The sequence below is a fragment of the Shewanella sp. SR43-8 genome, from assembly GCF_014163775.1.
GTDB classification, from domain to species: Bacteria; Pseudomonadota; Gammaproteobacteria; order Enterobacterales; family Shewanellaceae; genus Shewanella; species Shewanella vesiculosa.
The window spans coordinates 115,343-173,013 of the sequence record NZ_JACJDX010000012.1 but is presented as its reverse complement, the minus strand read 5'-3'; the positions used below and the strand labels follow the sequence as shown (position 1 = coordinate 173,013).

The window sequence follows — 57,671 nt, the reverse complement described above, 5'->3', positions numbered from 1 at the left end:
CCTTAGTCTTTATTGCGGGATTATTATTTTCAGTTAGCCCAATTGTATGGGTCTATGGCTGGATTGAAAATCAACTGATGAAGTTTCCATTGTTTAAATCGGTTTATGGCAGCATTCGGGATATTGCCAGTTTAATGAACCGTGACGGCCAACCTAAAACCCAAAAAACCGTGTTAGTAAAGCAAGCCAATGGTAGCTTTGTAGTCGGTTTTATCATGAGTGAGTTTGCGCCACAGCCCTTAGTTGATGCTTTGCCTGAAGGCGATTGGGTGCCAGTATTATTTCAATTGAGTTATCAAATTGCTGGGGTAACAAGCTTAGTAAAGCGTGAAGACTTAATCAGTGTTGATTGGTCTTTTGAAGATGCAATGCGCTTTAATTTAACCGCTGGAATATCGAATAGCAAAGACGCTTCATAGCCGCTAAAATCTGTTTTGAGTGATAACTGTTGATAAAAGCGATAGCTGCCAACGCTGTACTAAAAATAAAGCGTTTTAGGGCTAAAGGCTAGGGCGGGTTTGCCGTTCTGCTCATTCGTCATCTCTAGTTATCGCTTTGACTTTGCATATATGACCATTGCAGCGTAATGGTCTACAAGATGCTATAAACAATTACCCCAAGTGATAACTGTGATTATCCTTGAGGCCATTTTATTTATGAGTGATAAATTAATGTCAGCCAACGAAAGTAAATTAGATAAAGTATTAGCTGAAGCCAGAGACTATAAAGCCTCTCGTGAGAAAGGCTATCGTGAGCAAGCGCTTAAGCTCTACCCTTGGGTATGTGGTCGCTGTACTCGCGAATTCACCCATAAAAACTTATCTGAACTCACGGTACATCATCGCGATCATAACCACGATAACAACCCATCAGATGGCACCAATTGGGAATTATTGTGCTTGTACTGCCACGACAACGAACACTCACGTTTTGAAGAATTAATTCGTTATGGCAGTACCAAAGAAGCCAAACAACAAGCTGCCACCTTCAACCCATTTGCTGACTTAAAAGCCATGATGAAGAAGTAGTTTATCGATGGTTAAAGTGCCAAGAGCGATGACAAATTGATAACCGGCGATGACAAGCGCGAAACCGCCTAGGATCTATGACGTTTCGTGGCGAGATGCTATAACATCAAATTCAAAAGGGTGAAGCTTAGGGGGGGCTAGATTCCATCATGGCAATACTTCTGAGCTATGCCTGATGCTTTACCCTTGTTATAGAAGGCGAAGCGCACTAGCAGACGCAGTCCGCCCTAGTATCTAGGCTCGTAACCACTCGTTATAACCTATCAGCGTTTAATCCGTTTTTCAGCTTCTAACCATTTGGCTCGTGACAAGGTCTGATTATTACTCTCACCTAAAAACTGTTGTTTTCTGGCCGTTAAACTGTCCCAAATGAGCTGTTGTTGCTCATCATTCATTTGTGACCAAGTGACAATCTCATCGATGTGACGAAAACAACCCATACAATAATCATCAGCATTTAAGCCACAACGGGCGACACAAGGTGAGTGCATAGTTTACAATTCCGGTTTAGGTATTCAATGGACTGCATCCTATCATTTCAATCAGCTAAGGTTAACTATAAGCAGCCATATGTCAGTAATCGATTATCATTCTACCTTTAACGCGGTCGATACACTTCTTGATGCTTTAAAACCCTTATGGCAGCTGGTTGCTTTTGAGTGTGACCACTTACCTTGGCAACAGACCTTTCCGCAGTTAGCTCAAAAAGTGTGGCAGCTTGACGATGGTGAAATAGATAGCCTCGATATGGATCAGCAGTTGCTGGTTGAGACGTTATTGCCCAGTTTGATGAGCGATATTAAACAAAGTCTATTACCACAGGCTGACGAACTCATTAGTCAACTAAGCTGGTTAGTCATCACTTCGGCTGCACAATCTGTTCACTCAGAGAATACGGTCGATTTTCACAGTCAAGAGCAACAAAATAATCAGCCTGAAAATGACGATTTAGTGCATTTTAGCGCTCATATTAAAGGGCGGAAATGGCAGCAAATTACGGCGTTTTCACATCAAGTTGATCCAAAGTATCAACCATTGTTACCTCGATTACCCATTTTAGAATGGTGTGCTGGTAAAGGCCATTTAGGCCGTTTAGTCGCCAAGCAGCAACAGGTTGAGGTGACCAGTCTTGAGTGGCAAGCGAGTTTATGCGCCCAAGGGCAAATGTTTGCCAAACAATGGCAGATACCGCAGCGTTTTATTTGTGCCGATGCGTTTGCGCCAATAGACTCAAGTAAACCGCTATTGTTAATCGATCAACATGCCATCGCATTGCACGCCTGCGGTGACTTACACATGCGTTTACTCAAGTTAGCAACCTTAGCAGGTACTCGGGCGATTTCTATTTCACCTTGTTGTTATCATTTGATTGAGCATGAAGATTATCAGCCGTTATCGGCTTTAGCCAAAGGCAGCGCTCTGAAGCTGTCAAAGCATGATTTACAACTACCATTGCAACAAAGCGTTATTGCCAACAGTAAAAAACAACAATTACGCAATCAAGAGGTATCATGGCGCTTAGGGTTTGATAGCTTGCAGCGAGATATTCGATGTGTAGAGGCTTATTTGCCGGTGCCGACGATTAAAAAAAGCCAGCTTAGCGGTAGTTTTAGCGATTTTTGCCAATGGGCAGCAAATCAAAAGCATTTATCACTATCCAGTGAGATTAATTTAAGCCATTATTTGCACCGCGGTATTGCGCGTCAACGCCTGACAAAGCGAATCGATTTAGTGGCTCATTTATTTCGTCGTGCATTGGAGCGCTGGCTGTTGCTCGACCGAGTCTGTTTTTTACAGGAGCAGGGATACCAAGTTACCTTGGCTGAATTTTGTGCAAACAGTGTGACACCACGAAATGCCTTGATCCAAGCAATTAAAACAGACGAATAACAGCATTTGTCACAAATCGGTAAATTAAACCATTGTTTATACTAGTCTATTTACCTTAAAACTGTGAAAATCAACATACTAGTTAATCAAGCAATGAAATCTAACCATAAATAATTATCCAAATGACGGTATTGGCTTACTGTTTTTGATTGAATAATTAGGCCATTCTTGTTCAAATGGCGGGTTAATAACGAATAACAACTATTCTAGTGGCTTTTGGGCTTGCTAGAGCGAAGCGAATTATACGGTTTAATGAAATATTCACGCGTCTTTATCAATAGTCTGGCCTATGAGCTAGCACCACAAGTAGTGTCGAGTAGCGATTTAGAATCTCGCTTGGCGCCACTGTATCAAAAGTTTCGTATTCCAATGGGGCAACTTGCCGCGTTAACCGGAATTACCGAGCGTCGCTGGTGGCCTAAAGGTCATCGTTTATCAGATGGTGCCATTGCTGCAGCACGAAAGGCCTTGAATGAAACCGGAATCAATGTCAGTGATTTAGGCGCGGTGGTTTACACCGGTGTCTGTCGTGACCAACATGAACCCGCTACCGCTTGTCGTATTGCTGCTGAACTCGGGGTGTCTAAAGACACTGCAATCTACGATATCAGTAATGCGTGTTTAGGTGTGTTGTCGGGCATTTTAGATATTGCTAATCGCATAGAGTTAGGGCAAATCAAAGCCGGTATGGTGGTGTCGTGTGAATCTGCACGAGACATAGTTGATGCGACCATTGACCACATGTTAGCTGAACCGACCATGCAAAATTTTGCTCAATCACTGGCGACATTAACCGGTGGCTCAGGCGCTGTTGCGGTAATTTTAACCGACGGTACTTTGGACCTTAAAACCACTCGCCAACACCAGTTGTTAGGCGCGAGTCATTTGTCTGCACCAGAACATCACCAATTGTGTCAATGGGGCCTGCAAGAAGCTGGGCACTTGTTGTACCGTGAGTTTATGCGTACAGATGCTGTCACCTTATTGAAGGAAGGTGTCGAGCTTGCCAAGCACACTTGGGAGCATTTTTTAGAGCAGCGTGATTGGGTTGTCGAACAAGTTGATAAAGTGATTTGTCATCAAGTGGGGGCTTCCAACCGTCGACAAGTGCTCAATGCATTAAATATACCCCACGAAAAAGAATATCCCACCTATCAAACATTAGGCAATATGGGCACGGTCTCACTCCCAGTGACGGCGGCAATTGCTCATGATGAAGGTTTTTTACGTGTTGGCGATCAAGTCAGCTTTTTAGGAATAGGCAGTGGCTTAAACTGCATGATGTTAGGAATTAAGTGGTAAGCCTATGGCTGCACTGACGTTTTTGCATTTCATTATAAAAATAGTTAACAGGATGCATCATGCTAGACAACTTGCTGCCATTTAAACGTCATTTTTTAGATCGTAATGGCAATAAACTGCACTATATCAACGAAGGCCAAGGCGAGCCTGTTGTGATGGTGCACGGTAATCCTAGTTGGAGTTACTACTACAGAAATTTAGTCAGTGCCTTGAGTGATTCCCATCAATGTATTGTGCCAGATCATATTGGCTGTGGTTTATCAGACAAGCCTGATGATCCTCAATATGATTACACTTTAAAAAGCCGCATTGACGATTTAGAAGCTTTGCTGGACAGTCTTGATGTTACACAAAACATTACCTTAGTTGTGCACGACTGGGGCGGTATGATTGGTATGGGCTTTGCTGCGCGTCATCCCGATCGCATTAAGCGTATCGTGTGTTTAAACACTGCAGCCTTTCATTTGCCTAAAACCAAACCGTTTCCATGGGCGCTATGGATTTGTAGAGAAACTTTGCTAGGCACCTTGCTGGTTCGTGGCTTGAATGCGTTTTCGTCAGCGGCTTCTTATGTCGGCGTTAAGCGAAAGCCAATGGCAAAAGAGGTTCGAGAAGCCTACGTTGCGCCTTTTAATTCGTGGAAAAATCGTATTTCGACCTTACGCTTTGTGCAAGACATTCCCCTAAAGCCAGGCGATCGTAATTATGATTTAGTCACCAGTATTGGCGACAGCTTAAGTCAGTTTGCTGATGTCCCGACACTGATTTGCTTTGGTTTACAAGATTTTGTATTTGATAAGCATTTTTTACAAGAATGGCGACAGCGAATGCCTCATGCCACTGTGCACGAGTTTGCTGACTGCGGTCATTACATTCTTGAAGATGCCAGCGACGAAGTCATTGGCTTAATCAAAGATTTTATCGCAAAAAACTAATCCGACTAAAAGGCTCATTTGAGCCTTTTAGTGATTTTAAGCGTCTAAAAAGTTTGGCTTGGTTATCTGTGTTATCACAGCAAGCCTGCTCAGATGAATCATCCACATTAGTCAGAATGAATAAACATGACTCAAACCACCGTTGTCGCTAATGCTAATATCTGCCAGCATCTTAACACCGCTGCGCAAACCATGCCAACAGAGCTTGCCGTTGCTGTGCAACATGCCAAGCAAGGGCGATTTGATTATCAAGAAATTGATTTTATCGGTCTGCATCAGCAATCAGATATGATTGCCAAAGGCTTATTGCAATTTGGTATTACGCGCGGCATGAAAGCCGTGTTAATGGTGACACCCAGCCTTGAGTTTTTTTCGCTTACCTTCGCCTTATTCAAGGCGGGGATTATTCCTATTCTGGTCGATCCTGGCATGGGCATTAACAACCTTAAACAGTGTTTTGAAGAGTCACGCCCGGATGTGTTTATTGGCATACCTAAAGCCCATATTGCAAGACGTATCCTCGGTTGGGGTAAGGGCAGTGTTAAACACCTTATTAATGTCGGAGGCTCGGGTTTACAGCGTTGGTTAGCCAATGCGATTAGCCTAGAAACCATAATTGAAATTGGCCGTAATCAAGCGCAACCACTTAAGATAGCATTGCTTGAACGCGATGAAATGGCGGCGATTTTATTTACCAGTGGTAGCACAGGAACCCCCAAAGGCGTGGTTTATAGTCATGGGATGTTTGAAGCACAAATTAGCGCTCTAAAACACGATTACGGTATTACTCCTGGCGAGCGAGACTTAGCCACATTCCCGCTATTTTCATTATTTGGCCCAGCACTGGGCATGGCGTCTATTGTGCCCGACATGGATGCCAGTAAACCCATTAGCGCCAATCCTGCCAATTTGTTTGCTGCAATCGATCAATATCAATGCAGCAACATGTTCGTTAATCCCGCTTTATTAGAACGCTTAGGTCAAGCGGGCGAGCAAACTCAGCATAAGTTAACCAGTGTTAAACGGGTTATTTCAGCTGGTGCGCCAGCTACAATTAGCTCGATTAAACGTTTTAGCCAGATGCTCAACCCACAGGTTGAAGTGCTGAATTCTTACGGCGCGACAGAATCTTTGCCTATCAGCATGATTGGCAGTCATGCATTGTTTGCTACTAGCGAATTAACCGATCAAGGTAAAGGCATTTGTGTCGGTAAGCCAATACAGTCTGTCAGTGTGGATATTATTGCGGTTACTGATGCAGTGCAGCCTGAATGGGCAAAGGTTAATAAGCTTAGCGCCAATCAAATAGGCGAAATCGTGGTGAGTGGTCCCATGGTCAGTCAAGCCTATTATCAACGTCAACATGCGACAGACTTAGCTAAAATTAACGATGGCGATCGCGTCATTCATCGTATGGGTGACGTAGGGTATATCGACGATCATGGCTTATTGTGGATGTGTGGACGTAAAGGTCACATAGTTGATGCTACGCGAGGTAAGCAGCGACTTAAACGCTTTTATACACTGCCCTGTGAGCGAGTGTTTAATACTCATCCTCAAGTTAAACGTTCCGCCATTGTTGGCGTTGATGTTAATGGTGATATGGTTCCGGTTTTGTGCGTCGAATTACGCAAAGGCATTGTTTGCTCAACCTCTAAGATCCTTTATCAGGAGCTAATGGCATTGGCTCAGCAGTATCCACATACTGAAGGCATTGGGCGCTTTTTAATTCATCCAGATTTCCCTGTCGACGTACGTCATAATGCGAAAATATTCAGAGAAAAACTCGCCATATGGGCCCAAAAGCAATGGAAAGAATAACGATGGATTTGGCAGACTTACATCCTCTGGAGCAAGTTGCATTGAAGCAGTTAGCGCAATCGGTCAGCAAAGTTTTTGTGACCGGTGCGGGTGGCTTTCTTGGGTTCGCCATTTGTCAGCGTTTATTAGCCGCTGGAATTGAGGTTGTCGGTTTTGCCAGAGGTCATTATCCTAAGCTTATAAAACTTGGGGTTGATATGCGTCAAGGTGATATTAGCGACTTTGCTAGTGTAAAACAGGCAATGCAAGGTTGCGATTTAGTTTTTCATGTGGCATCAAAAGCTGGCGTGTGGGGCAGTAAACAAAGTTATTTCTCGCCCAATGTCGATGGTGCAGCCAATATCATCAACGCATGCAAAGCGGTTAATATTCACAGGTTAATTTATACCAGCACCCCGAGTGTAACGTTTGCTGGTGTGGATGAAAATGGCATTAATGAATCTGCACCTTATGCCAGTGAATACCTTAATTACTATGGTGAATCGAAGGCCATCGCTGAGGCCATGGTATTAAAAGCCAATCATTCCATGTTAAAAACGACCGCCTTAAGGCCGCATTTAATTTGGGGGCCAAATGATCCTCATCTGGTTCCGCGAGTGATCGAACGGGCTAAAGCAGGGCGCTTAAAACTGGTAGGACAGCAAGATAAACTGGTCGATACGATTTATGTCGACAATGCCGCTTATGCACATATTCTGGCGGCAGTTGACCTTGTTGGCGCCGCCAACAGTGCCGGTAAAGCCTATTTTTTAAGTAACGACCAACCGATTACAATGGCTGCAATGCTTAACCAGATCCTAGCTTGCGTTGATTTACCGCCAGTGACCAAGCGAGTCCCTGCATCTGTTGCTTATGCTGCTGGTGTGCTGCTTGAAACTGTCTACGGCTTACTTAACAAACAGCAAGAGCCCATCATGACTCGCTTTGTCGCAAGACAATTATCAACCAGTCATTACTTTGATATCAGCGCGGCAAAACAAGATTTAGGCTATCAGCCGCTGGTGAGTATTGAGCAGGGCATGCAAAAGCTTAAGTTATCACTGTCGCACTAATTGCCTGTTAATCATCTGCGTTGGCGGTTTAAGCTGTTTGCGCAAAATACCTTTGATTAATTGCCCATGGTAATCAGCACTATAGAAAATCCCCTTACTAAAAACACCACACCAAATGGTTTGTAAAATTGTTTTTACATTATTGGTTTTGGTTATTTTTTAGCAATCTCTTGGTTATATTTTATTCCACTGTATCTTGAATCCCGACCACCATAAAAAAGTTATCCTAAAGAGGGTAACAACTCATAACTAGGTGGCGCAGGGAGAAGCAATGCAAGACAACAAGAACAACACATGGAATTTAGCAACTTTAGCTATTCATGGCGGCCATCAACGAGAAGCTTTTGGCTCACTTACTACACCGCTATACCAAACAGCCACATTTGTATTTGATAACGTAGAGCAGGGCGGCGCTCGCTTTGCAGGCGAAGAACCAGGCTATATTTATACACGTTTAGGTAATCCAACCACTGCAGAACTCGAGCGCAAAATGGCGTTGCTTGAAGGCGCAGAAGATGCGGCCGCAACCGCATCTGGTATGGCTGCTGTATCAAGTGCACTACTAACCCATTTACATGCAGGCGATCACTTGATTGCCTCCAAAGCCGTTTATGGTTGTACCTTTGCGTTAATGACCACTCAGCTAACCCGTTTAGGCATTACCAGCACCTTAGTCGATTTTACTGATATTGCAGCAATTGAAGCGGCTATTATGCCCAATACCAAAGTGATATTTTGTGAAACCCCAGTGAACCCACATTTACAAGTATTTGATCTTGCTGCAATCGCCAAGGTTGCTAAAGCCCATAAATTGATATCAATAGTCGATAACACCTTTATGACGCCCTTATTGCAACAACCTTTAGCCATGGGGATCGACATGGTGATCCACAGTGCTACCAAGTACTTAAATGGCCATGGTGATGTTATTGCCGGTATTGTGTGTGGTAACGCCGAGCACATGCACCGACTCAAATATGAAATACTCAAAGACTTTGGTGGCGTGATATCCCCACACGATGCTTGGCTTATTTTACGCGGCTTAAAAACCTTAGATGTACGATTAACTCGCCACTGTGACAATGCTGAAGTGCTAGCTGAATATTTAGATAAACATCCTAAATTTAGCCAAGTTTTTTATCCAGGGCTAAGTCATCATCAAGGTCATGGTTTTATCGGTAAGCAAATGAAACGCGCCGGAGGGGTGATTGCATTCGAACTCAAAGGCAATAAGCAAGACGCGATCAACTTTGTTAATCGTCTCGAGCTCTTTACCATAGCAGTCAGTTTAGGTGATGCAGAATCCCTAATTCAACACCCAGCATCTATGACCCACTCACCATACACTCCAGAGGCACGATTAGCCGCAGGTATCACCGATAATTTACTGCGTATCTCGGTTGGCTTAGAGAATGTAGAAGACCTGATAGCAGACATAGAACAAGCACTGCTGTAATAAAATTATACAAGCGGTAAGTCAAATGAAACACCTGGATCCCTGATACAAGCACTCAGGGATGACGAGCGGGTGGTGCTTACAGTTACATGCCCAATACAACGCTAGTCGGTAATGCTTACCACTACTTCATACAAATAACGCCCACTACTCCGTCATTCCGGCAATGCTTTTGAGCCGGAATCTTGGCATTTGAGGATGACTGAGCTGAAGTAAAGCCAAGACAACAGCTGGATCCCTGATAACAGATCTCGGGGATGACGACGGCGAGGCTAAATTCCCTCTATTCCGTCGTTCCGGCAATGCTTTTGAGCCGGAATCCAGGTGTTAGCTTTACGCTTTTAAGCAACGTCAACAGCAACACCTGGATCCCTGATACAAGCATTCAGGGATGACGTGAGGGGGTGGCTTACAGTTACATGCCAATACAAAGCTAGTAGGTGATGCTTACCACTATTTCATATAAATAACGCCCACTACCTCGTCGTACCGGCAATGCTTTTTAGTCGGAATCCAGGTGTTAGCTTTACGCTTTTAAGCAACGTCAAAAGAAACACCTGGATCCCTGATACAAGCACTCAGGGATGACGTGCGGGTAGGGCGAAACCTAGAACTTAGGAACCCAAATCTAATCAACAGCTAGAACCATACAACAGATCTCGGGAATAACGATTGGATAATGATTCTGTGTGGCGGCTAAAGAATATATTGAATTTTAGCCATAAAAAAACAGCACAAATTGCGCTGTTTTTTTGTTTAAAGCAAATTCGTTTTGTAGTTATGTAAACTGTATTAAAACGAAATCGCGTTAAAAAATTAGTTGCTAGATATTGTTCCAGCGCCGCCGCCTGAGCCGCCGCCGAAGCCTGGGCCACCTGGAGCTGGAGCTGCACCAAATGCACCGCCGCCAGCAGTTTGTGCATCTTCAAGATTGGCTGCAACAATAGCAGGGTCAATCCCGTTAGCAATCGCAATAGCTAAGATGTCATCAGAGCTCAAACCTGCAGCAACAGCAGCTTTTAATGCTTCGATTATCAATGCTTCATCGCCATTAGCGGCAACAAGATAATTAGCTAATTGTGTTGCAGCTTCTGAAACTGGAGTATTTTGAGTACTAGCGATTAAAGTATTTTCAGCCATAACGGTGGCAGACATGCCCGAAGTCAATAATGCTGAAACCAATAACAGGGTTAATTTATTTTTGCGCATTATTTATTCTGCCTTGATGTTTGTTGAATAACTAAAGTTATTCAGTTGCAATGCGCTGATCCATGTACTTGTAGCATTAACGGGAATAATTGTGCTGAAATTTCGTACAGCATACAATCCATTACCTTGTAAACCATCGATATTCATGAGTGAAAAATGTTCACCTATAACGACTGATTCTACCTGTGGTGCGATGATTTTAATGCCAATACCATGACAAATTTGAATCACCGTTTGAACAAAAAAGCGTGTGTCAGATTGAGCTATGTCACGCACATAACTAGGATCAATCTTAATGTAATCAATGTTTAAGTTTCTGATGTAGCAAAATGAACTCAAGCTAGAGCCAAAACGTTCAATGGCAATATCAATATCTAATTGTTTCGCTCGGCTAATAAACTTCTCTGTCGATTCAAGCGAAAGCATTGCACCAGACTCGTTAAATTCATACAAAAGTGGTGGAAGGGTTCTATGCAATTTTTGGTATAAATCAAACAACCAATCGGTAAACACTGGGTTATGTAGCGCACGGTTACTAATGTTAATCGCCACACGCGTGTGTTCAATGTGTTGCAGCTTATAAAAAATAAAACACACAACAGCTTGTTCAAGATCTTGCAACAAGCCCAATCTTTCAGCCATGGCAAACACGTCTAAAGTTGATAAATTTTCTCCCGCTATTTTAAAGCGAACAAACGACTCAACATATAAAATCGATTGATTATCATCTACTACAGGCTGGAGCATTAAATCGAATAATTTATCTAACGGAATACACTTAATGGCAAAATCTTTGCTGCTAGAGTGGTTAATTTCGTTTTTGAAATACTCAGTAAACTGAGTCAAAATTCCAACCCATTCTTCACGTGAATGATTCTTTTGCATACCCTGAGCAGAAACGAGCCCCTTGGCCTTATCTGCATATTGATTATGAACAAGCTGATTATCTAAACGCATAACGACATCAGCAAAGTCTTCTTGATGGTTTACGCGGGTGAGGCTATGTTTTGCAAAGCCATTATCAAAACGTGATGAACTTTCAATCAAAATACTCTCAGCAATGTGCTCATCGACTTCTTTGGCTTCATCTTCAGTAAGTGAACTCAAAAAGGCAAATTCAGACCCAGAAATACGGTATAAAGTCGACTCTTGTAAACTGTTTATCTGCTTACTAAAAAGCTGTGCTCCAGATAAAATATAGTCATCACCACTGCCATAACCTTCATCGTCATTCACCTGCTTTAAAGAGGTCATCGACAACAAGCCTAGATAAAAGCGGTTTCCGTGTTGTTCATATTCAGCTTGAATCGACTCAAACTTTTTTAACAATGCTCGGCGATTTGGCAACCCAGTATGCGAGTCAATGTAAACCTCACGCGACAAGGTTTCTGCCAATTGAGTTTGTTCGTTAAATGATCGCTGAATATTCTCAATCATACGATTAATCGCATTAACTAAAGTACGTAATTCAGTGGTAAAGGGCTTAATAGGATTAAGCTCAAAGCGTTTTTGAATCACAGACTCAGCTTGTCTCTCAATACTATTAAGAGGAGTTAATACCGACTTTAAAATGAAGTAAGCACACAATAGGGCTATAACAAGTTGAAATAACGTTGAAGTTAAATTACTAACCGCATGATCCCATAAACTTTTATATGACGTACCTGCATGCGATTGCACTTCCAGTTTACCGGCAATACGCCAGCCGTCACTCACTTCACTGGTCATTACAGGAGGATGCAGCGTAAACCAACTGATAAACCATTCTGGTACAGCAAAGTTACCTTGAGGGTTGGTGCGTTCAAATAATACTTTGCCATCAAGATCGGTAAATGTGATGTGTTGATAATAGCCTGAATCGAAAATAGCATTGGTCATTGTTTCTGCAATTACCAGGCCTTCTTCATCCATAAAAGGTGATATCGATAATCCTAAACTGTGTGCAGCACCTTGTGCATGAGATGCCAACTGCTCATTTAAATAGCCACGCATATTCGATACATTATTGTATAACGTAGCGCCAAAGCTAAAAATCGATAAACAACCTATTAGGAGATACAACTGAAATCGTAACGACATTCCTTTAGAAAACATGGTTTGCTCCAGCGCATTTGTAACGATTATTCGCCATTTTCAATTCGATTTATTAAATCAGTCCAGTTTTTAGTGCCACCACGTGTGAATTTATCCATGGCAAACACAGCAAACTTAGCTCAGTATAAAAATATACATAAATGTAGTAATAATAACTCACATCATAATCTAGTTAACTTTAAAACGACAATAAAATGACGAATTGTATCAATGGATATCTGTATCACCACAAAGTAAAACGGCAACATACGAATTTAGTATCATTTTAACCCAAAAGTAATTAAACGAATGGTTTTGGTTGTGTCAATTTTTTGGCATGCAACTTGGTTAACCCAATGGGTCAATAGGTAATTTCAACACAAATTTTGTCCTGAACAGTCAGATTAAGCGTAGAAAAAAATCTATTCACTACGAATATCAATATAGAAACATACAATTAATGATGATTTTTAATTTTTATTAAATATTACGTGGTCAAACATCCTCACTGATTTTAGAGCTTGGAGATAGCTAATCATCCAAAGCTTCAACATACAAGTGGTCAAGTAGTGCGTCATAAGTTTGTTGGCTAGTTAAGCATGTTGCTAACAAGCAGTAAAATCATGTTTCAATTATGCTCAAACTGGTTTGAAACTATAGCCTGATTCAGTAGTGATCAAAAAGCATTTACCAAGGGACCTCTATTGTTTCGTTCTGAAGCGTTAAACCTCAAAGAAACAGATAATTTGAAACGCATCATAGTAATCTGGAAACAGTAATCTAGGGGTGGTAGCGTGTCTTTTTAGCTAAATAGCCGTCATCCCGAAATAGAGAGATGCAGTTATTATTGAATTAATCAACAGCGTCACTGCTAGGTTCATAAACGCTGCCATCATTAGGCTCAACGACGCCGTCATCACCAAAATCTATTATCGGGAATCCAGCTTTTATGATTTTGAATTTTCATCGCCTACCATCATTGTATCTTCTTGTTATCTGTTCATTCTTCTACTTCTACTTCTACTTCTACTTCTATATCGCTTGTTATCGCTTTCTCACATCAACGCCTTTCCTTTTAGCAGTTTACGCAGCCACATTCTGTTGGGGCTGAGCAGAGCTTGTAGCTCTAGGCTTAGTGGTGATAGTTCGCCGCAGAGGTTTGCTGCTAAGCATTCGGCTACGAGTGGGCCTGAGCTGAGGCCGCGTGAGCCGAGTCCTCCTAATACATATAATCCGTCATAAATTGGTGCTGGTGTTGTTTGCCAGTAACGTTGCCATAGGCTAGGCTTGTCTTTCGATTGCTGCTGCACAGCATATCGGGTAAATAACGCGTCAACATCAGGTACGCAGCCCATTACTGGGAAATGATCGCGACTGACCATCCTTACGCCAACTCTGGCATCGTTGTTTGAAACATCAATATCGTTTGGCCAGTTTGAATTGGGAAAGCTTTGTTGCATTTTTAGACTGTTTTCATGTTGTTCTACTGGACAAAAATCTAAGTGCTTAGGGTCTTTGACATAGCTTGCTCCCACGCAATGAAGTTGATTGTGTTGTGGCGTAAGATAACCATTAGCGCAGATAACAGTATTGAGTTGTGCCAATTCACCTTGTGGAGGAACATGGCTCACTTGGCCTCTAAAACCGGTGATTTGTAGCTGTTTTGTTTGTTTGTAGCGAGTCAGTTCAGCACCTGATGCAATGACCACCTGGTCGTGGCTTGCTATAAGGGTGTTATTTTCGCCACTAAGCAGTTGCCAGCCAGATGGATGTGATTCCAGTGAGCTAATGTCACTATTATAGATAACGTGAACCTTGGCTAATGATTGTGCTTTGATAATGCTAGCTTGTGCGAATTCAAACGGGCAGGCCCAGCCACCTAATGGATAATAAAAGCCCGACTTATCGATATCCACTTTGGCTAGTTGTGTCGCTTGGCTCGGGTTTACCTTAAAAGCAATTTCAGTTGGCCATGCTTGACCATCAATGATTTTATCTAATCTTGTTTGGCTGCGCTGATCAAAGCCTGTGTGCAAAACACCACACCAGTCATGACTAATATTAAATCCATTATCCGCTAAAGCCTGAATTCTTCGTCGGCTGTATAGAAAGGCTTGTTGAAAAAACTGACTTAGTGGGCCATTTTCTGGCGTCAATAACGGATAAATAGCGCCTTGTTTGTTGCCCGAGGCGCCTTGTCCTAGTGTGTCGTCTTTACAGTAAATAACCACGTCTTTACCGCGTTCAGCTAAAGATAGGGCAAGGCTTGCTGAAGCAATGCCGCCACCTATAATAGCGACAGGACTGCCGTCGCTAGAAGGTAAAGGAGGCATGGGGTTATAAGCAAATTGTTGGCGGGTTTGTTGTCTCAGTGCCTGACGTTCTGCGATAGCAATGTCATCATTTTCTTGCGATGATGTGGCAGTTAAAAAACCGCAACGTGATAATTGCTCATTAATGGATAGCGCAACATCGTCATGACTTGTACTGGCAAAAAATGTTGCATTATCAGTACTAATGCGTCCACATTGCCAAAGCAGTTGCTGATTAAAATAATGATCCGAATGAGTATCTAGGCTCGTATGGGGTAGGGCAAACCAATGTGTTATCCTTTGTTTATTCGGCGTGGCGATAGTTTTAACTTGCTCCAGTGGCGAACCTTGATACAGGTCAATCGTCACTTGGCTTTGCAGGAGACTTAGGCGTTGGCAACCTTCGATTGCAGCTATTTCACAATCGAGCAAAGCGTGAGCAAAAGGGCATAGTGGATGATGTGTATTTAGTAGCCCTTGTTGTTGCCATTGATGTTCAAGTTGCTTGCGGTTTATGGCGATGGGTTCAAATACACTAATATGAACTCGTTTGTGGACCTGTTTTAAGTCGTTTTGCAGGTTTACCTGTTGTAAGGCTGCTAATAGCAGTATGATTTCATGACCATTACCAAAACCAAATTGACCTAGCGTTAATAATTCACGCTGATTGCGGTTAGATTTTGCATCATAGTCACTGGTTTGCAATACAGTACTGATATAGTGGTTAACTTGTTGTGAATATCGACTGTTTTGATTGACGTTGTCGCCTAACAATTCACAGATTGGTAATGTGTGTAAGTTGTTAGATGTAGATAACAAAGTAGTTTTATTCAAAATATTTTACTCAGAGCCGATAAGTTGGCATTATTTTACCTGCGTTTATGGAAAGCTGACCACTTAATTGCGTTAAAGCAGCTATGATTGCCACAATTAAGTACCGACATGTACCAAATGGATAGTATAAAAATGAAAAGAGTCGTGATCACCGGAATGGGTGTTGTTTCAAGTATCGGCAATAACAAGCAAGAAGTGACAGAGTCATTGAAAGCGGGTCGTAGCGGTATTACTCACTCGGCACAGTTTGAAGAAATGCAATTACGCAGTAAAGTTTGGGGCGACATTAAAATGAACCCAGCTGATCATATCGATCGTAAAGCGTTTCGCTTTATGGGCGATGCTGCTGCATATGCTTACATAGCTATGCAGGAAGCGATTGCTGATGCTAATTTAACAGAAGAACAGTATTCTAATTTCCGTGTCGGTCTGATTGCTGGTACGGGTGGCGCATCGTCAAAAAACCAAGTTCAGGCTGCTGATACGCTGCGTGAAAAAGGCGTTAAGCGTGTAGGGCCTTATATAGTACCTCGTATTATGTCTAGCACCGCAAGTGCTTGCTTGGCGACACCGTTTAAAATTAAAGGTATGAGCTATTCAATTAGTTCAGCTTGTGCCACTTCGGCCCATTGTATTGGCCATGCTGTTGAACTTATCCAGATGGGTAAGCAAGATATGGTGTTTGCTGGTGGTGCTGAAGAAGTTGATTGGACATTAACCATGGGCTTTGACGCTATGGGTGCGTTATCAACTAAATACAATGATACCCCTGAAAAAGCGTCTCGTACTTATGATGCTGACCGTGATGGTTTTGTTATTTCTGGCGGCGGCGGGATTGTTGTTGTTGAAGAATTAGAGCATGCATTAGCACGTGGTGCGAAGATTTATGCTGAAATTATTGGCTATGGCGCAACATCTGATGGCTATGACATGGTTGCTCCGTCTGGCGAAGGTGCGGTGCGTTGTATGCAGATGGCATTAGCCGATGTAGATACGCCGGTTGATTATATCAATACTCATGGTACTTCTACTCCAGTAGGTGACATGCGTGAACTTGAAGCGTTACGCGAAGTATTTGGTGAAAAAATGCCAGCTATCGCGTCAACCAAGTCTTTGACGGGTCACGCTTTAGGTGCTGCGGGTGTTCATGAAGCGATTTATAGCATGATCATGATGGAAGACAGTTTCATTGCGCCAAGCATCAACATCGATAATCTTGATGAAAAAGCGACTGGCATGCCAGTGGTTCGTGAAATGCGTAACACTGAGTTGAACACCATTATGAGCAACAGCTTTGGTTTTGGTGGCACTAATGCAACATTAGTGATGCGTAAATATAAAGCATAATGCGTTGTTAGTGGCTTAAGCCGCGAATGATGTTAAAGCCAGCTTGGGTAACCTTGCTGGCTTTTTTGTTGCCTTTTACCTAGAGAAAAAGCGATAACAGGCGATTACAAGCGAGCGCTGCGCCTATAGGAAAGGCTAAATGCCTAGATGCTAGGTCGCTTTGCGGCTACATGCTATAAAAGCAAAAAGCCAAAGTTGAATCCGTGCCGGCAGCGTTTCTGATCAGGGATAAATCATTTGAGGATGACGGCGTTGGGGATCCGTGATGACTGTATTGGGTCTGTGATAACGGTGTTGTGGATCCGTGATGACGGAAAACTTCATGATGACTGTTCTTGGTATCGGCAATCGCTGTTTCTCCTTATCCGTTGGGTCAACGTTGTTTCGTTCTATCTGTTGAGTCAATGCCGTTTTGTCCTATTCCTCGAGCTAACGTTATGTCGTCCTATCCGTTAGGCCAACACTGTTTCTCCATATCAGTTAGGCCAATGCCGTTTTGTCCTACTCCTCGAGCCAACGTTATGTCGTCCTATTCGTCGTTCCAGTAATGTATTCACTTATGTCATCAGTAATGTTTTCACTTACGTCATCCCGGTAACGCTTTTGAGCCGGGATCCATTCTTGGCTTTAGCTTTTCATTCAATATAGCCGATGTCGCTTTGCTGCTAGGGGCTATAACATTAAAGTCTACCGCTGGACTCCCAATAACCGATCTTGGGAATGACGAGCTGGGTGAATTTGGTATAAGATACTGGCCATAAAAAAACGCGATGCCATGTCGTTAAACTCGCAGTGAATAAGATACCCAAATGAAAATAATTGCCGATGAAAACATGCCTTATGTTGATGCCTTATTTGGCTACTTAGGCAAGATAGAATATGTAAACGGCCGAACCTTGACCACTAAGCAAGTCGAAGATGCCGATGTGTTACTGGTGCGTTCGGTGACGAAAGTGAATGCTGCATTAATTAACAATGCACATAAACTTAAATTTGTTGGCAGTGCGACCATTGGTACCGATCATGTTGATGTTGAGTATCTTTCGACACGCAATATTTACTTCACTAACGCCCCTGGTTGTAACGCCACAGCAGTCGGTGAGTATGCTTTTATTGCCATGTTGGAATTAGCTCAGCGTTTTGGTGAGTCTTTAGCCGGTAAAGTGGTGGGGATTGTCGGGGCTGGTAATACCGGCACTGCAGCGGCGAAGTGTATGCAAGCTTATGGGCTAAAAGTGTTGTTGTGTGACCCCATTAAAGCCTTGCAAGGTGATACCCGTGAGTTTGTGTCACTTGATACGATTATTGAGCAGGCCGATATTATCAGTTTGCATGTGCCTATCACCAAAGAAGGTGAGCACAAAACCTGGTACTTGTTTGATGAAACTAGACTGAATAAGTTAAAACCCAATACTTGGTTACTAAATTGCTGTCGAGGTGAGGTAATTGATAACCGAGCGTTGATCAAATTTAAACAGCAACGCGATGATGTCAAACTAGTGCTTGATGTGTGGGAAGGTGAACCTAACCCAATGGCCGAATTAGTTGCTTTAGCAGAGTTTGCAACACCGCATATTGCTGGTTATAGCCTTGAAGGCAAAGCTCGCGGTACGTTTATGTTGTATCAAAAGTGGTGTGAGTTACTTGATTTTCCAGTAAAGAAATCATTGGAGAGTTTATTACCGGCGTTTCAATTTAACCAAATTGTTAGCCAAGGCGATTTAACTGAAGGCCAATTGCTGAAATTGTCGCGTTTGGTCTATGATTTACGTGATGATGATTTTAACTTTAGGGGGTGTTTTTCAACCGCGACAGGTTTTGATTTAATGCGAAAAAATCACACTTATCGTCGTGAATATAGTGCTATCTCATTAACGCAATCTGTGGACTATTTATCTGCTGGTTCGATAAACCCATCGATGCTGAATGCTTTAGGTTTTAATTGATAAGCTAATGTGAATATTGCCGACAAGCGCACAGATTAAGGCTAAAAAACAGTAATTTTAGCCAGTTGAGAAAAAATCACTTCAAAGTCGGCTTTTTTAGTACATTAACCCTAGTAAAGCACAACTAAACTAAGGTAGATTGATTGTTCAAACTGGAAAATATGGAGTCGGGCGTTAATTATGTCTCAAGAATTTAATGTAGTCGTTTTAGGTGCATCGGGCGCAGTGGGTCAAACTATGATTGAGATCCTCGAGCAGCGTAATTTTCCGGTTGCTAAGTTGTTTCCATTAGCGAGCAGTCGCAGTGCTGGCGAAACGGTCAGTTTTCACGGTAAACAAGTTGAAATTCTTGACGTAGAAACGTTTGATTGGACCCAAGCACAAATTGGTTTCTTTTCTGCTGGTGGCGATGTTTCGGCTAAATGGGCGCCTATTGCAGGTGAAGCAGGTTGTGTTGTCATCGATAATACTTCACATTTTAGATATGACGTTGATGTGCCGTTGGTCGTGCCTGAAGTTAATCCAGAAGCGATTGCTGATTTTCGAAATCGCAATATTATCGCCAATCCTAATTGTTCAACCATCCAAATGTTAGTGGCGCTCAAGCCTATTTATGATGCGTTTGGTATTTCACGTATTAACGTGGCGACTTATCAGTCTGTATCGGGTACCGGTAAAAAGGCGATTGATGAGTTAGCCGGTCAATCAGCTAAATTACTGCAAGGTTTGCCTTCAGAGCCGTCGGTTTATCCAAAGCAAATTGCATTTAACGTATTGCCGCAAATCGATGTGTTCATGGAAAACGGCTACACCAAAGAAGAAATGAAAATGGTGTGGGAAACGCAGAAAATTTTTGGTGACGATGAAATTGTCGTTAATCCAACGGCTGTGCGCGTGCCTGTTTTTTATGGTCACTCAGAAGCTATCCACATTGAAACTCGTCAACCTGTTGATGCCGAAGATGTTAAAGCCGTATTACGTAACGCACCTGGCGTAGAATTATTTGACGATGATAGCGAATATCCAACAGCTGTCACTGAAGCCGCTGGTAACGATCCTGTTTACGTTGGTCGTGTTCGTAAAGATATTTCTCATTCTCACGGTATAAATTTATGGGTTACTGCCGATAATATTCGTAAGGGTGCAGCATTAAACAGTGTGCAAATCGCCGAGATTTTGATTAGAGATTATTACTAGTCACGTTTTTATGATCAGTAATGACTTAATCAGTTACGCGATTTAGTTTAAAAAGCCTGCAATGCGCAGGCTTTTTTCGTTTTACTGATCCCAATAGTAGCAGGTGTGGTAAATCTAGTTTATAGTCGTAAACATATCATTTTTAACATCAATAACATTGAAATTGCCTGCGAAATTGGCTCATCATGGATGTGATCAGATATAGTTAACGACCATAATACTAACGATAAAAATTGCCTAAAGCCTGTTGCCAAGTCGGTAACTCAATAGCGCTAAATGGGAAGGATGGGATGACTTTGCGTACTTCATATATTGTAGGTTTGATCGCCTGCACAGCCGTTGGCTTAACCAGTGTACAAATTATTGAGTCGGCACAAGCTGAAACGCTCAAAATTACTGGTCCCAATGGCGAGGTTAAACAACCAGCCAAACGCCAATATGGTCCGACGACGTCAAGAGATACCTTTTGGAGTATTGCGCAAAAAGTCAGACCCAGTGACAAGGTTAGTGTTTATCAAGTGATGGCGGCGTTATTTGATGCTAATCCGCACGCATTTAGCGGTAATAATTACAATACATTAGAGCGAGGAATGATATTACTGATTCCTTCTGCCGATGAGATAGCCGCTATTCCCAATGATGTCGCTAAACGCCGCGCAGAGCAAGATGACAGCCGCATGAGTAGACAAACTCAGCCCCGTCCCGCTAGCAAACCGGTGCAATCTCCTAAAGTGGATATTGCCAAAAAACCTACAGCAACAAAACCACTGCAAATAGCCCCACAACCCCCTGCTGTTGAGGTTCAAACCAAAGCGATTAACCAAGCGAATGTTGTTGAAGTGAGTGAGCTAAACAGCTCGCTAGATAAAGCGAATGCAAAAACATTAATGCTTACCGATGAGTTAGCGCGCTCACAAGATGAGTTAATGGTCAGTAACAATGACAATCAAGCGTTGAAAAACAAAATTGAACAAATGTCATTAAACATTTCGTCGCTTGAAGAAGATTTACAGTTATTACGCGAAAAATTTGATGCCCTAAGTTTAGAAAATAAAAAACTCGTAGATCAAGGCGAGAATGCTGCGCCCGTTATTGAGGAGCCGACTGACTTTTGGCGCAGCTTAATGGACAACACTATGTTGCTGATCTTGGCTGCATCGGTGCCGCTTTTGGCGATATTTGGACTTATATTTTGGTTACTCAGTCGCCGGAGTAAGAAGTCTCAGCAGTCTGAGGCAAATACAGAAGCTCAAGCCGAGAAAGCGCTCGATCCAACACAGGCAGCTGACGACTCTGACGATATAGTGGTTCATTTAGATACTGATGATGAAGAGTCGATTGATGATTTATTGGATTTAGATAGCGTTGATTTACAGCCTGAAGTCCAAATGAGCGGTGATGCTGAGATGGACATGGCTTCAGATATGTTCATTGATGAAAAAGTGCCTGAAGATGAGGGCACTTCTTTAGATGATTTATGGGCTGAAGCCATGGATGATCAAGATTCTGATCTGCCACCGCTTGAAGATGACGATGATCTAGACAGTCTGCTTGCTGGGTTAGATGATGATCCTGATCAATCCCTAGATTCTACCGGGTCAGAGGATGATATAAACAGCTTATTAGCTGAGCTAGATGCTGACGACATTGTAAATAATGACACTGATGCTTTAGATGCAGCTGCCGAAGATGACATTGATTCGTTATTAGCTGAATTTGATATGCCAGCAGAGTCGGTTGCTGCAGCTGCTGCTGTAAAACCTCAGCAATCAACTGCCGAAGATGACATTGACTCTTTATTAGCTGAATTTGATATGCCGGCTGAGTCTGATGATGCTGATAAACCCATTATGGCGGATAGCGCCGAAGATGATATTGATTCGTTATTGGCCGAATTTGATCTGCCAGCTGAGTCTGATGCTGCACCTGCAGCAAGTAAACCCGAAGCGGCCACAGCCGAAGATGATATCGATTCGTTATTGGCTGAATTTGATCTGCCAGCTGAGTCTGATGCTGCGCCTGCACAGAGTAAACCCGAAGCGGCCACCGCCGAAGATGATATCGATTCATTATTGGCTGAATTTGATCTGCCAGCTGAGTCTGATGCTGCGCCTGCAGAGAGTAAACCCGAAGCGGTCAAAGCCGAAGATGATATCGATTCATTATTAGCTGAATTTGATATGCCGGCTGAGCCTGATGCTGCGCCTGCAGAGAGTAAACCCGAAGCGGCCACAGCCGAGGATGATATCGATTCATTGTTAGCTGAATTTGATATGCCTGGCGAGTCTGGTGATACGCCTGCTGAATCGGATGAGACTATATCTGCAGATGACGCTATATCCACAGATGACACCAATGATAATGCTGACGAGCTGCTTGCTGGCTTATCTGCCACCAAAGATGAGAGTGATCAAGACGGTTCGCAAGATAGCGGCGATAACCGTGCTGAAGCAGACGAATTGGCACCTCTTACCAGCGATTCAGTTGACAATGATGATGACATTGCCGCGTTAATTGCTGCTGAGTTACAAGACGATGCAGATGACCAGGATGAACAGAGCAGCGATGAAGATATTGATTCATTATTGGCGAGCTTAAATGAACCGGTTATTGATTCTACATTTGCCGAAGAAGATGATGATTTAGCGGCGCAAATTGCTGCAGAATTAACTGATGAAGATATCACTGATGCTGATGACGATAATGAAACCAGTGATGATGACATCGATGCATTGTTAGCTAGCCTTAATGACCCGGTTATTGAATCTGATAACATTGATAAGGACAATGCTGCGCTACAAGCACAAATTGCCGCTGAGTTAGAGGATGATACCGCTGCTGAAGAACTTGTAGCCGATGATGAATCTATCGATGATGATATTAATGCTCTATTGGCCAGCTTTGAAGAGAAAGCAACCGACGATTCACCTTCTGCCACTGATGCTGAGAGCTCAACATCTGTCGAAGAAGCTCTTGAAGATAATGAATTATTTGACGAGTTTGACCAATATCTTACTGAAACTGAAACCGATTTAGCTTCAACAGACGATGATGTTGAAGATAACCAAGCTCCTGCGGCAGCAGAACCCAAAGTTGATACTGCAATCGACAGCGAAGAGGAAGATAACAGCTGGTTGGAAGCTGAACTTGAGGCGGCATTAGCATCAAGCAGCGCGACTGACCGCGATGTTGATAGCGATACCGAGGTTGAGCCAGAGCCTGCTACTAAAATAGCGGCAGAGACAGATGATGATGGTCTTGAGGCATTGTTGGCTCAAATGGACGATGACGATACGCCGCCATCGGTCGCGCAAAATAAGGCCAATAAAGATTCTGGTTTCTTTAATGATCTTAAATCGAGCAAACCTAAACCTGAGTTATTAGATTGGGAAAGTGATTTACTTAATGCGGTAGAGTCAGCGGCTGATGAAAAAGAAGTCGATGAGCCACAGGTAAGTGATGATGATTTATTGGCAGCATTTTCACAGTCATTAAAAGATGATGACAATGATGATGACTATAGCTCTGAAGACGATTATATCCTTAGCGATAACAACTTAACGGTTGATGAAGCATTAGCGGCACTTGACGAAAAAGAACGTAGCAAATCTTCAGCATATAAAGCCAGTGATGATGACTTAATGCGTTTTGAACGTGAAAACGGCTACATTGATATTGATAAATTGTTGAACGATGCAGATGAAGATGACGATAAAACAGATCAATATAAAGACGTTAGTGTTGATATGGGCTCTGTAAACTCGTTAATCGGCAATCCAGATATGGTTGATGTTGATGATGAAGAAAACTCTGTTAATGCCAAACTTGATTTAGCCAGGGCATACATTGAAATTGAAGATCAAGACAGTGCTCGAGCATTATTAAAAGAAGTGCAAATCGACGGTAATGAACGTCAACAATTAGAAGCTAAGAATTTGATTAACAGTTTCAGTTAACCCACTAAATGAGGTCTCATAGGCTTAAAATACAGGCTTATGTTGACCATATAAAAGCAAACGGCGCAGATACATGCGCCGTTTTTTTGTGATAAACTGCGCGCCATTATTGAGTAGAGGATATAGGCATGCGGGTCGCGTTAGGTGTTGAGTATGATGGTAGTGGGTTTTGTGGGTGGCAGCGCCAACTCGATGTCGATTCAGTGCAAGCCCAGATTGAGAAAGCGTTAAGTTATGTGGCTAACGAGCCTATAACAGTATCGTGTGCTGGACGAACTGACACCGGAGTACATGGTACTGGGCAAGTGGTGCATTTTGACACCAATGTGCAACGTCCAATGACGGCGTGGACACAAGGCGTTAATGCTAATTTACCCAACAGTGTAGCGGTGAGATGGGCAAAAGAAGTTGATGACAGTTTTCATGCCAGATACAGTGCATTGGCCAGACGCTATCGTTATGTTATTTATAATCATAAGCTACGCCCTGGTATTCTCAGTGCCGGAGTGAGTCATTATCACGGCGATATTGATGAAAAATTGATGCATCAAGCTGCGCAACTTTTTGTTGGTGAACACGATTTTACCAGTTTTAGAGCGCTGCATTGCCAATCTAAAACCCCATTTCGTAACGTGCATCAAGTCAATGTGACTCGCCAAGGCATGTACATCATGGTCGATATTCAAGCTAATGCATTTTTACACCACATGGTGCGTAATATTGTGGGTTCATTGTTACAAATCGGTTTAGGTAATCAACCTATCGAGTGGATCTCTGAACTGTTAGCTCTGAAAAATCGCAAGCAAGCTGCTGCGACGGCTAAACCTAATGGATTGTATTTAGTCGATGTGACTTACCCAGAGCAATATCAACTGCCTAAGTTGTCTCTTGGGCCATTGTTTATGCTCGACTAAAGTGATGTTAGTCATTTTTGAGTTGTTAAACCCAGAGTATATTACTGCAACACCTGCTAAGGTTTGCATACGTTAAATGGTATTGAATTATGTCAATCGCGTCTGAAATTACTGTTCCTAATCAACAATCAAGCTTAAATCAATGGCTGGATTATTTACTGGCTATTCATCCTAGTGAAATTGATATGGGATTAACTCGAGTGAGCGCTGTTGCTAGGCGTCTTGAGGTGATTGATTTGGCTCCTGCTAAAGTGATTACTGTAGCCGGTACCAATGGTAAAGGCACCACCTGCGCCATGCTCGCGTCGATTTTACGCCAAGCTGATTTGTCGGTGGGTGTTTACAGCTCACCGCATTTACTGCACTACAATGAACGAGTACAGATTAATCAGCAAGACGCCAGTGATGCCTCTCTTATTGAAGCCTTTTGTGCCATTGAGGCCGCTCGTGGTGATATTTCATTAACCTTTTTTGAATATGCTACCTTAGCCGGTTTATATTTATTTAAAGCTGCTAAAGTCGATGTGATTATTCTTGAAGTGGGCTTAGGGGGCAGGTTAGATGCCACCAATATGATTGATTCCACCGCCACGATCCTTACCTCTATTGATCTTGATCATCAAGAATATTTAGGTGATACCCGTGAACTGGTTGGCAGAGAAAAAGCCGGTGTGTTTCGCCCCGATTGCCTGGCCATTGTTGGTGAACCCGATTTGCCGATGAGCGTCACTGAATATGCGCATCAAATAGGGACTACACTTTATCGTGTTGGTCATGAGTTTGATTACCATAAAGACCAGAGCCATTCAGACCAATGGCATTTTACATCGATGCAACAAACATATTCAGGGCTGAGTGTACCAAAGCTACCACTGGCCAATGCGGCGAGTGTTGTAGCCTTGCTAAGCCATATTTGGCCGCACATTAGTCAGCAGCAGATTAACCAAGGTTTGCAGCAAGCTCAACTCGCTGGACGATTAGAGCAAGTCAGTGAGCAACCATTAGTACTCTTAGATGTGGCACATAATCCCCATGCGGCCAGATATTTAGCCCAGCAATTGCAGGCGTATCAAGGTCGTCGTATTGTAGCCTTGTGTGGCATGCTTAAAGATAAAGATATTACGTCAGTATTAGCGACATTAGCCGAGCAAATTAGTCACTGGAACTTCGTCAGTTTAGATATTCCACGTGGCGCATCAGCGCAAGCTCTGCGTCAAGCATTGCCTAATGATGCATGCCGTGACCGTGCCAGTGAGTTTGTTGATATCAGCAGTGCATGGCACGCGATCCAAACGACAGTGAAAGCCGATGATGTGGTCATTGTATTTGGCTCTTTTTATACTGTCGCAGGGTTTAAATTGTTATAAACACTATTTGTTTAAGACGTCGTTTTTAGAAATCATCATAAACGTCATTTGGTTAAAGAAGGGAATTAGCTTTGAATCGTCAATTTCAAAATCGTTTGGTAGGAACCATAGTACTCGTGGCCTTGGGAGTGATTTTTTTACCTGATTTATTAGACGGTAAAAAAGCTCAGGTTGTTGAGGAATTCACTGAAATTCCTTTACGACCAGCTAGATTAACAGCTCCAAATCGCCCTAATTCTGCTGAAAAAGTAGAAGAGTTCCAAGTATTAACGATTGCAGAACCACAAGACCTTAGCAACGATATTGTGGCATTAGGTGAAGAGGAAGCAACCAAAGAACCAGCTAAAGAAGTGGCTCAAGTAGTTGAAAAGCCTGCTGTGGTTAAAACGGTCAAAAAACCTCAAGTCCAGGTAGCGAATAAAACCTCTGCACCGATTACCGCAGGCTTTACGCTGCAGTTAGGCGGTTTTAATAATATTACTAATGTAAAAGCGTTGATTATTCAACTGCGTAAAGCCGGATTTACGGCTTACACACTGCCTAAAACACCTGTCGAGGGGAAACTCACCCGAGTGTTCGTTGGCCCTGAAGTATCAGAAGATAAACTTAAAGCTCGTCAGCAACCTATATTCAAATTAACCGGATTAAAAGGCAAAATCGTTGCCTATAATCCACAAGAACAATAACCTATTCAGACGGTATTTTGCTTGGGTGATTAATATTTACAATTTGATTGTTCTTAATCACGCAAGAATAATTTGTACAATCAGAGGTGAGAAACATCTCTGTCTCTGTTAGAATCCCGCCGTCTTGAACCCTATACCGGATCCCCATCTTCATGGTTTGGATTGATTACGCAATTATTATCGTCATCGGGTTATCAACTGTAATCAGTTTGATCCGCGGATTTGCCAAAGAAGCCATGTCTCTTGTGGTTTGGTTTGCTGCATTCTTTATCGCTAGCCAGTTTTACCTCGATCTTGCTGCTCATTTAACCCAAATGCAGGACGAGTTAGTCAGAAACGGTGTGGCGATTGCTATTCTTTTTATCATTACCCTGATCTTAGGGGCACTCGTTAATTATTTACTCGGCCAGCTAGTGGCCAAAACAGGCTTATCGGGCACAGACCGAGTGTTAGGCCTGTGTTTTGGTGCCATTCGTGGCGCGTTGATCGTTAGTGCTTTACTGTTTTTCATGGATGCGTTTACAGCATTTCCAGATTCTAAATGGTGGCACGATTCTGTACTTGTACCTGAATTTGGTGTGGTTATTCAGTGGTTTTTTAACTATCTGGAAAACACGTCAAGCTTTGTACCCCAAATATAAACATAAAACACTTTACAGTGAGGAACCTTACCCATGTGTGGTATCGTCGGAATAGTAGGAAAATCAACAGTTAATCAGACCATTTATGATGCGCTAACTGTGCTTCAACATCGTGGTCAAGACGCAGCAGGTATTGTGACTGTTGACATGAATGCGTTTCGTTTACGTAAAGCAAACGGCTTAGTCAAAGATGTGTTTGAGCCTAAACATATGCAGCGTTTACAAGGCAATGCCGGTATTGGACATGTTCGTTATCCTACTGCTGGTAGCTCGAGTGCATCAGAAGCTCAACCGTTTTATGTTAACTCGCCATTTGGTATTTCGTTAGCACATAACGGTAACTTGACTAATACGATTGAACTGGCTGAAAGCCTAGTGACAAAGCGTCGTCATGTTAATACTACTTCTGACTCCGAAATCTTGTTAAACCTGTTAGCCGATGAGTTACAAGAAACGCGCAGTTTAACCTTAAGTGCTGATGAAGTGTTTGATGCTGTTGCCAAAGTGCATGCGCAAACCCGCGGTGCTTACGCTGTAGTGGCCATGATCATCGGTCAAGGTTTAGTTGCATTTCGTGACCCATTTGGTATCCGTCCATTGGTACTTGGTAAACATGAAACGCCTACCGGCACTGAATATATGGTTGCTTCAGAAAGTGTTGCTTTAGACGCAGTTGGCTTTGAAGTGATGCGTGACGTGGCACCTGGCGAAGCTATTTATATTTCACTTGATGGGCAATTATTTACCCGTCAATGTGCTGCAGACCCAAGCTATGCTCCGTGTATTTTTGAATTCGTGTATTTTGCACGTCCTGATTCGAGCATTGATAAAGTGTCTGTTTATGCTAGCCGTGTAAACATGGGTGCTAAGTTGGGCGAAAAGATTAAGAAAGAATGGGAAGATCATGACATTGATGTGGTGATTCCTATTCCTGAAACCTCGTGTGATATTGCCTTAGAAATTGCCCGTTGCATGGATCTACCGTATCGCCAAGGTTTTGTTAAAAACCGCTATATTGGTCGTACGTTTATCATGCCTGGTCAGCAAGAACGTAAAAAATCAGTTCGTCGTAAATTGAATGCGATTAACACTGAATTTAAAGGCAAAAACGTACTATTAGTTGATGACTCAATAGTACGTGGTACTACGTCTGAGCAGATCATTGAAATGGCGCGTGAAGCTGGAGCAAAGAAAGTGTACTTTGCATCAGCAGCTCCTGAAATCCGTTTCCCGAATGTCTATGGTATTGATATGCCGACCTCAAATGAGCTTATTGCTCATGGTCGTGATGCTGACGAAATTGCTAAAATCATTGGTGCCGATGGCATTATTTTCCAAGACTTAAGCGACTTAATTGAAGCCGTAAGAATGGAAAATCCAGAGATTAAGCGTTTTGAAACATCAGTGTTTGATGGTCATTACATTACTAATGACGTTGACCAAGCTTACTTGGACCATTTAACACAATTACGTAATGATGATGCCAAAGCTAACCGCTCAAAAGACATTGGAACTAACTTAGAAATGCACAACGAGTGTCATCCATAAGCTAGCCAGGTTTTCATAACCATAAAAAACCAGCATGAAAAATGCTGGTTTTTTTATGTCCGCTTTAAACACTCGATAACAAGGGATAACAAGATAGATATCTCGATACTAGGTCGCTTTGCGGCTAGAGGCTATAAAAGCGATAAAGAACGATAGCAAGCGAGCGCTGAGCAAATGCCTAGATGCTAGGTCGCTTCGCGGCTAGAGGCTGTAAGAGCGATAAAGATCGATGACAAGTGATAACCTGAGAATATAAACGCATCGGATTTAAGGGCTCGCTTTCAAATATGACCATCCAGCAATATTGTCTACGCCTTCAATCAGATAGCGATTGCTATCACCGCAACCAGATATGATTATTACAGCATCAATCAGATATCGATTGCTTTCATCATCAAACGAATATGTCTGCTACACCTTCAATCAGATATCGATTACTTTCATCGTCAAACGAATATGTCTGCTACTCCTTCAATCAGATAGCGATTGCTTTTATCGTCAACCAGATATGATTCCTTTTACCGTCATCCCGGTAATGCTTTTGAGCCGGGATCCAGCGTCTAAAATAGCGCCGTACACTCGGAGGTCGACGTCCGTTCTTTACGCTCGACTTGTGCTTTAATTGCTAGATAATCTTGCAACGCCTGTGATGCTTTTTGCGGATTCGACAGGGTTATTTTTTGATAGTGAGTCAGCACTTTGTGTAAATATCGTATAGCAATATTGCGCTCGTGGTCATTGTTACATTGCCAAAATTTATCGCCCACAGCGCTAATCTTAGTGGTAGAACTATCACTTTCACTATCACCTGCTATTCGTGATGATGGACTGTCACGCCTCACATAGATAATTTCATAAAAGCGGCGATTTTCTTCAATCAGTTTTTCATCAATTAAACGGCAATCAAGTTCAATGAGTTGTTGGCGAAGTTCGTACTGGTGATGGACCGGACACAAGATAAAATCAATTTGACGGTTAGGGTGCAATTGGCAAAGTGTATTCACTAACTCGATCATCAAATCTCCGCCAATACCAGCAATGATCACTAATGGGGTTTGCTCGTCTTGCTCCAGAGGTATCGCTGACACATCGACACAATGTACTTGCCATTGATTGGCAGTTTGCAATGGGTAAAAAAGTTCAAGCTTAGCGGTTAGCTGCTGCATTAATGCCGGCACAATATCGACAAAATGGATCGTGTTTGCTGCATGCCTATCAAGTAATGCCGCACCAAGAAATCCATGGTCGCAACAACAATCCCAAATATGGCTATAACCCACGGGGATCATACTGTTGATTTGTGCTAAACGCTGGCCGAGTTTCATCTGTTCATCGTATTTGGGATTTAAGCTGCGTATTGTAATATTTTGACGATATAAGTGGTGAATTATTTCGTATTTGCAGCTTGGCGTATTTAGCGCTAATCTATACTGTAAATTTATACAGTTAAGCGGTGCAATCGAGTTTTATCTAATTGAACTTTAGCGCCCTAATAATGGATTATGATTCTATATATTGCTGAAAAACCCAGTCTCGGTCGTGCTATTGCCGATGTTCTGCCAAAACCACATAAAAAAGGTGATGGCTTTATCACTGCCGCCAATGGTGATTGCGTGTCATGGTGTATTGGCCATTTATTGGAGCAAGCCGAACCTGATGCTTACGATGATGCATTTAAATCATGGAAGCTCGAACATTTGCCCATAGTGCCACAAACGTGGAAGCTCATGCCTAAAACCAAAACTCGCAGTCAACTTACTGTGTTGCGTAAACTGGTTAAGCAAGCCTCAGCAATCATTAATGCTGGCGATCCAGACCGTGAAGGGCAGTTGCTGGTGGATGAAGTGATTGTTTATTTAGGCGTCAAGGGTGACAAGCTCAATCAAGTTCAGCGACTATTAATTAGTGATTTAAATCCACAAGCAGTCAAACGTGCGTTAGGGCAGTTACGCAGTAATCGTGAGTTTATTCCTTTATCGACTTCTGCATTAGCCCGCAGCCGCGCTGATTGGCTATATGGCATGAACATGACTCGTGCTTATACCATTCAAGGGCGCAAAGTGGGTTACCAAGGTGTGTTGTCTGTTGGCCGAGTGCAAACGCCTTTGCTTGGCTTAGTGGTGCGCCGCGATGATGAGATTGCCAATTTCAAGCCAAAGTCTTTTTATGAAGTGCTGGCCCATCTGGTTACCGAGCAGCAACAAACCTTTACCGCCAAATGGCAACCGAGTGAAGCCTGCCAACCCTACATGGATGAAGATGGCAGAGTGTTAGCCAAAGGCTTAGCTGAAAATGTCGTTGCTCGTATTAATGGTCAACCAGCGCAAGTGACTAAACTTGAAGCCAAAGATAAGCGCCAAAACCCACCATTACCCTACAGCTTATCAGCATTGCAAATAGACGCAGCTAAACGTTTTGGCCTCTCAGCAAAAGAGGTACTTGATACTTGCCAAAGTTTGTATGAGCGTCATAAATTAATTACCTATCCGCGTTCAGACAGTCGCTATTTACCTAAAGATCAACATGCTTTGGCAACAAAAGTATTGGACGCGGTACTCAAAGGTGCTGCTGCATTAGTTGATGGTTGTGATGCTCCAAATCCCAAGCTTAAGTCTAAAGCTTGGGATGACAGTAAAGTCGATGCTCACCATGCCATTATACCCACAGAGAAAGTTGCTAATTTTTCATCGTTATCCAGTAACGAAGCCAAGTTATATCAACACGTTGCGAGGCAGTATTTAGCCCAGTTTTACCCAGCTTATATGTATGCTGAAACCGCTGTGGAAGTGACTATTGCTGGAGGCTTGTTTACCACTAAAGCGCGTCGAGACAAAAGCTTAGGCTGGAAACAACTGTATAAGCGGGCGACCACAGTAAATCAAGCGAGTTCTGATTCTAGTTCAACTAGCAGCGATGACGATAACGACGACACGGTACAATCATTACCGCCGCTGGTTAAAGGGCAAATACTCCAATGTGAGCGTGGTGAATTACTAGAAAAAATGACTCAAGCGCCGAAGCATTTTACCGACGCGACATTATTAGGCGCGATGACTGGCATTAGCCGTTATGTGACAAACAGCGATATTAAGAAAATTCTTAAAGAAACTGATGGCTTAGGCACTGAAGCGACTCGTGCTGGGATTATTGAATTACTGTTTAAGCGCGGTTATTTAGTTCGCCAAGGTAAATCAATACTGGCCACACCTGTGGGTGTTGGTTTGATCCGCAGTTTACCTGAATCTGCAACCACACCAGACATGACCGCATTATGGGAAAACAGCCTCGATGCCATCAGTCAAAAAAGGCTTAAGTATGATGCATTTATGCAGCCATTACTCAGCCAATTAGATAACCTAATTACCCAAGCATCGAGTCAGTTACCTTCTGCATTACAAGGTGTTGCCAGCAGTGCACCAAAGCGCAGCTTTAAAAAGCCATATAAAAAGAAAACTAAAGCGAAAAATTAACAGGGTGGCAAGCGATGAAAATTGTTAAGAGGGATGATGACAGGCAAACTTACCCAGGCTAGTCGCCTTGGCCAGACTAGGTTGGTGACGACATGTTTTAAAACAGTCAGGTGTCAAAGAAAGATTATTGCCAGTAACCTATTCACATCTTCTCAGAAGTAGAGGGCAAGCTTGAGTAGGCAAAATACAAGTTTGAAGAGCAATGAACACGATACAGCAAGATGATGCTAACCAGGCTGATTTTATGTTTTATGAAATCTGGCCGAGCCGTGAATTATGCCAAGTCTCTATGCAGACTTAGTATTAAGCTGATTATGTAGCAATGGCAGAGGGGCGATAATTGAATCTACGCTAATGAAATGGCCGTTTTCGTGAATAATCGTCAGTGTGATCAACTGAAGTGATTTTAATCGCAAAGTAGAACCAAAATGTTCTACTTTTTTTGTCGATTTTTTTAAGACTCCTGTGAGACACTCAGAAGATAAACTCTGGTGAAGAATCAGTATTAATAGACAGGGATAATCGCCACAATGGAAATTCGGTTTACTCAGCTGCAATGCCGTTCGTCTAGTGTCACCATGAACATTGAAGATTGGCTTATTGAATCACAACAATCTTGGGGCGTGTTTAGTACCGAAGGTGATTTAGGCGCCATATTGGGCCAGTTATTGACTCAGCAAGCACAAGATAACGCTTTGGCCTATTCAGGCATACTATCGGGTGTTGACTACTCGCAGGTCGCTTTGGTGTCACTGCATGAACAGCAGCTGTTACTCGAACAGATTCTTGAGCAAGATGACAGCGAGGCTTTAGGCTACATCGACCCTAATACTAGCGTTTATGGGGTGATCTTTACCCAATGTGATGATCACGCACTGACAAAGCGCTTATTAGAACAGCTGGATCTCACTCGGTTAAGCGATAGCCAGTTTACTCAGCTTTCTACCGGTGAAAGTCGCCGGGTCATGCTGGCCCGTGCTGTGGCAACCCAAGTGCCATTTTTAGTCCTCGACGAACCTTATGCAGGGCTTGATGTGGGCCATCGACAAGCGTTAAGTCAATATTTACAGCTTTTGTCGCAAACGGTACAAATGCTGGTGGTCGTGTCACGTGAAGAAGATATGCCTGACTGGATTGAGCATGTTGCGATGTTTAATCATGGCGCGTTAGACAGCGTAATGGCTAAGACTGAGTGGGATAATCATCCGCTAATTAGTCAGCTTACGGCGCAATCAGGCCAACAAAGTGAAGATATGTTGGCGCTTATTCGTCGTCACAGACATAAGCCATTATTCGCCAATCCGGTCTTTCAGTTACACAATGGCCGAGTAGCTTACAGTGACAAAGTGATTTTCTCTGGGGTTAATTGGCGCATCGATAATGGCGTACATTGGCAAGTTAAAGGCCCAAATGGTTGTGGTAAAAGTACTTTGCTAGGGCTTATTTTTGGTGATCATCCACAATGTTACAGTAACGACATTGATATTTTTGGTAAAAAAAGAGGCTCAGGCGAGAGTATTTGGGAGATAAAAAAGCATATCGGCATGGTGTCATCAGCGTTGCATTTACAGTACAGAGTTAATTGCAGTGCCTTGGATGTGATTGTATCGGGCTTTTATGACTCGATTGGTTTGTATCAACAACCGACAGCGCAACAGTTAGCTATCGCATCCGAATGGTTAGCCATTTTACACATGAGCCAGTTGAGTAAAACGGCCTTTAGGCAATTAGAATATGGCCAGCAACGCTTGTTGCTCATTGCTCGCGCTATTGTGAAACAGCCCACGTTGTTGATCCTTGACGAGCCTTACCAAGGCTTAGATTACCTAGGCCGAAGATTGATTAAAAATGCCCTTGAACTCATCGCTAAAGAGCACTTGAGCCAATTGTTGTATGTGTCACATTATCAAGAAGATAGCCTTGATAGTATTCAGCACTTTATTGAGTTTGTCGCCGACGAACATCAAGGCGGCTATCGTGCTGTGGTAACTGAAAGCTAATTACTGCATGGCTATTGTTTAAGGCGATGACGCTTATCTAAACAGCTAACATTTGTTGGCTGTTTTTCTTTTTCTGCTTAATGGCAAAACACACTGGATAACCTTGCCATCATGGCACTGTATGCGGCAGCTAAAGTCGCTAGGCGGATTAAGAGTCTGAATGACTTAATACCCGCAGTATATCGCTTCTTTGGGCAGCTTGGTCGAATAGCCTAATCGAACTTTAGTTAGTGATAAAGCTTGAAAACCCCATGTTTTGGCACCATAACCGTCTTATAGTGTATTTACTCAATTTTTTAATATTGTTTTGCTGTTTTATATTGTTCGTATCAAGTCTATTGAGCCAGATTGTAGGTTAATCGATAACATTACGACATGTCGTTTCACTGCTAACTCTTTCTCTGAGTGTTTAAAATTAATATGGAGTCTGACATGACCAACGCTATTATTACTGATTTAGAAAAACGTTACACCGCCAAACGTTATGATGCGACTAAGCGCGTATCACAACAAGATTTAGCCATCATTTATGACGCAATGGTGTTATCACCTTCATCTATTAACTCTCAACCATGGAAATTTATCGTGATTGAAAGTGATCAAGCCAAACAACGCCTACATGACTCTTATGCTAATAAGTTTCAGTTTAACCAACCGCATGCTAAAGCGGCTTCACATACCATATTGTTTGCATATAACCCTAAGTATACCCGTGAAGATTATGCCAAAGTGGTTGATCAAGGCATTATCGATGGCCGTACTAAGCCTAAAGATCGCGAAGCTGCATTTGGTGGATACGCATTTGTTGACTTAAACACTGATGAAGCGGGCAACAATGCGGCATGGACTAAGTCACAAACCTATTTAGCATTAGGTAATACTATGCATGTTTTAGCTCGCCTTGGTATTGATTCTACGCCGATGGAAGGCGTAGACAGTGAGTTGCTAGGTGAAATTTTTGCTGAAGAACTTGGCGGTTATGTGTGTGAAGTTGCATTAGCATTTGGTTATCATCATTCGGATGAAGACTATAACGCTAAGTTACCTAAATCTCGTTTGGCTAAAGAGCAAGTATTACAGGTCGTATAAATAGGCTTTGATATTGATTTTATTCGTTTCAATGTCGAATAAACCTTGGTTAGAAAATATTAACGTTGTAGCGCTTCGCCCACAGAGGATCAACAAGGGGAACACTGCTTGCCCTTGTTGATAACTCCATCAATTCCGCCAAGGTGTTGATCTTCCATATCATAATAACAATCACCTCATAGTCCAGAGAGTACATCTGATGTGAAAAGCCTCTGACGCCGTTATATGTGATAAATAGCATGATGTTACCACAGGGTTCTCATCATGCTATTTCGAACACTTCGGACGGCGACTTTAGGTTTATGGCTTTGTTTTAGTTAATCTTATGCCAGTTTATTTTCATCACACAAACTTGGTTGATTGATGCATTAACGTAAACAATGACCGCGGTTGAGGCTAATAAGCTTATCAAGAATGCGTTCGCCATCCATGCGGATGCCGTTGTGTTCATATTCTGATGTGAGCCAATACTTGAGATTGTTGACTTGCTTAGCGGTTTCTAGGCTGTATTGCATTTCGACAAACATGTCGTTGCTGTAAATAGCGGCTGCTACCGGAACCTTATTATTCGCTAACGTTTCAAGGTCATATAATGCCGGCCAATCTTTCTTAGCCGCGATTAAGTCTGCTGCAGGTTGTAATGGCATTAACGCTTCAAATTGGGCAAACATCCATGGGTAAATCATTTCACCTGTAAACAATAATGGCTTATTCGGACGGTAATTGAATTGTTCAAACTGCGCTCTCACTCGATGGGCCGCCCACGCTGAAGCCTTATGTTGACAGTAAATAGATTCGTGCAATAAAGCAAAAATAGGGTTAGTGCTGTAGTCGAGGAAATGACTAAATTGATGTAAAAATAACGGATTAACATCAATACCGTGGGGTGTTTCGATTAAGGCTTGTTCAAGCAAATAGTAGACCGCTTCTGGCCCTTGTTCCATGCCTAAATTAATCCCTAACAATTGCAACATTTCAACTGTCAGTAATTCGCCTGTGGCTAAGTACACTTTGTTTTGATAAAGGTGGCTGGCTAAGTTATCAACTAAACTGCGGGCATCACTAAAGCGTTTGAAAAAGTCGTTGTTTTTGGCGATGACTCGTTGATATGTCGCTTGATATACTTCATCTGCAGGGCGGCTAAGTGAAGGTATGCCGCCAGTAATGTAGGCTTCTTTTAGGCCTTCAGGCGCAGCAGACAAATAATGCAGCACACAAAAGCCACCAAAGCTTTGGCCTAAAATACTCCAAGGCTGGTCTGGGGATAGTTTGGCTCTAATATATTCTGCATCGCGAATAATGTTGTCGGCACGGAAAAAACTTAAATAATCAGCCTGGTCGGTGGCGTTCATATAACTTAAGCTGGTGGCATTGATTGGGCTTGATAATCCGGTGCCCCGCTGGTCGAGCAATAACACTCTATATTCAGTTAACGCACGTTTTATCCAGCCATTATTGCTGATCGGTCTGACGGCACCAAATCCTGGCCCACCTTGAAAGAATACTAAATAAGGCAGTTTTTTATGTTGGTTTTCAACACTGACTATTTCCCGAGCGAAAACCGTAATCTGTTTACTGGGACTTTGCTGATAATCTAATGGCACCGAGAAAAAGTGCTTACGAGCAACAATGTCTGCTAAGGTGAGTTCTGTGTGCATAAAATGCCTATTGGGTCATGATTAATGGTGATATCAAGCTTATTCAGCCGTAAGTAACGTTATTTTATGAGCCATGTTAATGATTAACAATCACTAACTTGATGCAAATCATCTTAAATAGCTATCTAGATCAAATCTGCCTAGGTAGAATTAACCGATAATTAGCCACTGATTATTAAACAACGAGGTTGTCAATGAAGTATCAAATCATCCCCGTAACGCCTTTTCAGCAAAATTGTAGTGTTATTTGGTGCGAAAAGACCTTGAAGGCTGCGGTAGTTGATCCTGGTGGTAACATTGATAGGATTTTAGCCGAGGTGGCTAAGTTAGGCTTAACGGTTGAAAAAATATTATTAACCCATGGGCATATTGATCATGTTGGTGGGGCGGCGGCATTGGCGAGCGAATTAGCTATTCCGATCATTGGTCCGCACATTGCGGATAAATTTTGGTTAGAAAACTTGGTAAAACAAAGTCAAAACTTTGGGTTTCCGCGTGTAGAAGCTTTTGAGCCAACCCAATACCTTAATGAAGATGATGAGCTAAGTGTTGGTGAGCAACATTTACGAGTTTTGCATTGCCCTGGACACACACCAGGACACATTATTTTTTATAATGCTTTTGCTAATTTAGCCTGGGTGGGCGATGTGCTTTTTCGTGGCTCAATTGGTCGTACCGATTTCCCGCAATCCAATCATCAAGACTTACTTCAATCAATCACCACCAAATTATGGCCATTAGGTCACAATGTGAGTTTTATTCCTGGTCATGGTCCAATGTCGACGTTTGCAGATGAACGACAACATAACCCTTTTGTTGCGGATCAGTTATTTGATTAACACTTTTCTACACAATTAGGTCGTTGAGGTTATTTATTAATAAGTTGAAACTATTGATTCTTTGCATTGTAAACCCAGTCTGTTAGCTTAAGAGTATGCGTTTACATATGATGGACAGTTCAAATGGTTCAACACCTCGTTGATTTACTCGATACCTGGTTACCTTCTTATCAAGAAGACTGGGTACTCGCCGTTCTCACTCAAGTACAAGGCTCTTCTTACCGCAAACCTGGCGCAATAATGCTATTTCATCCCATGGGCAAAAGCTTAGGAATGTTAAGTGGTGGTTGCCTTGAAGCGGATCTCCGTCGTCACGCGCAACGCGCGATTCAAACTCAGCAAGTTATTCAGTTAACCTATGATGCAACTGACGAGTCTGATACCAGTTATCAACTTGGCTGTGGTGGCATCGTTAATATCATGATGGTGTCGTTGAATAAATCTAATAATTATCTTGGTTTAGTGAGTGTTCATGATGCTTTGATGCGCAGTCATTCAGGTGTATATCAAATTGATATCGTTGCTGATGGCACGCCGGCCGATCAACTCAGTGGTCACTTTGTTGAACAAAAATCGGAGCAAGCAACCGTTATCACTCTCAATACTAAAACCCACAAAGAAGCCTTTGAAGATCACTCAGTGTTACATATTCCAATCAGGCCACCTGTGCATATTGGTATTTTTGGTGGCGGTTTAGATGCCCAACCAATTGCGCAAATGGCGCAAACGTTAGGTTGGAAAGTCACTGTATTTGATGAACGTACTGCGTACGCACGCACTTATGATTTTCCTGGCTGCCAGATCATCAAAAAAGCCACCAAGGATGTGTCAAGCTCACTGTTGGCCAGTTTAGATGCTGCCTTTGTGATGAGTCATAATTTACAGATTGATGCTAAAACATTACAGGTACTGCAAACTTTATCCCTAGCGTATATTTCATTATTAGGTCCGACTCACCGCCGTGACAAGGTGTTGAGCATGGCTGAACTTAATATCGATGACTTTAGTGGTTATTTTTCGGCACCAGCAGGGTTGGCATTAGGGGGCGAGCTGCCTGGTTCGGTTGGACTGAGCATATTGTCCCAGTGCCATGGCGTACTTTATCAAAGCAAGATAACTAGTCTTGATACTGTAATGCTGTCTTAGCGAGTTGATACGTAAATGACGGCAAACATAGTTACAGTGATCCTAGCTGCTGGGGCAAGCAGCCGATTTAACAGCGCTAAAATTGTTGCTAAAGTGCAAGGCGAACAAAGTTTGCTGGCACACAGCTTACAGACTCTTGATGTTGTGACTCAAACGGCAGGTATTGCACCTGCGGTGGTGATGTTGGGTGCCCATCAAACCGATGAAGTGTTAGCGATAACGGCCAATCATCAGCGGATTATTAATCATGATTGGCATTTAGGTTTGTCCAGTTCAGTGAAACTTGCTGGTCAATATGCCCAAACGCAACAGGCGGATGCTTTACTAGTGGTGTTAGCCGACCAAGTCGCATTACAAAGCAGTAATTATTTACAATTGATCCAAGCGTATATCCATAATAAGTTAACTAGCTGTGCTTTTTACCTGCATAGCGTAGGTGTACCTGCTATCTTTTCAGCTGAAGATATTAAAATATTGATGTCTCTTGATGGCGATAATGGTGCAAAAAGCATTTTAAAACAAAATGATAAAAATAATAGCTTGAACATTATTGTGATGGAACAAGCGCAATTTGATATTGATACACCTGCTGACTTAGTACGTTGGTTAGATAATAAGGATTGATTATGACAACCCCAACACAAAAATTGATGGTCAATGGAAAGGATTTTACCCTTGATGCCGACCCGAATATGCCAGTACTTTGGGCATTGCGTGACATATTAGGTCTAACCGGCACTAAATTTGGTTGTGGAGCAGGGCTTTGTGGTGCATGCACTATCCATGTTGACGGCAGTCCAATGCGTGGTTGTTTAACCAGCTTAAAGCAAGTTCAGGGTAAGCAAGTTACCACTATTGAAGGTCTTGAGGCTGAAAAACTAAAGCAAGCTTGGTTAGCGCATAATGTGCCGCAATGTGGTTATTGTCAGGCTGGGCAGTTAATGTCTGCCGCAGCCTTACTCAACAGCACGCCTAAACCGACTGAAACCCAAATCCTTGATGCGATGTCGGGTAATATTTGTCGTTGTGGTACCTATCCACGGATAAAAGCCGCCATTCAATCGGCTTCGGAGGCGTGATCATGACCACATTCACAGCTGTTGAGAATATTAGTCGCCGTAATGTATTAAAGTTATTTGGTGCAGTCGGTGGTGGACTCGCCTTAGGGGCAACCAGTTTAAGTTGGAGCCCAATGGCCTTAGCTGAAGACAAGCAAGCGCTGATGAACTTGTTTGTTGCTATCGGTGAAGACAATAAAGTGTATTTGACTTGTCATCGTTCTGAGATGGGACAAGGGATTAGAACAGGCATACCGCAAATTTTGGCTGACGAGTTAGAAGCTGATTGGGATAAGGTTGTAGTGGTGCAAGGCTTAGCGGATAAACGCTATGGCAGCCAAAATACTGATGGTAGCCGCAGTATTCGTAAACATTATCATCGTATGCGTCAAATGGGCGCGACCGCAAGAACCATGCTTGAACAAGCTGCGGCGCAAATTTGGCAAGTTCCGGTTGCGGAGGTGTATGCTAAAACCCATAAGATCCATCATAAAGGCAGTAACAAAAGCCTTAGTTACGGTGAGTTGGCTGTAGCGGCATCGAGATTACCGATGCCAGAATTAGATTCTGTAGTGCTAAAGCCAGAAAGTCAATTTACCCATATTGGTCAATCTCATACTATTGTCGATATGGATGCCATGCTCACGGGCAAAGCGATTTACGGCTATGACATTAAATTAGACGGTATGTTGTATGCCAGTATCACTCGTCCGCCAGTATTAGGCAGTGATGTGCTGAGTCTTGATGACACCAAAGCCCGTAAAATAGCCGGGGTGGTTGACATTATTACCTTACCCGTTCCGAAAGGTGCACCATTATTTCAGGCTTTAGGCGGCGTCGCAGTGATTGCCACTAACAGTTGGAGTGCGATTGAAGCGCGTAAAGCGTTGGTGATTACCTGGTCTAAATCGATTAATGATAGCCACAATTCAGACACATACCTGCAGGGCTTGGTCGAGAGAGTAAACCAACCAGGTAAAGTAATGCGCCAGTTGGGTGAGTCAGTCACTGATTGGCCTGAAGCGTCAACAGTTAAGGCTGTTTACACTGTACCCTATTTAACCCATGCCATGATGGAGCCACCAGTAGCAACAGCAAATGTAACCGCCAGTGGATGTGAGTTGTGGGCTTCGAGCCAAACCCCACAAAGTACCCAGCAAAATGTGGCTGGTGCATTAGGGTTAAAAGAAGAGCAAGTTACCGTTAACGTGACTTTACTGGGTGGTGGTTTTGGGCGTAAATCTAAGCCTGACTTTAGTGTTGAAGCCGCCATTTTATCGCAAAAGCTCAATAAACCCGTCAAAGTATGTTGGAGCCGTGAAGACGAAATTCAGAATGGTTATTATCATGCTATCAGTGCGCAGATGTACCAAGTCGCTCTCGACAATAATAAGATGCCCACCGCACTATTAGCCCGTACAGGCTTTCCGTCAATCAGTTCAACATTTGCCGAAGGGGTTGAATACCCTTCAGCTGGTGAGCTCGATTTAGGTTTTAGTGACGTACCGTTAGCGCTTAAGCACATTCAACTTGAAGCCGTCAAAGCGCCCGCGCATACGCGTATTGGTTGGATGCGTTCTGTGTGTAATATTCAGCATGCTTTTGGTATTGGCAGTTTTGTTGACGAGATAGCCGTAAATGCTAATAAGCCCTGTGTACAAATGTGGCGTGATTTATTAGGTAAAGCGCGCATCGAACCGTTTGAAAACCAAAACTTTACCTATGGAAATTACGGTGAAGAGTTAGCCGATCATCCGGTGGATGTAGGGCGTTATCACAAAGTGCTCGATAAGTTAGAAGCCGTAATGGCAGATGCCCCTAAAGCGGCTAAAAACCAAGGTTGGGGTATGGCGGTGCATCGCAGCTTTGTTAGCTATGTTGCCGTTGCTACGCTAGTTGAAGTGGTAGATAAACAGCTTAAAGTATTGAAATCTATTGCGGTGATGGATGCTGGGAGAGTGATTAATCCTGATCGAGTGAAATCACAATTAGAAGGTGCGATCATTTTTGGTTTAAGTTTAGCGACCATGGGCGAAATTACCTTTAAAGACGGTAAAGTCGAACAATCTAACTTTCATGACTATCCGTTATTGCGTATGCCGCAATCGCCACAGATTGACACTTATATTATTGAGTCGATAGCAAAGCCTGCTGGTGTCGGTGAGCCCGGTGTGCCTCCTGTTGCGCCCAGTTTAACCAATGCCATTTTTGCGGCAACGGGGATACGATATCGCGATTTACCGCTTAATAAATTTTTATCGGTTTAGCCATTTTCGTGAGCTACAACACTTAAGTTTACTGCGCTTAAGCCGATAATAAATAAGCTAAATGCCTAAGTGTATTCGCACTTAGGCATTGTTTTTTACGATAATTTAAAATCACTCTCAATTGAATCGTTAATGAATTTTAGTATTGATTCAGATTGAGTGGGTGCTGTTGTTTATTTAATCTTATTCTCATATTTGAGATAGTAACGCATTGCCTTAGGAAGCTTATATGAAGCAAATTCAGTTTAGAACCATTGATGCAATTTTGATTAAATTTAGCCTGAATGGAAAATTTTGGGTGGTGTGTTCGCTGGTTGCATTGATCACCAGTGTTATTGCTCTGATGAATTACCAACAAACGACTGATTTAATTGCTCAGTCATCATTACAGCGGGTTAAAGCAAGTGCTGAAAGTTATGCCTCGGTTGCCAATAATCAAGGCTTAACAAATACTGCTCTGGAGCAATTTGCACAAACTCATCAATTACAGTTATCTGGTCGTGATAATACTTTTCGCAGTGGTGATCAAGTTACAGCATCAGCGAGTGTCGGCGATCAGTTTCTAAGCGTGAGTCAAAATGTTCAATCCTGGGAACAGGAACCATTAAGCCAAAGCTATTTTATGCTAATCATCGCATTAGTTGGCTTGCTACCATTATTTCAACTGAGTTACTGGATCTCAACCTCGTTAGGCGGCGGTTTATGGGATATGTACATGGCTATCAAACGGTTAGCTGATGGTGATTTAACCTTGAGATTAAACTTCTTTGGTACTGACGATTTCAGTTTAATCGCCAATGAAATTGATCGCTGTGCTAATAATATGAGTGAAATGGTGACAGCTATTCGGAGTAATGCAGAAACCCTAGCGACTGCCGCCAATGAGTTTAACCATCAAGCTAATACTAATGATGACTTAATTGATCAGCAACATCATTATTTAGATTCTGTAGCGCATGCCATGGATCAAATGACCGGAGCCATTGCAGATGTATCACATCATGCGAGTGATGCATCTTTGAATACTAAGCAAAATGCTACCCAAATGGGTCAGAGTCAGGGCAAGATTAATGATGCAGTTAAGCGGATTGGCTATTTGTCTGAGCGTATTGCTGAAGCGTTTTCATCTGTAGAGCAGTTATCTCATGATGCCACCCAAATTAATGTTGCTGTTACTACCATTGAAAGTATTTCTGAACAAACTAACTTATTAGCGTTAAATGCAGCAATTGAAGCGGCGCGTGCCGGTGAGCAAGGTCGGGGTTTTGCTGTGGTGGCTGATGAAGTACGTACTCTTGCAGGGCGGACTCAACAAGCGACCGTTGAAATTCAAAATATGATCGAAGGCTTACAACAAGGTTCTAAAAAACTGACCAGCATTACCAATGTGATTGTTACCGAAGCCGATCAGGGCAGTGCAAGTATTAAAGCGGTCGGTGACGATATTACCGACATGGCTGAGTCGATTAATGCCGTGTTTGATATGAGTAGCCAGATAGCCGCCTCAGCGGAACAACAAAGTGTCTCAGCCGGTGATATTGCCTCGCAACTTAATCAAATCCGTCAGCAATCGGAGACGATTCGCAATACTGCAAAACATGCCGGAATATTAGCGAAAGATTTACATCAATCATCTCAAGGTTTAGCGGCGATTTTAAGTCAATATAAAATTTAATTTTGTATCAAGCAGCCCATAACAACGGTCAGTGACAGTTAGTTAAGGTGCTCGATAAAGATGGCATAGTAGTGATGATAATCACTTGGGTTACTAATATGCATGCTTAGCCATTATTTGATTTTTATAGCAGCAACCTTTTAAGGGCGATTATTTGGCCTGTAATATACTAACGAGAGTCGTTTGGCTCTGTTCATGTTAGCGTGTTGACAAACTATCAAGCTATCAAGCTTAGCCGGTGGTGAAGGAATGCTGTAAAACTAAAAAAGCTATAAGCAAGATTGCTTATAGCTTTTTTGTTGCTAAGCGATGTCGGGAGCTAGGTTATGTCAGCACCCTAACGATTAACTAAACGTAGTCCAAATGGGGGCATGATCGGACGGTTTCTCAATCGCGCGTAATTCGTAATCGACATCAGATTCGACGACGCGTGACACTAATGAGTCGGTTACTAATATCACGTCGATGCGCAGACCACGGTTATCATCAAAGCCTTTACTACGATAATCAAACCATGAGTAACGTTCAGTGCGATCTGGATGCAATTGGCGGAAACTATCAATAAAGCCCCATTGTTGTAAACGTGCTAACCATTCACGTTCTTCTGGCTGGAAGCTACATTTTCCGCTTTTTAACCAACGCTTAGCGTTCACTTCACCGATGCCGATATCTAAATCGGTGGGCGATATATTGATATCACCAATGATTGCTATGTCATCGCTTGGTTGGTGATGTTTCTCTAAATATAGCATTAAGTCTTGATAAAACTTACGTTTAGCCGGGTATTTTGTTTCGTGGTGAATGCTTTCACCTTGTGGAAAATATCCATTGAATACCGTTAATACTCGGCCATTATCTTGTGTAAATTGGCCAATAATAAGTCGACGCTGAGCATCTTCATTATCAGATTCAAAACCTTTAATAATGCTAATGGGTTCAGCTTTTGACAGCATGGCTACGCCATAATGTGCTTTGCCGCCATGGTAATGAACTTTGTAGCCCATTGCCTCAACATCTGCAACCGGAAAGGCTTCGTCGTGCACTTTGGTTTCTTGTAAGCCAATAATGTCAGGCGCGTGGCTGTCTATAAGTGCTTGCAATTGATGCAGTCGAGCACGTATGCCATTAATGTTAAAAGAAACAATCTTCATTATGGGAGCACTCGTTTAAATGGCTTAACAATAACGCTTTTATACACATCAGCACCAATGTAAGGGTCCACATCAGCCCATGCTTGTGCATCTTCTAATGAGGCAAAATCGGCAATAACTAATGAGCCGGTAAAACCTGCTTCACCAGGGTTTTCGTTATCAATAGCAGGATGTGGTCCGGCAGTTAATAAACGGCCTTCATCAGCTAAATCTTGTAAACGAGCTAAATGTTCAGCGCGAACAGATAAGCGTTTCTCTAAACTGTTTTCCACATCTTGAGATGAAATCATATACCACATATCGTTGCTTCCTTTATTTGATTTTATTTTACATGAATGCTTATTGACCATCAGTTGTTTGCGAATCGTCATCTTGCATATTTTTATACAAATAAACGACCGTAATAACGGTGTTGATTAAGGTGAGGGCGGTTAGGCCAAACACTTTGAAGTTTACCCAGGTTTCCAGAGGTAAATTAAACGCAATGTAAATATTAGCAAAGGCACATAAGACAAAAAATCCAACCCAATACCACGTGACTTGAGCCCATATTTTATCGTCAACTTTCATTTCTTTACCAAGCATGCTTTTAAGCGCAGGTTTGCCCATCATTTGTGAGGCAATTAGTCCTATGGCGAATAAGGCATAAACGATACTGACTTTCCATTTGATAAAGGCATCGTCATGGAAAAACAGTGTGAGTGAGCCAAACACAGTGACCAAGGCGAAGGTGGCTAAATGCATTTTTTCAATGTGTTTATAAAGCAGATAAGTGATTACAAGTTGAAGCGCTGTTGCCGCGATCAATACTCCTGTAGCGGCGTAAATATCATAGAACTTGTAAACCGCAAAAAAAATGACTAATGGTAAAAAATCTAACAGTTGCTTCATATAAATCTCAGGCTAGGGAAACGACAATGTCTAGTTCGGACATGATTGCATCATATTTTCAATCGTAATTGTGGCCAATTGTAGCATGATGTTATTGCCATTCGCATTAATATGGTGGTTAATCTGTGGATTCTAAACCTCTATTGTGCAAAAGAATGTAAACCTTTTTAATTAGGTTTGTGAATAATAGAAGGTGATTAAAGTCGTGCTAAACCTGTTGTGGATGAGTGTAATTTATTGATTATCAATGTTTTTTATAAAACCTGCAATCTCTGTATCATCAATGGGCATCGCATAGGTTGAGCGTTTAATTGTAAAGTGGTACCGCAATAGAGGTTGCTGTTTTGATGGTTAACCATAATTTCGGCTCATCAAGAAGACTGGCGCTTTTTTCTGACAACAAGGGATTATGCAGAACAAATTCTTTACGTTTGTCGAGTTCGGATTTTTCGAGCATGCCATCGGTGATGGGGTGATTATAGAACATGGCATTGAAGCTACCGTCATCGATGGCGACTCGTAAGCCATATTCAATTCGTTCAGCTAACCGAGGATTGTCTTTACTGACAAAAAAATAAATCGGGGCTGTATAACGTATTAAGATATTCTTTTCTAATACTAATTCACTGTGACGAGCAAGGTCGCGCCAAGGTTCAAAAAGAGCACGAGGGTAATAATCAAACCTATTTTTAAGCAACATACTAATTAAACTCACGTCAGGTCCTGTGACAACATTAAAGCCATTGCTGTTCAAAATATTGGTATCAGGCCAATCTAAACCTTGACCTATAAGGACTTTTTTTACATCTTCTAGGCTGGTGAGTTGATCAAATTTTTCCTGGTCGCCTTTACGTATAATCCCAATTCTATATCCCATAAGCCCTTTTAATAGTGGGATATAGACTGCTTGAAGCTGTGCTTCCCGTTCAATACTTGTCATGCTCCACGCGACATCGATATTTTTGTTTTCGGCCAGCATTTTTAGGGTACGACTTTGAGGCATATTAATCATGGCTGCACGCATTTGAAACGTACCGTAGCGGCTAGCACTTTTATCCAGAGCAAGTGCTAACAGTGAAATAAAATAGGCTTGCTTAGGATCAACACCTTGAACGGAGGCATTGTAATTAACTATGGTGTGTTCAAGCTCTAACGCATTTTCTGAGGCGTTTGAGGTATTGAATGAACATAAGATTACAAGTGTTAACATCCTTATTAACTGACTTTTCATACAGCGCCGATTTAGTGATTGATTGATGATAAATAAAGTATAGTTAACAATAAAAAAATAGCTGGAATAATTACTCTTTTTTGTTATTTTTATCAGTGACCTATAAGCGGGATAAAAAACGTTTATTAAACCGTTATTTGCCCGCTAGTGTGGAAAATTTAACTTGCTAAAGCTTAGCACTGGATACGTTATTATTTCTTGCTTGGTCAACACATTACTCGTTTGATATGAGATGGGTCAAGTTTATGATTTTGTAAATACCGCTATCATTTATTGACCCCCGTTAAAGTTTACTTTTGGAACTGATAAACACTGCCTAATTTCAAAATTTGTGTCAGCTCATCTAACGCAGTGCGCGATTCAATAATCAATTGTGGGTCGGCTAAATCTTGAACCGTTAATTGGTCGCGATAATGCCTATCAACCCAGGTATTTAGACGAGTAAATAAGCTATCATTCATTATGGTGTTTTGATTAACTGCGGCAACTTCTTGTTGGTTCATTGCCACACGTAAACGTAAACAAGCTGGCCCACCACCATTTTGCATACTTTGTTTCACATCAAAATAACGTACTTGTTTGATTGGCGTGCCTAAGGTTATCAGTTCATTTAAGTAAGCAAAAACTGCGGGGTTTTCTTGGCAGTTTGTCGGTGCAATAATGGCCATTTCACCAGACGGTAAGGTAATGATCTGCGTATTAAACAGGTAACTTTTGACCGCATCATCAATTGATACTTGGCTGGTTGCCACTTTGATAAAATGCATGTCACTATCCATTTTTCGGCGAATTTCATCAAATTTTGCTTCGGTATGTAAAAACGCCTGTTCATGATAAAAAAGGACGTTTTGATTACCAACAGAAATCACATCGTTGTGGAATACACCTTGGTCAATCACATCAGGGTTTTGCTGCATAAACACGCAACTTTCATCTTCAAGCTGATGCAAACGAGCAACGGCTTGTGATGCTTCTAAGGTTTGACGGGCGGGATATTTTTTCGGTTTTGGTGCATCAGGATTGGTTGCCGATTGTCCATAAACAAACAGTTCAACACCAGCATGGCCGTATTCAGCACATAGGCGGGTATGATTTGCGGCGCCTTCATCACCAAAACTTGCATGTTCAGGTAAATGTTGGTGATGTTTAAAATGGCGATCGTTGTTAAATGTTGCCTGTAAAATATTCCCTGTGGTGACAGGCTCAATGCTGCGGTGTAATTTGTCGACTAAGTTAGCTGGCGTGAAATGAACTTTACCGTCCCGGGTATCGGCACTGGGGGATACGGTTGCCGCGTTAGCAGTCCACATACTTGATGCACTGCAACAAGCATTAAGTAGCGCAGGAGCCTGTTGAGCCGCTTTTTGTAAAACTTCAGCGTCTGACCCAGAAAAACCAATTCGACGCAGTGTATAAAGGTCTGGACGCTCTTGCGGGGCTAATACCCCTTGTACCATTCCCAAGTCTGCTAATGATTTGGCTTTTTGCAAACCTTGTTTAGCTGCCGCTTTGGGATTTGATGTTTGGGCCGCATTACTAAATGAGGCTACATTACCAAATGATAATCCGGCATAGTTATGGGTTGGTCCTACCAAGCCATCAAAGTTTGCTTCAAAATGCTTCATTCGTGATCCTTGAGAGTTTTTAGTGAATAATTATTATTGTTGTTGCACTTATTTGTGTTACTTATAAAAAAGGAACGTGATTGCTGACTACAGTTAACGCTAATTTAACCCCAGTATACTGAAGCTATAAGGGTTAACAAGGTGTGGTTAATTTGTACAAATGTGTATAAATGACTAAAAATGCACTGAAGGTGCTCGCAAGTATCATTAAGTGAAAAATTACGTTTAAAAAACGCATATTATTTTTCGCATTTTTTATTATTGAATAAATTTTGCTTAAAAAATGACTTACTAGCCATGTAAAAGAGGGATTAACTTGAAACTATTGTCTCAACCCTCTATATATGGAATCAATTTTCTTTTTTTCGAGACTTTTTGGCGCAAATAAAACTATGGGTAAATCGCTAGTTATTGTCGAATCGCCGGCCAAAGCCAAGACAATTAATAAATATCTTGGTAAAGACTTCATTGTGAAGTCGAGTGTAGGTCACATACGTGACTTACCAACTTCGTCTACTTCTGACGGTACAACTGTGACTAAAACCGCAGCAGAAGTTAAGAAATTATCTCCTGAAGAAAAAGCTAAATACAAGCTAATCAGAGACAAACAAGCGCTTGTGGCGCGAATGGGTGTCAACCCGGATAAAGGCTGGGCGGCTAAGTATCAAATCCTGCCTGGTAAAGAAAAAGTTGTTAAAGAACTCAAAGCGTTAGCAGAAGATGCTGACCAAATATATCTCGCAACGGATTTGGACCGTGAAGGGGAAGCCATCGCCTGGCATTTGCAGGAGATCATTGGTGGTGATGCTTCACGGTATCAGCGAGTTGTGTTTAACGAAATTACTAAAACTGCGATTCAAGATGCATTTAGTAACCCGTCTGTACTTGACACTAATATGGTTAACGCCCAACAAGCACGTCGTTTCTTAGACCGTGTCGTTGGCTTTATGGTGTCACCTTTATTATGGAAAAAAGTTGCTCGTGGTCTATCAGCTGGGCGTGTGCAATCGGTTGCGGTTCGCTTAGTTGTAGAACGTGAAAGTGAGATTAAAGCATTTGTTCCAGAAGAATTTTGGGACATACATGCTGAATTAAATACGCCAACCGCAGCAAGCTTGAAAATGCAGGTGATGAAGTATCAATCTGCTGCATTTGAGCCGATTAATGAAGCACAAGCTAAAGTGGCAGTCGATGCATTGCGTGGTGCGTCTTACGTGGTCAGTGCGCGTGAGGATAAAGCAACCTCAAGCAAACCAACAGCACCTTATATAACCTCTACATTGCAGCAAGCCGCGAGTACTCGTCTAGGTTTTGGTGTGAAGAAAACCATGATGATGGCGCAGCGTTTATACGAAGCGGGCCACATTACCTATATGCGTACCGATTCAACCAATTTAAGTAAAGAAGCGGTTGAAAATTTACGTGAAATGATTGCTTCTGAGTTTGGTGATAAGTATTTACCAGCTGAACCTATCCGTTATGGTAGCAAAGAAGGTGCCCAAGAGGCGCATGAAGCGATTAGACCGTCGAACGTTGCTGTGCAGTCTGCATCCCTAACCGATATGGAAAGAGACGCTCAGCGCTTGTATGAGCTCATTTGGCGTCAATTCGTGTCGTGTCAAATGACCCCAGCTCAGTATGACGCAACACGTTTAACCGTAACTGCGGGTGATTACGAATTAAAAGCCAGTGGTCGCACATTACGCTTTGATGGTTGGACGCGTGTTCAACCACAGATGAGTAAGAAAAACGAAGACGATAAAACACTGCCAGTAGTCGAAAAAGGTGACAAGTTAGTGCTTGAAACCTTATCGCCTAAACAGCACTTTACCAAGCCTGCACCACGTTACAGCGAAGCCTCTTTAGTTAAAGAGCTCGAAAAACGTGGTATTGGCCGTCCGTCAACGTATGCGACAATTATTTCAACCATTCAGGATCGCGGCTACGTCAAAGTGGATAATCGCCGTTTCTTTGCTGAAAAAATGGGTGAGATAGTTAGCGAACGTTTAGTGGGCAGTTTTAAAGAATTAATGAGTTACGACTTTACCGCAAGCATGGAGCAAACATTAGATGATGTTGCTCAAGGTAAGCTTGACTGGAAAAAAGTACTCGATGGTTTTTACGGTGACTTTACCAAACAATTATTGTTGGCTGAGTTAGACCCAGATGAAGGTGGCATGCGCCCCAATGAGATGGTATTAACAGACGACATTAAGTGTCCTACCTGTGGCCGTCCAATGGGGATCAGAACCGGTTCTACTGGGGTATTTTTAGGCTGTTCTGGTTATGCTTTACCGCCTAAAGAACGTTGCAAAACCACGCTTAACTTAACCCCAGGTGAAGAAGCGGTTAGCGACAATGAAGATGGCGAAACGGAAGCGTTACGTGCTAAACATCGTTGTGGTAAGTGTGGCACAGCGATGGACAGTTACCTGATTGATGAGACGCGTAAATTACATGTTTGTGGTAATAACCCCTCATGTGATGGTTACGAAGTGGAAGCCGGGCAATTTAAGATTAAAGGTTATGAAGGTCCAATTATTGAGTGCGATCGTTGCGGCAATAATATGGAACTGAAAAATGGTCGATTTGGTAAGTATTTTGGTTGCACTAACAGCGAGTGTAAAAATACGCGTAAGTTGTTAAGAAGCGGCGAAGCTGCGCCACCAAAAGAAGATCCCATTTTTCTACCTGAATTAAAATGCACTAAGTCAGATGCGCATTTTGTGCTTCGTGATGGTGCTGCTGGCATATTTTTAGCGGCAAGTACTTTCCCTAAATCGCGTGAAACACGTGCGCCATTAGTGGAAGAGTTAGTTCAGTATCGTGATCTGTTATGGCCTAAATATGCGTACCTTGCTGACGCACCTACAGAAGATGATGATGGTAATAAAGCCTCGGTTAAATTTAGCCGTAAAACCAAAGAGCAATATGTTGCTACTGAAGTTGATGGTAAAGCCACCGGTTGGTCTTCTAAGTTTATTGGCGGTAAATGGGTCAGTGAAGCAACTAAGAAAAAAGCCAAGAAATAGTTTCTAGCTTTAGTTACTTCATCGTTGTTGATTAACGCTACCCGATTGGGTAGCGTTTTTGTTTGCGCCAGATAGGGGTTATTGCATTTTTGTATAGTGAATAGCTGGGAAAACGTGTTGTTTAGACTCTGACCAACAAGTTAATTTAGCCAAGCAGACACAAAAAAGCACTGATAATAATCAGTGCTTTTTTAGTGATAAAGTATTGCGTATTACCTCAGTGTTAAACCGAAATATCGCAAATTATTTGGCACTGTTTTGCGCAGCTTGAATCGCGGTTAATGCAATCGTGTAGACAATATCATCGACAAGTGCACCTCGTGATAAATCGTTAACCGGTTTACGCATACCTTGAAGCATAGGACCGATACTGATCAAATCCGCGCTCCGCTGTACGGCTTTGTATGTGGTGTTACCAGTATTTAAGTCTGGGAACACAAACACAGTAGCTTTGCCGGCAACAGGGCTGTTAGGCGCTTTAGATTGAGCGACGTTAGGCATCACTGCGGCATCGTACTGCAAAGGGCCGTCGATAATTAAATCTGGACGTTTTTCTTTAGCAATTCGTGTGGCTTCGCGGACTTTATCCACATCAGAACCTGTACCAGAGGTGCCCGTTGAGTAACTGATCATCGCAACGCGAGGTTCAATACCAAAGGCTTTAGCTGATTCCGCTGACTGAATCGCAATATCGGCTAACTGCTCAGGATTAGGATCTGGGTTAATCGCACAGTCACCATAAACAAGCACTTGATCAGGCATCAGCATGAAGAAAATTGACGATACTAAGCTAGAACCCGGTGCCGTTTTAATCAATTGCAGTGGTGGGCGAATAGTGTGGGCTGTGGTATTAACAGCGCCAGACACAATACCATCGACCTCATCTTGTGCCAGCATCATAGTACCAAGCACCATGTTGTCTTCAAGTTGCTCACGGGCGACGACTTCGGTTAAGCCTTTGCTGCGACGTAATTTAAGCATTGGTTCTACGTATTTTTCACGCACGGTTTCAGGCTCAATGATCTCAATGCCATCACCTAAAACGACGTCTTGCAACAATGCAACGCGTAAAATTTCTTCGCGGTTACCTAATAACACACAGCGAGCGATACCGCGTTCAGCACAAATCGAGGCCGCTTTAACGGTTCTCGGTTCTTCACCTTCCGGAAGCACGATAGTTTTACGCGCAGCACGGGCTAATTCAGTTAACTTATAACGGAATGCTGGTGGCGATAATCGGTGTTCACGGGGAGAATCTTGAGTAACACTTTCAATCCATGTTTGGTCGATATGGCTGGCAACGTACTCTTGCACTTTCTCAACCCGTACAGCATCATCAACAGGCACTTCATGATCAAAGCGTTGAATATTAAGCGATGTCTGCCATGTATTTGAATCAATTAAAAATACTGGCAAGCCAGTTTCAAATGCTTGCTCACATAGGTTCATGATTTCTGGTTCAGGCGAATAGCCACCAGTCAGCAATAATGCACCAATTTTCACACCATTCATTGCAGCTAAACACGCTGAGACTATCACGTCAGAGCGATCGCCTGAAGTCACTAAAAGTGAGTTGGTTTTGATGTGAGTGACCAAGTTTGGAAGACTGCGAGCACAAAATGTCACCCGGCGCATACGACGAGTATGCATTTCACCGGCATTAATGATTTTTGCATTTAAGTGCTTAGCTAAATCAGATGCGCGTGGGGCAATTAACTCTAAATTATATGGCACACTACCTAATATGCGCAGTGGACTTTTACCCGGCAGTTGGAACATCCCCGAGCTATCAACCGCGTTCATGTTTTTATCATCAAAGACTTCTGATAAATCAGGACGTGTACGACCTTCGTTGTCAACGGGGGCACCAATTTTATTGATGATAGCGCCAATTAAGCGTTTGTTTTTCTGTCCACCCCAAGAGTTAAAGGCGATCTCTAAGCGATTCATTAATCCATTAGGCGTATCGTTGCCTGGGGTTGCGATGAAAATAACATCTGCATCTAATGCTTTAGCAATTTCGTAGTTAATGTCATCAGCAAAAGGGTGGCTTCGTGTTGGCACTAAGCCTTCAATCACTAAGGTTTCAGTATTGTTGGCGCATTCCGACGCGCGGGCAATAATCTGTTCCAATAGGACATCAGTTTGCTCTGAGCGGATTAAAGCTTCAGCGTGTTCCATTGAAAAAGGCTCTAACGGATTAACCGTAGGAGAAGTACTTAAAATAGTGGTTGAACGCTCAGGACCTGTATCACCAGATCGAATTTGTGCAATAGGTTTAAAAAATTGCACTTTAACGCCTTTGCGTTCTAGGGCGCGAACCATACCTAAACTAAGCGATGTTAATCCTACTCCAATACCAATTGGAATAAGCATAATATTACGAGACATGACGACCTCTTATGTGCGTAGTGTTCATGATAGTTAACCGAATATAAACCTAATAGCGGTTTTACTTAGCTGTGATCAGCTTAATGGCATCTTCGGCAATAACCCACTCTTCATTTGTTGGTATGACCATAGCAATAGGGGTACCTGCTTGGGTTATTACACCCTGTTGGCCAAAACGAGCAGCTTTATTCAAGATGTCGTCAACTTTGAAGTTAAATATTTCTAATAAATTAAGGACTTTCTCACGAATAAGATTCGAGTTTTCGCCAATACCGCCAGTAAAAATGATGGCGTCTAAACGCCCTAATGGCACAGTGTAAGAGGCAATATATTTAGCTAAACGGTAGCAGAAAATATCCAAGGCTAACGTGGCCCCTTTATGGCCATCATGATAACCTTCTTCAATTCCACGACAATCATTAGTAAGCTCTGAAATGCCCAGTAAACCACTTTGTTTATTCAGTAGGTTGTTTACTTCATCCAGGGTATAGCCAAGTTGTTTGACTAAATGAAAAATAATCGATGGGTCTAAATCGCCACAACGGGTACCCATGACTAAACCTTCAAGCGGGGTTAAACCCATTGAAGTGTCGACGCTTTTACCGCCTTTAATGGCTGCAACTGATGCGCCATTACCTAGATGAGCACAAATAACATTGATGTCTTTAACATCTTTGCCTAATACTTTGGCCGCTTCACGGCAAACGTAAAAGTGGCTAGTACCATGCATGCCATAACGGCGAATACTATGTTCACGATACAATTTGTAAGGTAGGGCATAAATATACGCTTTCTCAGGCATGGTTTGATGAAATGCGGTGTCAAACACTGTCACTTGTGGCAACTGAGGAAAAGACGCTATCGCTGCGCGAATACCAATTAAATGGGCCGGATTATGTAGCGGTGCTAATGAGGCACAATCTTCGATGCCTTGGATGACTTCAGGGGTGATAATGACAGAGCGGGTAAATTTTTCACCACCGTGAACGATGCGATGGCCAATAGCCTTAATTTGTGCCGCCAGTTCTGGATGTTCCGCCAAGATGTTATTAACGATGAATTCTACTGCTTCGCGATGTGCAGTAAAGGCGCCTAATTTGGCTTCATTTTTACCGCCATTAAATTTCCATTTAATGCGCGAATCTTCTAAACCAAAACATTCAGCTAATCCAGAAATTTTATCATCGCCTGATTGAGCATCAATGATGGCAAATTTTAATGATGAGCTACCGCAGTTGAGCACGAGTACTAATTTGTCTGACATGTTAACGCCTTTTAAGTCAATGAAACTAAATAAAATAGTAAAATTCCATTTTGATTAAGGTTTATGAACATCATTCATAAACGCTACACTTTGGTGTTCTTTTGCTGATTGGCACAGTAAGCTAAATCATTAAAGTGTCAAATCGGCCAGTGCATTTTTGGTACGACACTGTATTATGGTAATGTTTCACTCATGTCCTAGGCAGTAAAGGTAACCGTATATTGAACATGAATCTGGTTAAATTACTTGGCGACGGTCAACGTTATATGAAGACTTGGCCAATGGTTAGGCAACTTGGGTTTTATTTCCCCGAGTACCGTGTCGTCAAAGCGACTCAGTTAGCGATCATCGCCATGCCGATTTTGGCATTAGTGGTTGCGGCCAGCCAACTCTACGTTTTGGGCTGGAATTACTTACCGCAAGCATTAACAACACTGCTCTTTTTTATTAGCCTGCCACTACAAGGCTTATTATGGTTAGGCTGGCGAGCGAGCCACCCATTGCCTTTATCGTTATTCGAGTGGGGCAATCAACTCAGTGCTAAATTGACCGAGATGGGTATCTATTGCCAACCCCTAGGTGCCAGAGCCTGTTATTCAGACATGGCCGCCATCTTGAAATTGGCTTTTGAACGTTTGGATCAAAGTTACTGGGAAGAACTCTAATCTATCTGCTTGATAATCTGTTGCTCATTTAAGTCGGTTTATTTTTGTTATGACTAAAATGTAGCGCTAATGCCTCGATCTAAAAACACTTGTTGAATTTTTTGCATCGTCTCAGTACTTGGCGGTGCAATATCAGACAAGGTGTATGCTTCGCCAAAGGCTTGCCATTTATGTTGACCTAACGGGTGATAAGGCAGTAGCTCAACTTTCTCAACATTATTCATCGGTTTAATAAACTCAGCTAATGCAATGGCCGACTCTACGTCTTCGGTAAATCCGGCGACAACGACATATCGGATCCAGGTTTTTATGTTTCGTTTAGCGAGATATTGAGCAAATTGTAATGTTCTATGGTTACTGACTTTTGTCAGTTCGATGTGTTTAGCATCATCCATTTGTTTTATATCAAGTAATACTAAATCGGTATTGTCGAGTAACTCATCAATCACAGGTTCGTATTTGCGCACAAAACCGTTAGTGTCTAAACAGGTGTGGACACCCTGATCTTTGCAGGCTTTAAATAATTCACTGACAAATTGAGCTTGTAAAATTGCTTCCCCACCACTGGCCGTAATACCACCACCGCTAGCGTCTAAAAAGGGTTGATAAGCAATAACTTGTTTCATTATTTCATCGACAGATATTTCTTTGCCGCCATCCAAATCCCACGTATCACGATTATGACAATATTGGCAGCGCATAAGG

42 protein-coding genes (2 of these 42 running past the window's edge) are annotated in these 57,671 nt (G+C 42.4%); 28 read left to right on the top strand and 14 right to left on the bottom strand.

From position 1 onward, the window contains the following. Both H5114_RS16430 and H5114_RS16425 read left to right on the top strand, forming a co-directional pair. On the top strand, positions 1 to 419 hold the 3' portion of the coding sequence (locus H5114_RS16430) for a DUF502 domain-containing protein (RefSeq protein WP_124016194.1). It extends 166 nt beyond the left edge of the window; only the last 419 of its 585 coding nucleotides appear in the window; its start codon lies beyond the left edge, outside the window; it ends in the stop codon at positions 417 to 419. A 252-nt stretch (positions 420 to 671) separates the two neighbouring features. Beyond that, complete coding sequence (locus H5114_RS16425) at positions 672 to 1,028, top strand: YajD family HNH nuclease (protein ID WP_182723507.1); 357 nt, start codon at positions 672 to 674, stop codon at positions 1,026 to 1,028. Between the two features lie 263 nt (positions 1,029 to 1,291). Here H5114_RS16425 and H5114_RS16420 read toward each other — a convergent pair whose 3' ends face one another. Further along, entirely contained in the window at positions 1,292 to 1,519 is a 228-nt protein-coding gene (locus H5114_RS16420; RefSeq protein WP_124016193.1) for a DUF1289 domain-containing protein, read from the bottom strand. 79 nt (positions 1,520 to 1,598) lie between these two features. Here H5114_RS16420 and H5114_RS16415 point away from each other — a divergent pair, with 79 nt between their 5' ends. From H5114_RS16415 to megL, 6 genes are all read left to right on the top strand, one after another. Continuing rightward, a complete protein-coding gene (locus H5114_RS16415) occupies positions 1,599 to 2,918 on the top strand; it encodes a methyltransferase (RefSeq protein WP_182723495.1) in 1,320 nt (439 codons plus the stop codon). Between the two features lie 252 nt (positions 2,919 to 3,170). Further along, positions 3,171 to 4,220 carry a 3-oxoacyl-ACP synthase III gene (locus tag H5114_RS16410; RefSeq protein WP_124016191.1) on the top strand — a complete coding sequence of 350 codons (1,050 nt, stop codon included), beginning with the start codon at positions 3,171 to 3,173 and terminating at the stop codon, positions 4,218 to 4,220. A 59-nt stretch (positions 4,221 to 4,279) separates the two neighbouring features. Continuing rightward, positions 4,280 to 5,155 carry an alpha/beta fold hydrolase gene (locus tag H5114_RS16405; RefSeq protein WP_124016190.1) on the top strand — a complete coding sequence of 292 codons (876 nt, stop codon included), beginning with the start codon at positions 4,280 to 4,282 and terminating at the stop codon, positions 5,153 to 5,155. Positions 5,156 to 5,281: 126 nt separating this feature from the next. Continuing rightward, positions 5,282 to 6,976 (top strand): olefin beta-lactone synthetase, encoded by a 1,695-nt coding sequence (oleC, locus tag H5114_RS16400; RefSeq protein WP_182723494.1) that lies wholly within the window; start codon positions 5,282 to 5,284, stop codon positions 6,974 to 6,976. Continuing rightward, complete coding sequence (oleD, locus tag H5114_RS16395) at positions 6,964 to 8,028, top strand: 2-alkyl-3-oxoalkanoate reductase (RefSeq protein WP_259395321.1); 1,065 nt, start codon at positions 6,964 to 6,966, stop codon at positions 8,026 to 8,028. Before oleC ends, oleD begins: the two co-directional genes overlap by 13 nt. Positions 8,029 to 8,299: 271 nt before the next feature. After that, positions 8,300 to 9,484 (top strand): methionine gamma-lyase, encoded by a 1,185-nt coding sequence (megL, locus tag H5114_RS16390; protein WP_182723493.1) that lies wholly within the window; start codon positions 8,300 to 8,302, stop codon positions 9,482 to 9,484. 816 nt (positions 9,485 to 10,300) lie between these two features. Here megL and H5114_RS16385 read toward each other — a convergent pair. The 3 genes from H5114_RS16385 to mnmC all read right to left on the bottom strand — a co-directional run bounded on the left by H5114_RS16385 (position 10,301) and on the right by mnmC (position 15,912). Then, positions 10,301 to 10,693, bottom strand: coding sequence for a hypothetical protein (locus H5114_RS16385; protein ID WP_182723492.1), 393 nt, complete (start codon positions 10,691 to 10,693; stop codon positions 10,301 to 10,303). 3 nt (positions 10,694 to 10,696) lie between these two features. After that, positions 10,697 to 12,787 (bottom strand): LapD/MoxY N-terminal periplasmic domain-containing protein, encoded by a 2,091-nt coding sequence (locus H5114_RS16380; RefSeq protein ID WP_182723491.1) that lies wholly within the window; start codon positions 12,785 to 12,787, stop codon positions 10,697 to 10,699. A 1,034-nt stretch (positions 12,788 to 13,821) separates the two neighbouring features. After that, positions 13,822 to 15,912, bottom strand: a complete 2,091-nt coding sequence (gene mnmC / locus H5114_RS16375) for an FAD-dependent 5-carboxymethylaminomethyl-2-thiouridine(34) oxidoreductase MnmC (protein ID WP_259395320.1) — start codon at positions 15,910 to 15,912, stop codon at positions 13,822 to 13,824. Positions 15,913 to 16,044: 132 nt separating this feature from the next. On the opposite strand from mnmC, the gene fabB reads away from it, so the two are divergent. The 9 genes from fabB (at position 16,045) to purF (ending at position 29,514) form a co-directional block, all read left to right on the top strand. Then, on the top strand, positions 16,045 to 17,259 hold the full coding sequence (gene fabB, locus H5114_RS16370; RefSeq protein WP_182723490.1) for a beta-ketoacyl-ACP synthase I: 1,215 nt from the start codon (positions 16,045 to 16,047) through the stop codon (positions 17,257 to 17,259). Positions 17,260 to 18,068: 809 nt separating this feature from the next. Next, on the top strand, positions 18,069 to 19,205 hold the full coding sequence (locus tag H5114_RS16365) for a 4-phosphoerythronate dehydrogenase (RefSeq protein WP_182723489.1): 1,137 nt from the start codon (positions 18,069 to 18,071) through the stop codon (positions 19,203 to 19,205). Between the two features lie 180 nt (positions 19,206 to 19,385). Next, positions 19,386 to 20,402 carry an aspartate-semialdehyde dehydrogenase gene (locus tag H5114_RS16360; protein ID WP_124016162.1) on the top strand — a complete coding sequence of 339 codons (1,017 nt, stop codon included), beginning with the start codon at positions 19,386 to 19,388 and terminating at the stop codon, positions 20,400 to 20,402. A gap of 290 nt (positions 20,403 to 20,692) precedes the next feature. Continuing rightward, entirely contained in the window at positions 20,693 to 24,358 is a 3,666-nt protein-coding gene (locus tag H5114_RS16355) for a FimV/HubP family polar landmark protein (protein WP_182723488.1), read from the top strand. A 128-nt stretch (positions 24,359 to 24,486) separates the two neighbouring features. Next, positions 24,487 to 25,272 carry a tRNA pseudouridine(38-40) synthase TruA gene (gene truA / locus H5114_RS16350; RefSeq protein ID WP_182698500.1) on the top strand — a complete coding sequence of 262 codons (786 nt, stop codon included), beginning with the start codon at positions 24,487 to 24,489 and terminating at the stop codon, positions 25,270 to 25,272. An 89-nt stretch (positions 25,273 to 25,361) separates the two neighbouring features. After that, positions 25,362 to 26,639 carry a bifunctional tetrahydrofolate synthase/dihydrofolate synthase gene (gene folC, locus H5114_RS16345; protein ID WP_182723487.1) on the top strand — a complete coding sequence of 426 codons (1,278 nt, stop codon included), beginning with the start codon at positions 25,362 to 25,364 and terminating at the stop codon, positions 26,637 to 26,639. 71 nt (positions 26,640 to 26,710) lie between these two features. Next, on the top strand, positions 26,711 to 27,325 hold the full coding sequence (locus H5114_RS16340; RefSeq protein ID WP_124016158.1) for an SPOR domain-containing protein: 615 nt from the start codon (positions 26,711 to 26,713) through the stop codon (positions 27,323 to 27,325). A gap of 152 nt (positions 27,326 to 27,477) precedes the next feature. Continuing rightward, a complete protein-coding gene (locus H5114_RS16335) occupies positions 27,478 to 27,966 on the top strand; it encodes a CvpA family protein (RefSeq protein WP_124016157.1) in 489 nt (162 codons plus the stop codon). A 33-nt stretch (positions 27,967 to 27,999) separates the two neighbouring features. Then, positions 28,000 to 29,514: an amidophosphoribosyltransferase gene (purF, locus tag H5114_RS16330; protein ID WP_124016156.1), complete on the top strand. Its 1,515-nt coding sequence runs from the start codon at positions 28,000 to 28,002 to the stop codon at positions 29,512 to 29,514. 560 nt (positions 29,515 to 30,074) lie between these two features. Here the strand turns inward: purF and H5114_RS16325 are convergent. Next, complete coding sequence (locus H5114_RS16325) at positions 30,075 to 30,839, bottom strand: tRNA (adenine(22)-N(1))-methyltransferase TrmK (protein WP_182723486.1); 765 nt, start codon at positions 30,837 to 30,839, stop codon at positions 30,075 to 30,077. Between the two features lie 177 nt (positions 30,840 to 31,016). Between H5114_RS16325 and H5114_RS16320 the strand changes: the two genes are divergently transcribed. The 3 genes from H5114_RS16320 to H5114_RS16310 all read left to right on the top strand — a co-directional run bounded on the left by H5114_RS16320 (position 31,017) and on the right by H5114_RS16310 (position 36,073). After that, positions 31,017 to 32,984 carry a DNA topoisomerase III gene (locus H5114_RS16320; RefSeq protein ID WP_182723485.1) on the top strand — a complete coding sequence of 656 codons (1,968 nt, stop codon included), beginning with the start codon at positions 31,017 to 31,019 and terminating at the stop codon, positions 32,982 to 32,984. Positions 32,985 to 33,514: 530 nt separating this feature from the next. After that, complete coding sequence (locus H5114_RS16315) at positions 33,515 to 34,984, top strand: ATP-binding cassette domain-containing protein (RefSeq protein WP_182723484.1); 1,470 nt, start codon at positions 33,515 to 33,517, stop codon at positions 34,982 to 34,984. Between the two features lie 432 nt (positions 34,985 to 35,416). Further along, complete coding sequence (locus tag H5114_RS16310; RefSeq protein WP_182723483.1) at positions 35,417 to 36,073, top strand: nitroreductase family protein; 657 nt, start codon at positions 35,417 to 35,419, stop codon at positions 36,071 to 36,073. 368 nt (positions 36,074 to 36,441) lie between these two features. Here H5114_RS16310 and H5114_RS16305 read toward each other — a convergent pair whose 3' ends face one another. Next, positions 36,442 to 37,731: an alpha/beta fold hydrolase gene (locus H5114_RS16305; protein WP_124016150.1), complete on the bottom strand. Its 1,290-nt coding sequence runs from the start codon at positions 37,729 to 37,731 to the stop codon at positions 36,442 to 36,444. Positions 37,732 to 37,925: 194 nt separating this feature from the next. Here H5114_RS16305 and H5114_RS16300 point away from each other — a divergent pair, with 194 nt between their 5' ends. The 6 genes from H5114_RS16300 (at position 37,926) to H5114_RS16275 (ending at position 44,716) form a co-directional block, all read left to right on the top strand. Then, the gene (locus H5114_RS16300) at positions 37,926 to 38,570 is read left to right on the top strand and encodes an MBL fold metallo-hydrolase (protein WP_124016149.1); all 645 of its coding nucleotides are present in this window, start codon (positions 37,926 to 37,928) and stop codon (positions 38,568 to 38,570) included. 123 nt (positions 38,571 to 38,693) lie between these two features. Then, entirely contained in the window at positions 38,694 to 39,716 is a 1,023-nt protein-coding gene (locus tag H5114_RS16295) for an XdhC family protein (RefSeq protein ID WP_124016148.1), read from the top strand. A gap of 15 nt (positions 39,717 to 39,731) precedes the next feature. After that, complete coding sequence (locus tag H5114_RS16290; protein WP_182723482.1) at positions 39,732 to 40,340, top strand: nucleotidyltransferase family protein; 609 nt, start codon at positions 39,732 to 39,734, stop codon at positions 40,338 to 40,340. 2 nt (positions 40,341 to 40,342) lie between these two features. After that, positions 40,343 to 40,795 (top strand): (2Fe-2S)-binding protein, encoded by a 453-nt coding sequence (locus H5114_RS16285; protein ID WP_182723481.1) that lies wholly within the window; start codon positions 40,343 to 40,345, stop codon positions 40,793 to 40,795. Between the two features lie 2 nt (positions 40,796 to 40,797). Next, a complete protein-coding gene (locus H5114_RS16280; protein ID WP_182723480.1) occupies positions 40,798 to 43,041 on the top strand; it encodes a xanthine dehydrogenase family protein molybdopterin-binding subunit in 2,244 nt (747 codons plus the stop codon). A gap of 229 nt (positions 43,042 to 43,270) precedes the next feature. After that, positions 43,271 to 44,716 (top strand): methyl-accepting chemotaxis protein, encoded by a 1,446-nt coding sequence (locus H5114_RS16275; RefSeq protein ID WP_182723479.1) that lies wholly within the window; start codon positions 43,271 to 43,273, stop codon positions 44,714 to 44,716. Positions 44,717 to 45,060: 344 nt separating this feature from the next. Here H5114_RS16275 and xthA read toward each other — a convergent pair whose 3' ends face one another. The 5 genes from xthA to astB all read right to left on the bottom strand — a co-directional run bounded on the left by xthA (position 45,061) and on the right by astB (position 49,614). Beyond that, a complete protein-coding gene (gene xthA, locus H5114_RS16270; protein ID WP_182698486.1) occupies positions 45,061 to 45,867 on the bottom strand; it encodes an exodeoxyribonuclease III in 807 nt (268 codons plus the stop codon). Continuing rightward, complete coding sequence (locus H5114_RS16265; RefSeq protein ID WP_182723478.1) at positions 45,867 to 46,166, bottom strand: YciI family protein; 300 nt, start codon at positions 46,164 to 46,166, stop codon at positions 45,867 to 45,869. Before H5114_RS16265 ends, xthA begins: the two co-directional genes overlap by 1 nt. Before the next feature lie 40 nt (positions 46,167 to 46,206). Further along, positions 46,207 to 46,758 (bottom strand): septation protein A, encoded by a 552-nt coding sequence (locus H5114_RS16260; RefSeq protein WP_124016141.1) that lies wholly within the window; start codon positions 46,756 to 46,758, stop codon positions 46,207 to 46,209. 307 nt (positions 46,759 to 47,065) lie between these two features. Beyond that, positions 47,066 to 47,968, bottom strand: a complete 903-nt coding sequence (locus tag H5114_RS16255; RefSeq protein ID WP_259395319.1) for an ABC transporter substrate-binding protein — start codon at positions 47,966 to 47,968, stop codon at positions 47,066 to 47,068. Between the two features lie 311 nt (positions 47,969 to 48,279). Further along, the gene (gene astB / locus H5114_RS16250) at positions 48,280 to 49,614 is read right to left on the bottom strand and encodes an N-succinylarginine dihydrolase (protein ID WP_182723476.1); all 1,335 of its coding nucleotides are present in this window, start codon (positions 49,612 to 49,614) and stop codon (positions 48,280 to 48,282) included. 392 nt (positions 49,615 to 50,006) lie between these two features. Between astB and topA the strand changes: the two genes are divergently transcribed. Continuing rightward, positions 50,007 to 52,646 carry a type I DNA topoisomerase gene (topA, locus tag H5114_RS16245; RefSeq protein WP_124016138.1) on the top strand — a complete coding sequence of 880 codons (2,640 nt, stop codon included), beginning with the start codon at positions 50,007 to 50,009 and terminating at the stop codon, positions 52,644 to 52,646. A gap of 243 nt (positions 52,647 to 52,889) precedes the next feature. Here topA and pta read toward each other — a convergent pair whose 3' ends face one another. Further along, positions 52,890 to 55,037, bottom strand: coding sequence for a phosphate acetyltransferase (pta, locus tag H5114_RS16240; RefSeq protein WP_124016137.1), 2,148 nt, complete (start codon positions 55,035 to 55,037; stop codon positions 52,890 to 52,892). A gap of 61 nt (positions 55,038 to 55,098) precedes the next feature. Continuing rightward, complete coding sequence (gene ackA / locus H5114_RS16235) at positions 55,099 to 56,301, bottom strand: acetate kinase (protein ID WP_124016136.1); 1,203 nt, start codon at positions 56,299 to 56,301, stop codon at positions 55,099 to 55,101. Between the two features lie 227 nt (positions 56,302 to 56,528). On the opposite strand from ackA, the gene yfbV reads away from it, so the two are divergent. Next, complete coding sequence (gene yfbV, locus H5114_RS16230) at positions 56,529 to 56,966, top strand: terminus macrodomain insulation protein YfbV (protein WP_182698518.1); 438 nt, start codon at positions 56,529 to 56,531, stop codon at positions 56,964 to 56,966. 53 nt (positions 56,967 to 57,019) lie between these two features. On the opposite strand, the gene pflA is transcribed toward yfbV, so the two are convergent. Continuing rightward, positions 57,020 to 57,671, bottom strand: partial view of a pyruvate formate lyase 1-activating protein gene (gene pflA / locus H5114_RS16225; RefSeq protein ID WP_182723504.1) — the 3' portion only. The gene runs 89 nt beyond the window's last position; only the last 652 of its 741 coding nucleotides appear in the window; its start codon lies off the right edge, out of view — the gene reads right to left on this strand; the stop codon is at positions 57,020 to 57,022.

What these genes read in the sequence shown, in the direction of transcription:
- H5114_RS16425 (WP_182723507.1), top strand. Translation starts at nt 672, where the DNA reads ATGTCAGCCAACGAAAGTAAATTAGATAAAGTATTAGCTGAAGCCAGA.
- H5114_RS16420 (WP_124016193.1), bottom strand. Translation starts at nt 1,519, where the DNA reads ATGCACTCACCTTGTGTCGCCCGTTGTGGCTTAAATGCTGATGATTAT.
- H5114_RS16415 (WP_182723495.1), top strand. Translation starts at nt 1,599, where the DNA reads ATGTCAGTAATCGATTATCATTCTACCTTTAACGCGGTCGATACACTT.
- H5114_RS16410 (WP_124016191.1), top strand. Translation starts at nt 3,171, where the DNA reads ATGAAATATTCACGCGTCTTTATCAATAGTCTGGCCTATGAGCTAGCA.
- H5114_RS16405 (WP_124016190.1), top strand. Translation starts at nt 4,280, where the DNA reads ATGCTAGACAACTTGCTGCCATTTAAACGTCATTTTTTAGATCGTAAT.
- oleC (WP_182723494.1), top strand. Translation starts at nt 5,282, where the DNA reads ATGACTCAAACCACCGTTGTCGCTAATGCTAATATCTGCCAGCATCTT.
- oleD (WP_259395321.1), top strand. Translation starts at nt 6,964, where the DNA reads ATGGAAAGAATAACGATGGATTTGGCAGACTTACATCCTCTGGAGCAA.
- megL (WP_182723493.1), top strand. Translation starts at nt 8,300, where the DNA reads ATGCAAGACAACAAGAACAACACATGGAATTTAGCAACTTTAGCTATT.
- H5114_RS16385 (WP_182723492.1), bottom strand. Translation starts at nt 10,693, where the DNA reads ATGCGCAAAAATAAATTAACCCTGTTATTGGTTTCAGCATTATTGACT.
- H5114_RS16380 (WP_182723491.1), bottom strand. Translation starts at nt 12,787, where the DNA reads ATGTTTTCTAAAGGAATGTCGTTACGATTTCAGTTGTATCTCCTAATA.
- fabB (WP_182723490.1), top strand. Translation starts at nt 16,045, where the DNA reads ATGAAAAGAGTCGTGATCACCGGAATGGGTGTTGTTTCAAGTATCGGC.
- H5114_RS16365 (WP_182723489.1), top strand. Translation starts at nt 18,069, where the DNA reads ATGAAAATAATTGCCGATGAAAACATGCCTTATGTTGATGCCTTATTT.
- H5114_RS16360 (WP_124016162.1), top strand. Translation starts at nt 19,386, where the DNA reads ATGTCTCAAGAATTTAATGTAGTCGTTTTAGGTGCATCGGGCGCAGTG.
- H5114_RS16355 (WP_182723488.1), top strand. Translation starts at nt 20,693, where the DNA reads ATGACTTTGCGTACTTCATATATTGTAGGTTTGATCGCCTGCACAGCC.
- truA (WP_182698500.1), top strand. Translation starts at nt 24,487, where the DNA reads ATGCGGGTCGCGTTAGGTGTTGAGTATGATGGTAGTGGGTTTTGTGGG.
- folC (WP_182723487.1), top strand. Translation starts at nt 25,362, where the DNA reads ATGTCAATCGCGTCTGAAATTACTGTTCCTAATCAACAATCAAGCTTA.
- H5114_RS16335 (WP_124016157.1), top strand. Translation starts at nt 27,478, where the DNA reads ATGGTTTGGATTGATTACGCAATTATTATCGTCATCGGGTTATCAACT.
- purF (WP_124016156.1), top strand. Translation starts at nt 28,000, where the DNA reads ATGTGTGGTATCGTCGGAATAGTAGGAAAATCAACAGTTAATCAGACC.
- H5114_RS16325 (WP_182723486.1), bottom strand. Translation starts at nt 30,839, where the DNA reads ATGAAACTCGGCCAGCGTTTAGCACAAATCAACAGTATGATCCCCGTG.
- H5114_RS16320 (WP_182723485.1), top strand. Translation starts at nt 31,017, where the DNA reads ATGATTCTATATATTGCTGAAAAACCCAGTCTCGGTCGTGCTATTGCC.
- H5114_RS16315 (WP_182723484.1), top strand. Translation starts at nt 33,515, where the DNA reads ATGGAAATTCGGTTTACTCAGCTGCAATGCCGTTCGTCTAGTGTCACC.
- H5114_RS16310 (WP_182723483.1), top strand. Translation starts at nt 35,417, where the DNA reads ATGACCAACGCTATTATTACTGATTTAGAAAAACGTTACACCGCCAAA.
- H5114_RS16305 (WP_124016150.1), bottom strand. Translation starts at nt 37,731, where the DNA reads ATGCACACAGAACTCACCTTAGCAGACATTGTTGCTCGTAAGCACTTT.
- H5114_RS16300 (WP_124016149.1), top strand. Translation starts at nt 37,926, where the DNA reads ATGAAGTATCAAATCATCCCCGTAACGCCTTTTCAGCAAAATTGTAGT.
- H5114_RS16295 (WP_124016148.1), top strand. Translation starts at nt 38,694, where the DNA reads ATGGTTCAACACCTCGTTGATTTACTCGATACCTGGTTACCTTCTTAT.
- H5114_RS16290 (WP_182723482.1), top strand. Translation starts at nt 39,732, where the DNA reads ATGACGGCAAACATAGTTACAGTGATCCTAGCTGCTGGGGCAAGCAGC.
- H5114_RS16285 (WP_182723481.1), top strand. Translation starts at nt 40,343, where the DNA reads ATGACAACCCCAACACAAAAATTGATGGTCAATGGAAAGGATTTTACC.
- H5114_RS16280 (WP_182723480.1), top strand. Translation starts at nt 40,798, where the DNA reads ATGACCACATTCACAGCTGTTGAGAATATTAGTCGCCGTAATGTATTA.
- H5114_RS16275 (WP_182723479.1), top strand. Translation starts at nt 43,271, where the DNA reads ATGAAGCAAATTCAGTTTAGAACCATTGATGCAATTTTGATTAAATTT.
- xthA (WP_182698486.1), bottom strand. Translation starts at nt 45,867, where the DNA reads ATGAAGATTGTTTCTTTTAACATTAATGGCATACGTGCTCGACTGCAT.
- H5114_RS16265 (WP_182723478.1), bottom strand. Translation starts at nt 46,166, where the DNA reads ATGTGGTATATGATTTCATCTCAAGATGTGGAAAACAGTTTAGAGAAA.
- H5114_RS16260 (WP_124016141.1), bottom strand. Translation starts at nt 46,758, where the DNA reads ATGAAGCAACTGTTAGATTTTTTACCATTAGTCATTTTTTTTGCGGTT.
- H5114_RS16255 (WP_259395319.1), bottom strand. Translation starts at nt 47,968, where the DNA reads ATGTTAACACTTGTAATCTTATGTTCATTCAATACCTCAAACGCCTCA.
- astB (WP_182723476.1), bottom strand. Translation starts at nt 49,614, where the DNA reads ATGAAGCATTTTGAAGCAAACTTTGATGGCTTGGTAGGACCAACCCAT.
- topA (WP_124016138.1), top strand. Translation starts at nt 50,007, where the DNA reads ATGGGTAAATCGCTAGTTATTGTCGAATCGCCGGCCAAAGCCAAGACA.
- pta (WP_124016137.1), bottom strand. Translation starts at nt 55,037, where the DNA reads ATGTCTCGTAATATTATGCTTATTCCAATTGGTATTGGAGTAGGATTA.
- ackA (WP_124016136.1), bottom strand. Translation starts at nt 56,301, where the DNA reads ATGTCAGACAAATTAGTACTCGTGCTCAACTGCGGTAGCTCATCATTA.
- yfbV (WP_182698518.1), top strand. Translation starts at nt 56,529, where the DNA reads ATGAATCTGGTTAAATTACTTGGCGACGGTCAACGTTATATGAAGACT.